Here is a 56,212-nt window from a genome sequence, read left to right on the forward strand (position 1 = left end):
AGGGAGACCACGAGGCGGAGGTTGGCCTCCAGCAGGTGGTTCTTGGCCCGCTCACCGTCGCGCACGATCCACCGCAGGTCCCTGCGCAGCTGCGGGGCCAGCTTCTCGTTCTCGTCCTCGGCCTTGCGCAGCCGCTCGGCCGCGTACAGGCCGGCCTCGATGCGCTTGGCCAGCTCGACCTCCTCCTCGGCGTTGAGGAGGGCGACCTTGCCGATCTGCTTGAGGTAGGCGCGGACCGAGTCGGCGGAGGCGGTCAGCTCGGCGTCCTTGCGGGCCTGCCGCAGCGCCTCCGACTCCTCCTCGTCCCAGACGAAGTCCTCGCTGCCCTTGGCGGGCGGCGCCTCCTCGGCGGGCTCGTCCGCGGCGAGGTCCTCGGTGAGGTCGACCTCGACGTCGGTCAGGTCGGCGTCGTCCGGGCTGCCTTCCATGTCCGGCTCGTCGCCGTCGCCCTTGGTCGCTGCCTTCTTGCCGCCCTTGGCCGGAGCGGCCTTCTTCCCGGCCGCGGCCTTGGTGCCCTTGGCCGCGGTCTTCTTGGCGGTGCCCTTGCCCGAGGCGGCCGTCGACGGCTTCGTCGCGGTCTTACCAGCCGCGGTCGCCGTGGCGGCCCCCTCCTCGCCCTCGGCAGTCACGGTGGCCTTCCTGGTCGAGTTGGCGCCACCAGCGGCGGCGGAGCTGGAGCGTCGGGTTGCGATTTCTGCGGCTGCCACGTACGCCCTTTCGCGGAGATGGCTCAACGGCAGACCAAGGGCGCGAAGCTCGGTCGCCGGCGTTCTGGGGGTCGTGCCTGACGGGTCTCACCCGTGGGCACTGTTCCATTGTAACGACGAAGCCGGACCGGGGTTGCGTCCCGATCCACCCTGAACCCGGCTCGATCGCATCTGTGCAGGCAGACAAGGCTGCTGGAGTCGCAAATGGCTCAGGGGCGGAGCCCGCTGGCCGCGGCCGCGGCGGCGCCGACGATGCCCGCGTCGTTCTTCAGGCTCGCCGGCACGATCGGCGTGCGCACGTCCAGCAGCGGCAGCCACTTGTGCGCCTTCTTGCTCACCCCGCCGCCCGCGATGATCAGGTCCGGCCAGACCAGTCCTTCGAGGACCTGGAGGTAGCGGTTCACCCGGGCGGCCCACTGCTCCCAGGAGAGCTCCTTGTCCTCCTTGACCGAGGCGGCCGCGCGCTTCTCCGCGTCGTGCCCGTCGACCTCCAGGTGGCCGAACTCGGTGTTGGGCACGAGCTTGCCGTCCAGGAACACCGCGCTGCCGATGCCGGTGCCGAAGGTCAGCAGCACCACCACGCCGTCCCTGCCCGCGCCCGCGCCGAAGCGCATCTCGGCGAGCCCGGCCGCGTCGGCGTCGTTGAGGACCACGACGTCCTCCTTGGGCCGGTCGAGGCGATCGGCGAACAGGGCGGCGGCGTCCGTGCCGATCCACGCCTTGTCCACGTTGGCGGCCGACAGGGCGACGCCGCGCTTCATCACGCACGGCAGCGTGACGCCGACCGGGCCGTCCCAGGAGAACTTGTCCACGATCTCGGCGACCACGTCCGCGACCGCGTCCGGGGTGGACGGCTGGGGGGTCGGGACCCTCAGGCGTTCCCCGTCCAGCACGCCGGCTTCGAAATCCACGACACAGCCCTTGATGCCGGAGCCGCCGATGTCGACCCCGAATCCGCGCGTGGCGCTCATCCCGTGGTCCCTTCCTGTTCGATTCAGATGGTTGGTGGCCAGACCATAGAGGATGGCCCAGCCGAGCTGGGCATTGCTTCGGGTCCGCTGTGGTCGGATGGAGGCCGTGAACCCCGACTTCGAAGCTCTCAGGAGCACGGCCGTCACCATCGGCACCGAGGCCGCCGAACTGGTCCAGCGCATGCGGAGCGGCCCCGGTGGCTTCCACGGCGAGGTGGACACCAAGAGCACCGAGACCGATGTGGTGACCGCCGCGGACAAGGCCTCCGAACGGCTCATCCGCGAGCGGCTGGCGCGGTCGCGGCCGGGCGAGGCGGTGCTCGGCGAGGAGGGCGGAGCCGATCCGGGCGCCGGGCGGCTGCTCTGGGTGGTCGATCCCATCGACGGCACCGTGAACTACCTCTACGGCCTGCCCTGGTACGCCGTGTCCATCGCGGTTCAGCTCGACGGGGTGTCAGTGGCCGCCGCAGTGGTCGAGCCCGCCAGCGGCCGCGTGTGGAGCGCGGTCCGGGGCGGGGGAGCGACCCTCGACGGGGTACCGCTGCGCGCTTCGGCGACCACGCGCCTGGAACTGTCCCTCGTGGGCACCGGCTACGCGTACGCGGTGGAACGCAGGGCCCGCCAGGCCGACGTGTCCGCGACGCTCGCCCGGCACACCCGCGATCTGCGGCGCAGCGGTTCCGCGGCGCTGGACCTGTGCGCGGTCGCCGCGGGCTGGCTGGACGCCTACTACGAGCACGGGCTCGGCCACTGGGACTGGGCGGGCGGTTCGCTGATCGCCGAGGAGGCGGGCGCGCTGGTCCGGTTGCCGGACGGCACCGAGGACGGACTCGGCGGCGACATCACCCTCGCCGCGGCCCCCGGTATCGCCGAGGACCTCGCGGAGGCCCTGCGCTCGGCCGGGGCCGCGAAGATCTGACCTTTCCGGAGGGCCGGACAACGTGAAAGGCCCCCGCGGTGGGCGGGGGCCTTTTCGGACGTCTTGCCGTCAGCAGTAGGCGGTGCGGGCGGCCTTCACCAGCGCCGAGTCCAGCGACGGCGGCGCGGGCGCGGCCTGCTGGCCCCCGCTCTCCGGCTGCTGCTCGGACCAGGTCTTGAGCTGCTCGAAGATCTGTTTCGCCTCGCTGCTGGGGTCGACCCCGGTGAACTTCCTGCCCAGCGCCACGTCGATGCCGCCGTCCTGCCGGTCGTCCCGGATGAACTGGGCGCACGGCAACAGGAAGCTCATCGTGCGCGCGGCGGAGGCACCGTTGGGCCCGAACCGGATCTGCCCGCGGCAGTCCAGGTCCTGGTTGACGTACACCGGGTCGTCCGAGGGCTCACCGGCCTTGTTGAAGCCCAGCTCGGCGAGCTTCTCGGCGACCTGACCGGCCAGGCCGCGCCTGCCGCTGCCGTTGAGCACGGTCACCTTCATGTCGTTGGGCGCGATCGGGTCGGTGCGGTCCAGCGCGTCCAGCGGCAGCGCCTGGCCGAGCTTCGCCGGTGCCGCGCTCGCCCCGGGTCTCGCCGCGCCCGGATCGGGGCAGCGCACCGCGGCCTCGACGTCCGCGCTGGTACTGAAGACCTTGGTCCACACGGACACCGCGAGCACACCAAGGATCGCCAACAAGATCAACGCGGGTACGGGCTTGCGCTTGCGATAGCCCGCCGGACCGATGATCTGCCTCACACTCGCGGCAGCCAAGACCTCTCGTCCTCCCCCACGTCGGTCCGCACGGACGTTCTCTCCGATATGGACACTGCTCTCACCATCCAGCCTAGGCCGTTTCACCGACACTGGTCACATCGGTTCCCCGTGCGTGTCGCGGCGAATCGGGCGCACCCGTTCCACCGTCAAGACGTTTCGCCACCCGCGTTTCGACGCCGGAGTGCGCAACAACACACCGTTCGGCAACTGGGTGAGCCACCGCGCGGTTTTCGCGTTGGTGAGCTACCCTCTGCGCGCTCCGGGGGCATCGTTGGCACTCCACGCGCGGGCCGGAAATCGCGCTGGGGTTCCACCACACCGGATTCACGAGACCGCCGTCACGTAAACGGCGGGCACAAATTGGTGCGCTCGGACGTTGTCCAGCGGCACGAACAGACAGTCTCAGTTGACCGCAGGGGTGAATGACTAATGGCGACCGACTACGACGCTCCGCGCCGTGGTGAGACTGACGACCTCGCCGAGGACTCGTTGGAGGAGTTGAAGGCGCGGCGCAACGAGACTCAATCCGGGGTGGTCGATGTCGACACCGACGCCCCGGACGAGAACTTCGAGCTGCCCGGTGCCGACCTCTCCGGACTGTCCGGCGAGGAGCTCACCATGAAGGTGGTGCCCAAGCAGGCTGATGAGTTCACCTGCGCGAGCTGCTTCCTCGTGCACCACCGCAGCAGGCTGTCCGAGGAACGCGGCGGCCAGCTGATCTGCCGGGACTGCGCCTAACAGCGGGCGCGCCCCCGGACCCGGCGCAGGGTCTCCCTGAGGTGAACGGGGGCGCTCCGGTTCTCAGCCGGTCCCACGGCCGCCGTGCTCGCGCAGCACGGCGGCGAGGCGCTCCGCGTCGCGGGCGCTGAACAGCCAGTACGGGGTCGGATCGTTCTCGTCGGTCAGCTCCATCAGCACGACGGGACCGATCCATCCGCGATGCACCACGAAGGCGGCCGGATCGAGGTCGCGGCCGAGCGCGGGCCGCTTCTCCGCCGCGGTCAACGTCGTGACCTCACCGACGAACTCCAGCGGCAGGTGGGCATCGCCCACCCACAGCTCGCCGTCGCGCACCTGCACGCGCACCCGGCCGAGCCAGAACAGCACCCACACCACCAGCGGCACGGTGACCAGGTAGGGCAGCCAGGAGCGCAGGCCCGGGTTGCCCATGTGGATCTCCGCGGCCAGGATCACCGCGGCCGCCAGCGGCAACGGCCAGCCCCACCACGGCACCGACAGGCGCTCGGAAAACAGGGGCGGTGCGACGTTCTTCGAGCCGCTGGTCTCGGTCCCACTGCTACTCACGCCCCCAGGGTAGTCTCGCCCGTCGTGTCCAGCCTTGAGGTGCTCCTGACCCGCACCGACCCCGGTGTCCCGCTGCCGAGCTACGCGCGGCCCGACGACGCGGGCGTCGACCTCGTCACCACCACCGACCTCGTCCTCGCCCCCGGTGAGCGCGGCGTGGTCGGCACCGGTGTCGCGGTGGCCCTGCCCAGCGGGTACGCCGGGTTCGTGCACCCGCGCTCCGGCCTGGCCGCCCGCGCCGGGCTCAGCGTGGTGAACACGCCGGGCACCATCGACGCCGGTTACCGCGGCGAGATCCGGGTATGCCTGGTCAACCACGACGTCCGGGAGCCGATCGTGCTGCGCCGGGGCGACCGGATCGCCCAGCTCGTGGTTCAACGTGTTGAGCACGCCGTGTTCCGCGAGGTCGGGTCCCTGCCAGACTCCGAGCGCGGCGCGGGCGGGTACGGCTCCACCGGCGGCCACGCGGTGCTTGAATCGGCAGACACGGCTATGGAGGTCTGAGTAGATCATGTTCGGTAGGCGCCGCCGCGAGCGGAAGCAGGCGGAAGAGCAGGCCAGGGTCGACGCGCAGGCCGCGGAGGAGGTCGGCGAGGACGGCCCGGACGGTCCGTTCGACGAGGCCGACGCGCCCCAGGACGAGATCTCGCGACTGGACCTCGGCTCGGTCCGCGTCCCGGTCCCCGACGGTTCCCAGTTGCAGGTCGAGGTCGGCCAGGACGACGGGGAACTGCGCGCGGTGCACGTGGTGACCCCGGTCGGCAGGCTGACCGTGAGCGCCTACGCGGCGCCGCGCACCGGGGACATGTGGCGGGAGATCGCCAAGGAGCTGACCGACCAGCTGCGCGGTGAGGGCCACCGGGTCGTCAAGGAGCGCGGGGTCTGGGGCGACGAGGTCTCCGCGGAGATCAGCAACGAGGACGTGGCGCTGCGCTTCGTCGGCGTGAACGGTCCGAGGTGGATGCTGCGCGGCGTGACCGCGGGCCCCCGCGAGAGCGCCGAGGACGCCGCCGACATGCTGCGCGAGATCCTGCGGCTGACCGTGGTCGTGCGCGGCCAGTCCCCGATGCCGGTGCGCACGCCGCTTCCGGTGGAGCTGCCGGAGGCGATCGCCCAGCACCTCCAGGCCCAGCAGTAGACCCGGCTAGCGGCGGCGGTCGGCGCGGAGGTAGGCGAGCAGGGTCGCGCGCCCGAGGGACTCGCGGTCCGCGCCGAGGGCGCTGAGCGTGGTCACGCCCAGCGCCGAGTTCGGTAGGGCGCGGTGCCACTCCATCGCCACCGCCAGCGGGTGCAGCGGATCGTCGACGCACGCGACCACCCCGGTGGCCACCGTGATCGTCGAGAGGTCGGCGAGGCTCGGGGCCGGGGTGGCCGCCGCCGCGTCCAGGGCCTCGGGCAGCGCCGCGCCGTGGCGGTTCCAGGAGCGGCGCAGCTCGGCCGCCAGCCACGGGTCGACGCCCGCGCAGGCGCGGTCCAGCGTCTCGGGCAGGCCCACCTCGCGCACCGAGGCCGCGCCGGAGCGGGCCGCCACGGCGGCGGGCTGATCCGCCGAACGGCCGGTCCACGCGGGCATCGCGAGCAGCAGCCCGATACACCTGTTCGGGTTCTTCACCGTCCACGCGGCCGCCAGGTGCGCGCCGAGCGAGATGCCGCCCGCGAGCACCGGTCCGGCCGCCGCCGCTTCGCTCAGGGCCGAGACGTGCTCGCCGGGCAGGCCCGGACCAGGGGTGATGAGGGGAACGCCGAGCGAGCGCAGCGGCCCTTCGAAGACCGCGCGGACGAACTCGTCGTCCGATCCGGCCCCCGGCAGCAGCACCGCCCGTGGACCCGCTGCGGACCGCGTGAACGTCATGACAGATGATCCTGCCTTCGTCGGGGTCGGCCGACACCGACGCATGGCTACTCTGGATCCCACGACCCGTGCGACGGGTCCCTACGGCACGGGAGCAACCAGCATGGGTGGCAACGGTGGTGGCTATCTGCGCCGCCTCATCCGCCGTCTGACCAGCGACGTCGCTGAGTTGGACGCCGATGACCTCTCGCGGAAAGCGGAGGCGCAGGGCGCCCGGCGTGCGTGTGACTGCCGTTCCGGTGAGGAAGTCACCGTGGTAGGCAGGTTACGCAGCGTCGAGCTGTGTCCGAAGGACGCGGTCGCGACGCTGGAGGCCGAGCTCTACGACGGTACCGACGGTGTGCTGCTCGTGTGGCTCGGACGCAGGCGTATCCCGGGAATCGAGCCCGGACGGACGATAAAGGCACGAGGCCGGCTCGCGGTGCGGGACGGACGCAAGGTCCTTTACAACCCTTACTACGAACTGCAGACAACTCATGACTGAACCCACCCAGGCCCCCGAGCCCGCCGCCGAGCCGCGGCGCTCCGACCCGACGCTGCTCGAGCAGATGGGCGGCCTCGCCGGGCTGATCTCCTCGACCATCCCCGTGGTCGCCTTCGTCACCATCAACTCCCTCGCCGGGTTGCAGCCCGCGATGTGGGGAGCGCTCGGCGTGGCCGCGCTGATCGCCGTGTGGCGGTTGGTGCGCAAGGAGGCGCTGCAGCCCGCCGTCTCCGGTTTCCTCGGCGTCGGCATCTGCGTGTTCATCGCCAACCAGACCGGGGAGGCCAAGGGCTTCTTCCTGTTCGGGATCTGGGCCAGCCTGGTCTACGGCGGTGTGTTCCTGGTGTCGGTGCTGGCGCGCTGGCCGCTGGTCGGGGTCATCTGGTCCACGCTCAACGACACCGGTTTCGCCTGGCGCCAGGACAAGTCGGCGCGGCTGGCCTACGACATCGCCACGCTGTCCTGGGTCCTGATCTTCGGCGCCCGGTTCGTGGTGCAGCGCTACCTCTACAACGCCGACGAGACCGGTTGGCTGGCCGTGGCGCGGCTGTCCATGGGCTGGCCGCTGACGATCCTCGTCGGCCTGGTCACCGTCTGGGCGGTGCGCCGCGTCGGCAAGATCGAGAAGGCGGCGCACCCGCACGCCTCCACCCCCGCCACCGCCTGAACCTCGGCCGGAGTGGTCCAGACCAATCCGTTTCGTACTCTTAGCGGGAAAAAGAGCGCTCCCATACCCCGCTAAGAGTACGAAACGGGCGAACCGGGCTGGGTCAGAAGCCGAGGGCGGAACGGATGTCGGCCTCGACGTCGTCGGTGGCCACGAAGAGGAGCTCGTCGCCCGCCTCAAGGGGATCGTCGCCCTGGGGCACGATCACCCGGCCGCCGCGCAGCACGGTGACCAGCGCGGCGTTGCGGGGCAGGTCGAGGCTCTCGATCGTGCGCCCCGCCAGCGGGGTCTCCTCCGGCAGCGTGACCTCGACCAGGTTCGCCTGGCCCTGCCGCAGCGTCATCAGCCGCACCAGGTCGCCGACGGTGACGGCCTCCTCGACCATCGCGGCCAGCATCCTCGGCGTGGACACCGCCACGTCGACGCCCCACGCCTCGGTGAACAGCCACTCGTTGCGCGGGTCGTTGACCCTGGCGACGACGCGGCGCACGGCGAACTCCGTCTTCGCCAGCAGCGACACGACCAGGTTGACCTTGTCGTCCCCGGTCGCGGCGATCACCACGTCGCACAGCTCGATCCCGGCCTCCTCCAGCGAGGCCAGCTCGCAGGCGTCGGCGTGCACCCACTCGGCCTGCTCGACGCTCTGCGGCTCGAAGTGCTCCCGGTCCCGCTCGATCAGCATGACCTGGTGGTTGCTCTCCAGGAGCTCGTGGGCGATGGACCGGCCCACCGCGCCCGCTCCGGCGATGGCGACGCGCATCAGTGCCCCTCCTCCGGCGACTCGGCCGCGGCCTTGGCGACCACGGTCACCGTTCCGGACAGCGCCGCCACGTAGATCGCGTCGTCGGCCTGGACCACGGAGTCGGGCCGGGGCAGCAGGCCGGTGCCGAAGCGCATGATGAACGCCACGCGCGCCCCGGTCGCCTCCTCCAGCTCGCTGACCGGGCGGCCGACCCAGTCCTCGTGCACGGGCAGCTGGAGCACGGCGACGGTGCCGGACGGGTCCCGCCACGCCGACGCCGTGCCCTCGGGCAGCAGCATCCGCATGAACCGGTCGGTCGTCCACGGCACGGTGGCCACGGTGGGGATGCCCAGCCGCTCGTAGACCGCGGCCCGCTTCGGGTCGTAGATCCGCGCGACGACGTGCTCGACGCCGAAGGTCTCCTTGGCCACCCGGGCGGAGATGATGTTGGAGTTGTCCCCGTTGGACACCGCGGCGAACGCGCCCGCGCGCTCGATGCCCGCCTCGACGAGCACCTGCCGGTGGTAGCCGATCCCGGTCACCTGCTGGCCGTGGAACTCGCTGCCGAGGCGGCGGAACGCCTGCGGGTTCTTGTCGATGACGGCGACGGAGTGGTCCAGCCGTTCGAGCCCCTTGGCCAGCGACGAGCCGACCCGCCCGCAGCCCATGATCACCACGTGCACGATGTGCCCTCCTGCCGACGCGGCTGTCGCAAGGTAGCTTCCTCCGTCGTGTCCTCGCCTTTTCCGGGCGAATCACCCGGACGGGACTCAACCTACCTACGGCTGCTCCGTCTTGGTGAGTGGAACGAATACCCTTCGTCGCGTGTCCAAGTTCGCTACCGCGGCGAAGCGCCTTCTCCTGGGGCGTCCGTTCCGCAGCGACCGGCTCGCGCACACGCTTCTGCCGAAGCGGATCGCGCTGCCGGTCTTCGCCTCCGACGCCTTGTCCTCCGTGGCATACGCGCCCGAGGAGATCTTCATCGTCCTCTCGGTCGCCGGCCTGTCCGGCTACGTCTTCGCGCCGTGGATCGGCATCGCCGTCGCTGTGGTGATGCTCACCGTGGTGTTCAGCTACCGCCAAAACGTGCACGCCTACCCCTCCGGCGGTGGTGACTACGAGGTGGCGATGGTCAACCTCGGCCGGTACGGCGGGCTCACCGTCGGCAGCGCGCTGCTGGTCGACTACATCCTCACCGTCGCCGTCTCGATCTCCTCGGCGATGGCGAACTTGGGCTCGCTGATCCCCTACGTCGCCGAGCACAAGGTGGCCTTCGCGGTCGGGGCGATCGTCCTGCTGACCGCGATCAACCTGCGCGGGGTCCGGGAGTCGGGCAGCGCGTTCGCGATCCCGACCTACGCGTTCATGCTCGGGATGATCTTCATGATCATCTTCGGCATGCTGCGCGGGTTCGTCTTCGGCGAGGAGATGGTGGCCGAGAGCGCGAACCTGGAGCTCAAGGCGGAGAACGACCACCTGATGGGCCTGGCGTTCGGGATGCTGATCCTGCGCTCGTTCACCCAGGGCTGCGCGGCGCTGACCGGGGTCGAGGCGATCAGCAACGGCGTGCCCGCCTTCCGCAAGCCGAAGTCCCGCAACGCGGCCACCACGCTGCTGATGATGGGCGGCATCGCCGTCACCATGCTGATGGGCCTGGTCGTGCTCGCGCAGCTGACCGGCGTGAAGATGGCCGAGCACCCGGCAGAGCAGCTGGTCGGGGCGCCCGAGGGCTACCAGCAGAAGACGATGGTGGTGCAGATCGCCAACGCCGTCTTCAACGAGTTCCCGATCGGCGCGTTCTTCATCGCGGGCGTCACGGCCCTGATCCTGGTGCTGGCGGCGAACACCGCGTTCAACGGCTTCCCCGTGCTCGGCTCGATCCTGGCCCAGGACCGCTACCTGCCGCGCCAGCTGCACACCCGGGGCGACCGGCTGGCCTTCTCCAACGGCATCGTCTTCCTCGCCGGGTTCGCGATCCTGCTGGTGATCCTCTACGAGGCCGAGGTCAGCAGGCTGATCCCGCTCTACACCGTCGGCGTGTTCGTCTCGTTCACGATGAGCCAGGCGGGCATGGTGCGGCACTGGAACCGGCTGCTGGCGTCGGAGACCGACGAGGCGACGCGCAAGCGGCTCGTCCGGTCCAGGCTGATCAGCGCCTTCGGCATGGCGATCACCGGTGTCGTGCTGGTGGTCGTGCTGATCACCAAGTTCACCCTCGGCGCGTGGATCGCGATCGTCGCGATGGCCGCGGTCTTCGCGCTGATGACGGGCATCCGCAGGCACTACGACCACGTGGCGGAAGAGCTGGCCGCCGCGGAGATCGCGGTCGGCAAGGCGATGCTGCCTTCCCGCAACCACGCGGTGGTGCTGATCTCCAAGCTGCACCTGCCGACGATGCGCGCGCTGGCCTACGCGCGGGCGACCCGGCCGGACGTGTTGGAGGCGGTCACGGTCAACGTCGACGACCTCGACACCAGGAAACTGGTCACCCAGTGGGAAAAAGAGCACATCAAGGTGCCGCTGAAGGTGATCGAGTCGCCCTACCGCGAGATCACCAAACCGGTGCTGGACTACGTGAAGCGCATCCGCAGCGACAACCCGCGCGACGTGGTCACGGTGTTCATCCCGGAGTACGTGGTCGGCCGCTGGTGGGAACAGGTCCTGCACAACCAGAGCGCGTTGCGGCTCAAGGGAAGACTGCTGTTCCAGCCCGGCGTGATGGTGACCAGCGTGCCGTGGCAGCTGGTGTCCTCGCAGCGGGTCCGGGACCGTGCGGTCGTCGCCCCCGGCGCGGTGCGTCGTGGGCTCGGCGAACAACGATCAACGAGGAATCCTCAGCGTGACAACAAAAACTGACTGGACCGGCCGTCGGATCGAGATCGAGGTCGGTGCGGTCGCCCACGGCGGCCACTGCGTCGCCCGGCACGACAACCGCGTTCTCTTCGTGCGCCACGCGTTGCCGGGTGAAGTGGTGGTCGCGGAGGTCACCGAGGACAAGGGCGGCTCGTTCTGCCGCGCGGACGCGGTGGAGGTGCTGCGCCCGTCCGAGGATCGCGTCGAACCTCCTTGCCCGGTAGCGGTTCCGGGCGGTTGCGGGGGTTGCGACTTCCAGCACGCGACGCCCGCCGCACAGCGCTCCTTGAAGGCTACGGTGGTCCAGGAACAGCTGAAGCGCTTGGCGGGCTTGGATTGGGACGTCGAGGTCGAGGCGCTCTCGGAGAGTCCGCTGGGGTGGCGCACCCGCGTGCGGCTCGCGGTGGACCGTGACGGCCGGGCCGGACTGCGCGGCCAGCGGAGCCATCGGGTGATCCCGATCGACGACTGCCCGATCGCCGTTTCTGGTGTGTTGCCGGATGTGTTGGAGCAGCGGTGGAAGCCGGGCTCCGAGGTGCAGGTGACCCGCGACGGCGACGGCGACCTCCACGTCACGGAGTGGGTGCGCAACCAGCGGCCCCGGTTCGCCGTCGGCAGCGGGACCGCGACCGAGCACGCGGGCGGTCGCGACTGGCGGGTCGACGCCAGCGGTTTCTGGCAGGTCCACCCCGCCGCCGCCGACACCCTCGTCTCCGTCGTCATGGAGTTCGCCGACGCCGCGCCCGGAGCCACGGCGTGGGACCTCTACGGCGGTGTCGGCCTGTTCGCCGCGGCACTGGCGGAGCAGGTCGGCCCGACCGGCTCGGTCACCGTCGTGGAGTCGTCGGCGCGGGCCGTGGAGTCCGGTCGCCGGAGTCTCGCCGACCTGTCGCAGGTCCGTTTCATGCCGGGCTTGGTGGAGAAGGTCCTCGGATCGTCCGAAATGGACGGACAGTGGCCGGACGCCGTGGTGCTCGATCCGCCGCGCAAGGGAGCGGGCCGCGCCGTGGTGGACGCCGTCTGCGACAAGTCCCCGCGCCGCGTCGTCCACATCGCCTGCGATCCCGCGGCCCTCGCGCGCGACGTCGCGGACTTCGCCGCCAACGGCTACCGCCTCGCCGCGCTACGAGCCTTCGACGCCTTCCCCATGACCCACCACGTCGAATGCGTCGCCCTGTTCACCGACTGATCCGCCTCAGCCTCCACGTACCCAGAGAACCGAATGACGCATTCGGGGCGTTGGATTCCCTGAACGAGTCGTTCAGGGCACTCAACGCCCTGAACGAGTCGTTGAGGGCACTGGCGTTGGTGTGTCGTGGGGGGTTGGGGGTGGTTTGTGACTGCTGGGGTGGGGGTTGGTGGTACTTGAAGACCGGCGAACCCTGGGTGTCACGATGTGCTGAATGAGTCATTGGGGGCGCTGAAGTACCTCAATGACTCATTTGGTGCGTTGGATTCCCTCAATGACTCGTTCAGGGCGAAAACGTGGGGGTGAGGTCAGGCGGTGATGAGGGCGTCTACGGCGGCGGGGGCGAAGACGGCGTCGGCGCTCAAGCCCGCCAGGCCGACCAGGGCGGCCCGGTCGCCGAGCCGGGCGGGGGAGATGCCGCGCAGACCGCGCAGCGCCACGGGGTGCGCGGCGTCGAGGACGGCCGAGCGGACGGCGTCGACGAACTGGGGGAGGGCGCCGATCGGGCCGCCGAGGCGGAGTTGCTGCGGGTTGATGATGCTGACGACCGTGGCCAGCACGCCGCCGAGGAGCTTGCCCGCCTCGGTGACCAGCTCGACGGCCTCGGCGCGGCCCTGCTCCACCTGGCGGACGACGTCGAGCAGGGTGCGCGCGCCGCTCGGGCGCAGGCGGCGGATCAGCGCCCGGCCACCGGCGACGGCGGCGAGGCAGCCGGTGCGACCGCACCCGCACCGCTCCTCGTGACCGGCGAGCTTGATGTGCCCTATCTCGCCCGCGCTGCCGGTGACGCCGCGGTAGGGGCGGCGGCCGAGCACGACGCCGCTGCCGATGCCGGTCGCGACCTTCACCCCGAGGAGCGTGGTCGAAGGCGCCCCGTCGGCCAGGTGCTCGCCGAAGGCCAGCGCGTTGGCGTCGTTCTCCACCAGCACGGGCACGTCCAGCTGGGTGGAGAGCGTGTCGTGCACCCAGGTGCCGGACCACCCGGGCATCGTCGGCGGAGCCGTGTTCGAGCCGGACGTGGGGTCGACCTGACCGGGCACGCCGACGGCCATCGCGCAGACGTCGTCGGCCCGCCCGGTCTCGGCGAGCAGTTCCCGGCTCAGCTCCAGGACCCGGCGCAGCACCGCGGTCGGCTCCTGGCGGTTGGGGACGCGTTCGCGCTGGCTCGCGAGCACGGTCGCGGTGAGGTCGGCGACGGCGACGGTCACGTGGCTGACGCCGATGTCGGCGACCACGGCGCAGCGGCCGGTCTCGTCCGCCGCGAGCAGCTCGGCCCGCCGCCCGCCGCTTGAGGCCTGGTGGCCCACCGTGCGCAGCAGTTTCAGCCTGCCGAGCGCGTCCAGCCGTTCCACCATGGTGGCGCGGGAGAGCCCGATCCTGGCCTGGAGCTCCTGCCGGGTCATCGGGCCGCCCCGGCGCAGCACCTCCAGGACCTCCCCCGGCGAGGCGGGTCCCGTTGGGATCTTGTTCGCGGCGTTGACGTCGACCTGCACACCACCTATCTTGAGCCACCCGCACTTATGTCTAGCGTCTAGACGGAAGTCACAAGGAGGTGACTGTGGCCGGACCAGGCCGGCTCTCCCGCCGGGCCCTGCTGCGCGGAGCGCTCGTCACGGGTACCGCGTCACTGCTCGGCGGTTGTACCGGGTTCGCCACCTCCGGCACCTCGGGGCTGACGTTCCTGTCCACCCAGTTCACGCCACTGGACGAGGCGGAGCGCTTCCGGGCCTTGCTGCGCAAGGGGTTCGACGGCGACGTCGGTTACGTCACCAGCGAGCCCGGCGCCTTCGTCACCCAGATCCGCAGCCAGGTCGAGGCCGGGGCGGTCCGGGCGAGCGTGATCGGCGGGTTGCACGGCGACCTCGCCCCGCTCGCGCCCAGCCACCTCGAGGACCTCACCGACATCGTCTCCGACTTCAGCTCGCTGGGCTGGCCGCCGGAGTACCTGGAGCTGGCGCGGGCGGGCACGGACCGGACCTGGTACGTGCCGTGGGCGCAGGCCAGCTACGTGCTCGCCACCCACGTGGACGCCCTGGCGCACCTGCCTTCCGGGGCCGACGCCGAGGACCTCAGCTACGACCAGCTGCTGGACTGGGCGATCGCGGCGCGGCGCGCCAACAACAACCGGCCGGTGCTCGGGTTGCCCGGCGGGCCGAAGGGGCTGCTGCACCGGTTCTTCCAGGGCTACCTGCTGCCGTCGTTCACCGGCGGGCAGGTCACCACGTTCCGCTCGCCGGAGGCCGTCACCGCCTGGGAGTACATGCGCGAGCTGTGGCGCAACTGCGCGCCCGCGAGCACCAACTACTCCCAGATGCAGGAGCCCATGGAGGCCGGTGAGGTCACCATCGGCTGGGACCACGTCGCGCGGCTGGTGAACGTGCCCAAGCGGGAGCCGGACAAGTGGCGGATGGTGCCCGCCCCGCGCGGGCCGAAGGGGCGCGGCTACATGGCCGTGCTGACCGGGCTGGCCATTCCCAAGGGAGCACCCGACCAGGACCAGGGGCGCCGGTTGATCGCCGCGCTCAGCCGGGCCGAGACGCAGATCGAACTGTTGCGCTCCAACGCTTTCTTCCCGACGGTGCGCACGCCCATCCCGGACGACCTGCCGCAGGCGATCCGGATGGAGGCGGGCGCGGTGGCCCGGCAGCGCGAGTCCAAGGGCGCGCTGCTGTCGCTGCCCCCGGTCGGCCTCAGCAGCCGGGAAGGCGAGCTGAACAAGGTCTTCCGCGACTGCTTCGAGACGATCGTGCTCAAGGGCGGGAACGTCCGGTCCACAGTGGACGCGCAGGCGCGCGTGATCAGCCAGCTGCTCACCGACGCCAAGGTCCCTTGCTGGGCACCGGATCCGCGCAGCACCGGCATCTGCGAGGTGAGGTGAGATGACCACTGTCCTGGAAAAGCCAGTGCGGAAACAGCCACAGCGCCTGGGAATCTCGCCGTGGTGGTTGCTCGCCCCGTCGACGGTGCTCCTGGTGCTGTTGTTCGGCTGGCCGTTGGTGCAGGGCATCCTCGCCGCCTTCCAGGCCGAGGGCGGCGCGTTCACCCTGGCCAACTGGGAGCGGCTCTTCGGCGACCCGTACTTCGTCGAGGCGTTGCTGAACACCTTGCTGCTCATCGTGATCGTCGTGCCGATCCAGCTCGTGCTCGCGGTCGGGATGACGCTGCTGATCCAGTCCAAGCCGAAGTTCGGCGGGCTGCACTTCTACGTCTGGGCCATCCCGCTGGCCGTTTCCGACCTCGCGGCTGGCCTGGTGTGGCTGACGGTCTTCGCCGACCGCGGTTACCTGAACTCGCTGCTCATCGGCCTCGGCCTGTCGGAGAACGGCATCGCCTGGCTGAACTACGACAACCCCACCACGATGCTGCTCGCGGTGGTGGTTGCGGAGATCTGGCGGGCCACCTCGATGGTCTTCGTGATCGTGGTCGCGGGCGTGCAGATGATGCCGCCGGACTACGACGAGGCCGCCCAGGTCTTCGGCGCCTCGGCGTGGCAGCGGCTGTGGCACGTCACGCTGCCGCTGCTGAAGCCGAGCCTCCAGGTGGCGCTCATCCTGCGCACGATCCTCGCGCTGCAAGCGTTCGCGGTCGCGCAGGCGCTCACCGGGCGCAACTTCCCGCTGCTGGTGGGGGAGACCTACCAGTGGTACGTCAACCTGCAGAACCCGGCGGTGGCGAGCGCGGTCGCGCTGGTGATCCTCGCGCTCTCGCTCGGAACCGCGGTCCTCTACATGCGCGCGCTGCGCCAGCCCTCCGCGGGAGGCCCCCGATGACGCGTCCGGCCGTCGACCTCACGCCGTTGCACAGGCGCAAGCGGCAGCGGGTGCTCGTGCAGCTCGCCTGCGTCGCGATCTCCACGTTCATGCTGCTGCCGATCGTGCTGATCGCGCTGTCCGCGCTGTCCTCGCGCACCGCGCTCACCGAGTTCCCGAAACCGTTGCTGCCCAGCGAGTTCTCCACTGAGAGCATCTCTGGCTTCATCGGCGGGGCCGGAGTGGTCCCCGCGTTCGGCAACTCCATGCTGGCCGGGGTGTACACAGTGGTGCTCTCGCTGCTGCTCGGCGCTCCCGCGGGATATGCGATCTCCCGCTTCAGCTTCCGCGGCCGCGACGCCTACCAGGTGCTCATCCTGCTGGTCCGCGCGTTGCCGATCGTGGTGCTCTCGGTGCCGCTGGCCACGATGTTCCTCCGGGTGGACATCGACGACACGGTCTTCGCCGTCACGCTGGTGCACACCGCGCTCGCGCTGCCGACGACGATCCTGATCACCGCGAGCATCTTCGTCGGCGTCCCCAAGGACGTCGAGGAGGCCGCGCTGATCTTCGGCTGCACCCCGGGACAGGCGATGCGCCGCGTCGTGCTGCCGATGGCGCTGCCGGGGCTCGCCGCGTCCTCCGTCTTCACGTTCGTGTTGTCCTGGAACGAAGTCCTCGGTGCGACCGTGCTGACGCTGGGGCACCGGACCCTGCCCGCGCAGGTGCTGTCCTCCCTGGCGGACTCGCCCAACGTCTACCGGTTCGCCGGGGGCTTCGTGCTGGTCCTGCCCGCGCTGCTGTTCATCCTCGTGATGCGCCGCTACCTGCTGAACATGTGGGGAACCACCCTGCGCTGAGCCAGCCGCCCCACTCACCGAGACGAGAGCACACGATGGCCGAGATCGAACTGCACAACCTGGTCAAGACCTACCCCGGCGGCACCACCAGGGCCACCGACGACGTCAGCCTGCACGTCGCCGACGGCGAGTTCATGGTGCTGCTCGGCCCGTCCGGCTGCGGCAAGACCACGCTGCTGCGCATGGTCGCGGGCCTGGAGCTGCCCGACGACGGGCAGGTCGTCATCGGCGGCAAGGACGTCACGTACCTGGAGCCGCGCAAGCGCAACCTGTCCATGGTGTTCCAGTCCTACGCGGTGTTCCCGCACCGCAAGGTCGGCGAGAACATCGGGTTCGGGCTGCGGATGCGCGGCGTGGACCCCGACGAGGTCAAGCGGAAGGTGGCCTGGGCGGCGGACCTGCTCCAGCTCACGCCGTACCTGGACCGCTACCCGGCCAAGCTCTCCGGCGGCCAGCGCCAGCGCGTCGCGGTGGCCAGGGCCATCGTGATGGACGCCGAGGTCCTGCTGATGGACGAGCCACTGTCCAATTTGGACGCCCTGCTGCGGCTGTCCTTCCGCGCCGAGCTGAAGAAGCTCGTCGCCGAGCTGGGCACCACCACGCTCTACGTGACCCACGACCAGGTGGAAGCGCTCTCGCTCGGCGATCGCGTCGCGGTGATGCGCCAGGGCCGGATCGCCCAGTGCGACGCGCCGACCACCGTCTACGACCTGCCTGCCGAGGAGTTCGTCGGCGGGTTCATCGGCAGCCCGCCGATGAACTTCCTCACCGGGACCGTCGTCGCGGGCGGCGACGGCGGTTTCCAGCTCGACCTCGGCGCGCACAGCGTGCCCGTCCCGGACGCCCTGAGCGGATTCTCCGGCCGCCAACTCCGGTTGGGCGTCCGGCCGGAGTCCTTCGGGGTCGCCGCCCGCAACGGCGACCCCGGAGGGCTCCCGGCCGAGCTGGAGGTCTTCGAGCCGCTGGGCTCCTCGGTGCTGCTGACGGTGGCGCTGGCCGGGCACCAGCTCAAGGTGCAGGCGCCGCCGACCTTCCGCGCCGAAGCGGGCGAGAGCCTGCGACTGAGCCTGCCGGCGGACCAGTGCCGCTGGTACGACCCGGAAACACACCTGCTGCTGGAGACCTCGTGACAGTTGTTTCACTGGCCGCCGACCACGCCACCGCGCGGGCCGACCGCCGGGACCTGCCGCCCAACCTGCTCGCCGCCAAAGCCGCGTACGTGTTGCGCGGCAACGACACCGGCGCACTGGTCACGGCGGCACCCCGGCTGTACCCGCACATGTGGAGCTGGGACGCGGCGTTCATCTCGATCGGCCTCGCGCACCTGGACGTCGGGCGCGCGGTCGCCGAGCTGGACACCCTGTTCGCCGCGCAGTGGAGCGGCGGGATGCTGCCGCACATCGTCTTCACCGAGGGCGGCGCCGACGAGTACTTCCCCGGCCCGGACCGCTGGGGCACCCACGAGCTCAACGACCAGGCGCCGAAGAACCCGCTGACCTCCGGGATCTGCCAGCCGCCCGCGCACGCCATCGCGGTCGGGCGGCTGCTGGAGATCGCCCGCCGCGGCGGCGCGGTGGACCGGGCCGAGGCCGAGGACTTCGTGCGCCGGTCCTGGCCCAAGCTCTACGCCTGGCACCGCTGGCTGGCCGAGCACCGCGACCCGGGCGGCGACGGCCTGCTCGCGGTGGTGCACGGCTGGGAGTCCGGCATGGACAACTCGCCGCGCTGGGACTCCGCGTACACGGGGGTGCGGCCGGGCGCCGACCTGCCGCCGTACGTGCGGCGGGACCTGCGGCTGGTGGCCGACGCCGGGATGCGGCCCTCGGACGCGGAGTACGACCGCTACCTGTGGCTGGTCGAGGAGATGCGCCGGGTCGGCTACGACCCCGGCCAGGTCGTCGCCACCTCCAGCTTCCTGGTCGGCGACGTGTTCCTGACCGCGATCTTCGCCATGGCCTGCGACGTCCTCGCCGAGCTCGGCGAGGAGTTCGGCGAACCCGCGACGCAGGTGGCGGCCCTGGAGGGCTGGGCGCGGCGGGCCCGCGCGGCCGTCGCGGCCACCGTGGACCCGGCGACCGGGCTGGCGCGGGACCGGGACTTCCGCTCCGGCAAGTGGATCGGCACCCGCACCATCGCCGGTTTCGCCCCGCTGCTCTGCGGCGGCCTCGACCGCCCGGCCGAGCGCGCCCTGTTGTCCATTTTGGACGGACCGGACTGGTGCGGGAACCCGGAGCTGACCGCGGCCCTGGTGCCGTCCACCTCGCCGGTCGACCCCGCCTTCCGCCCCCGGCAGTACTGGCGCGGCCCCCAGTGGCCGGTGATGGGCTGGCTCTTCGGCTGGTCCTTCGCGCGGCGGGGCTGGGCCGAGCGGGCCGAGCGGCACCGCGCGGAGGGGCTGCGGCTGTGCTCGGACGGGGCCTTCGCCGAGTACTACCATCCGCTGACCGGGGAGCCGCTGGGTAGCCTCGATCAATCCTGGACGGCGGCGGTTGTGCTCGATTGGCTCTGCTGAACCGCCAGATCGTGTGAACGTGACCCCGGTGCATTCACGGAGAGCACCGGGGTCGCGCCGTTCCCGAGTGCAATTTCACCGTGTTCCCCATCACGTGAACTGGGGCGATGGGAACGTCTCCGGAGATATCCCGGGGCCGTTTTCGCAGATCAGTCCCTGATCCGCCAAGGCCGCCCGATCGGCCGAAGGCATTCAGGCGTATCTCCGTAGACTTGCCGACGGCCAGGCAGACAACGGCACGAGGAGGGAAACGGTGACGCTGCTCGACTCCGTGCGGGGCCCCGCCGACCTGAAGCGTTTGACCCACGACGAGATGGTGACGCTCGCCGAGGAGATCCGGGCTTTCCTGGTCGACAAGGTTTCCCGCACCGGCGGCCACCTCGGCCCGAACCTGGGCGCCGTGGAGCTGACGCTGGCCGCGCACCGGGTCTTCGACTCGCCGCACGACCCGATCCTGTTCGACACCGGGCACCAGTCCTACGTGCACAAGATCGTCACCGGCCGGCAGGACTTCGCCGCGCTGCGGCAGAAGGGCGGCCTGTCCGGCTACCCCTCGCGGGCCGAGAGCGAACACGACTTCATCGAGAACAGCCACGCCTCCACCGTGCTGTCCTACGCCGACGGCCTCGCCAAGGCGTTCCAGCTGCGCGACACCCGCAGGCACGTGGTGGCCGTGGTCGGCGACGGCGCGCTCACCGGCGGCATGTGCTGGGAGGCGCTGAACAACATCGCCGGGGACAAGACCCGGCCGGTGGTGATCATCGTCAACGACAACGGCCGCTCGTACTCGCCGACCATCGGCGGGTTCGCCGACCACATGGCGACCCTGCGGCTGCGCCCCGGCTACGAGAAGCTGCTGGAGGACGGCAAGCGCACGCTGCAGAGCATGCCCGTGGTGGGCAAGCCGGTGTACGCGGCGCTGCACGCGGCCAAGCGCGGCATCAAGGACGCGCTCAGCCCCCAGGTGATGTTCGAGGACCTCGGCCTGAAGTACTTCGGCCCGGTCAACGGGCACGACATCGTCGCCATGGAGGCGGCGCTGGAGCGGGCGAAGTCCTTCGGCGGCCCGGTGATCGTGCACGCGGTGACCCGCAAGGGCATGGGCTACGCGCACGCCGAGAACCACGAGGCCGAGCAGATGCACGCCATCGACGTGATCGACGTGGCGACCGGCAAGCCGAAGAAGGTCGCCAAGCCCGGCTGGACCTCGGTGTTCGCCGACGAGATCGTCCGGATCGGCGCGGAGCGCGAGGACGTGGTCGCGATCACCGCCGCCATGCTCGGCCCGACCGGACTGGAGAAGTTCGCGCAGGCGTTCCCGTCGCGCTGCTACGACGTGGGCATCGCCGAGCAGCACGCGATGACCTCGGCGGCCGGTCTGGCCATGGGCGGCGTGCACCCGGTGTTCGCGGTGTACTCGACGTTCCTCAACCGCGCCTTCGACCAGCTGCTGATGGACGTGGCGCTGCACAAGCAGGGCGTCACCGTGGTGCTCGACCGCGCGGGTGTCACCGGCTCGGACGGCGCCAGCCACAACGGGATGTGGGACCTGTCCATCCTCGGCGTGATCCCCGGTATCCGGATCGCGGTGCCGCGCGACGCGGTGAGCCTGCGCGAGCAGCTGCGCGAGGCGGTCAAGGTGTCCGACGCCCCCACGGTGTTGCGCTACCCCAAGGGCGCCGTGATCCAGGAGGTGCCCGCGATCGAGCGCCGGGGTGTGCTGGACATCCTGCACCGCCCGTCCTCCGACGAGGGCCACGACGTGCTGCTCGTCGCCGTCGGCGCCTTCGGCGAGCTCGCCGTGGACGCCGCGCGTCGGTTGTCCGACCAGGGCATCGGCGTGACCGTGGTGGACCCGCGCTGGGTGGCCCCGGTCCCGCGGGAGCTGGTCGAGCTGGCCGCGGCGCACCGGATGGTGGTCACGGTCGAGGACGGTGGCCGCCACGGCGGTTTCGGCTGGACGCTGGCCGCCGCCATGCGCGACGCCGGACTGGTCATGCCCATGCGGGATCTGGCCATTCCCAACAGGTTCCTCGATCACGCCTCGCGCGATCAGATCCTCGCCGAGCTCGGCCTCACCGCGCAGGACGTCGCCCGCCAGGTCACCGAATGGGCTTCGGAGTACGTCCCCGAGGACGCCGAGATCCCGGTGCCGAAACTGAAGAAGTGATGAGAAGACCGCCCGGAGGCTCGATTCGTTGCTCCGGGCGGTCCTTTGTGGTCAGACCTGTGGCACCGTGGATGCCGTGCGAATCCTGGTGGTAGAGGACGAACAACCGCTCGCCGACGCGATCGCGCGTGGGCTGCGCCGCGAGGGCATGGCGGTCGATGTCGCCTACGACGGAGAGTCCGGTCACGAGAAGGTCAGCGTCACCCGCTACGACGTGGTGGTGCTCGACCGCGACCTGCCGGGCATGTCCGGCGACGAGCTGTGCCGGATGATCGTGGGCTCCGAGGCGTTGAGCCGCGTGCTGATGCTCACCGCGAGCGGGGCGGTCGAGGACCGCGTCGCCGGGCTGTCCCTCGGCGCGGACGACTACCTCGCCAAGCCCTTCGCCTTCCCGGAGCTCGTCGCGCGGGTGCGGGCGCTCGGCCGTCGCGCCACCCCGGCCACGCCGCCCGTGCTCACCGCGGGCGACCTCGTGCTCGACCCGGCCAAGCGCCGGATCACCCGCTCCGGCAAGCCGATCGAGCTGACCCGCAAGGAGTTCGGCGTGCTGGAGGTGCTGCTCTCGGCGGGCGGCAAGGTGGTCAGCAGCGAGGAACTGCTGGAGCGGGTCTGGGACGAGAACGCCGACCCGTTCACCACGACGGTGCGGGTGACCGTGATGACCCTGCGCAAGAAGCTCGGCGAGCCTGGCATCATCGACACCGTGGTCGGCTCCGGCTACCGGGTGCCGGACGCGGTCCAGAGCGCGGGGGCCCCCGGCCACGACTAGGCGCGGTGGCCGAGCCGGTCGCCGCGTTCGGGTGTCTTCAAGTACGGCGAACCCCCTCGCCCACGGTCGCGAACCACAGCGAACCCCGGGCGGGGAACGGGGTTGGTGGTGGTTGACGACGCTCGCAATGGGGGTTCGCGGGACTTGAAGACCGTCCCACCCCCCGTGCGGTGAGGCTGAGAGAGGTCATGCGTCGTCGAGGTCCAGGACTGCGGGTCCGGCTCACCCTGCTCGCCACGGTCCTCGTGGCAGGCGTCAGCGCGCTCCTGCTGTGGCTGGGCTGGATGCTGGTGGGCAACGTCATCGGCAACGCTCCGAGCCTTCCGGCGGGCTCCACGGTCACCGTGCAGGGCACCGAGCTGACCGCCGAGCAGTTCTCCACGCTGCTGAGCGAGCGCGCCCGTGAGGAAGTCCTCGACGCCGGGGTGATCGCGTTCCTGTGCGTGGTCGCGGCGACGGCGCTGCTGGTGTGGACGGTCAGCGATCGCGTGCTCCGGCCCCTCCAGGAGGTCACCCACGCCGCCCGGCGGCTGTCCGTGGAGTCCCTCGGCGAGCGCATCGAGCTGACCGGCCCGCGCGATGAGGTCGCCGACCTCGCCGACACCTTCGACGAGATGCTGGACCGCCTCCAGGCGTCCTTCGAGGCGCAGCGGCGGTTCGTCGCCAACGCCTCGCACGAGCTGCGCACGCCGCTGGCCGTGGTGCGGACCGAGCTGGACGTGACGCTGTCCGACCCCGAGGCCGACACCGAGGAGCTGCGCCGGATGGCCGGGGTGGTCCGCCAGGCGACGCTCCGGGCGGAACAGCTGGTCGAGGGCCTGTTGTTGCTCGCCAAGACCGACGGCGGCGGGCTGGCCGTGCGCGAGGCGGTCGACCTGACGGTGCTGGTGACCAGTGCCTGGCACGCGGTCCGCGCGGAGGCGGCGCAGCGCGGTATCCAGGTCACCATGGACACCCGCCCCGAGCTGGTCGTCGGCGATCCGGCGCTGCTGGAGCGCGTCGCGGGGAACCTGCTGGAGAACGCGGTCCGGCACAACCTCGACGGCGGGTGGATCAAGGTCTCCGTCGGCGAGTGCGAGGGCCGCATCCGGCTGGCCGTGTCCTCCTCCGGCCCGGAACTTCCCCCGGCGCAGGTCCCGGAGCTGTTCGAGCCCTTCCGCCGCGGCGGTGTCGCCAGGACCGCCAAGCACGGCGCGGGCCTCGGCCTGTCCATCGTCCGCGCGGTGGTCAACGCCCACGGCGGCGACGTCCAGGCCGAGCCCGTGCTGGGCGGCGGGCTGGCGGTCCGCGTCCACCTCCCCACCGCCACCGCGACGCTCTAGGTCCACGTCCCGAACCCGCATCGCGCCGTGGCGCCGTAGTTCGGGCGTCTTCAAGACCCCCCAACCCCCACCCGAAACGTCTTTAACCGCCCCCAACCTCCCAGCCACGAGCCGAGGTTTGTCGTCGTTTGAGACCGCTGGGGCGGGGGTCCGGTGTACTTGAAGACCGGAGAACCCCGGCGGCCAGGTGTGATCGTGTTGGACAGAGTGTCCGAGTTGGACGTAGTGTCCAGAGCGTGGATGATCGGGTGGAGCGGTACGGGCCCGCGTGCGCGGCGATCGCCGCGTTGCTGAGCCCGCACGCCGAGGTGGTGCTGCACGATCCGGACGAGGACGTGGTGCTCGCCGTGTGGAACCCGTTCTCCGGGCGCGAGGCGGGAGACCCGTCGCTGCTCGGGGAGCTGGACGAGGTGCGACCCGGCCCGGACGGCGTGTTCGGGCCGTACCCGAAGGTGCTCGCGGACGGGCGGACGCTCTCCTCGGTGACCGCGATGCTGCGCGATCCCGACGCGGTGCTGTGCGTCAACCTCGACCGAGGTCCGTTCGAGCAGGCCGCCGCGCTGCTGGCGGCCTTCGCCGCGCCCGTGGCGCCGAGGCCGGAGCCGTTGTTCGAGCACGACTGGTTCGACCGCGTGAACGAGGTCGTGGGGTCGTCGGTGCGGCTGCGCGGCCCGGTGGAGCGGTGGGGCAAGCCCGATCGGCTCGCGGTTCTGTCCGAATTGGACAGTTCCGGTGTGTTCGCTGTCCGCCGCGCCGCGCCCGAGGTCGCGCGAGCGCTGAAGGTGTCCCGCTCGACCGTTTACGCCCTGCTCGCCGAAGTCCGTGGGGAGAAGCCATGACCACGTTGCCCGCGTTCAAGCTGGAGGCGTTCTTCTCGAAGTGGGAGTTCACCGCCCGCTACCACCTCAGCGCCTCCGACGCGCAGACCACGTCGATGGCCGATCTGGTCGCGATGGCCGACGCCGATGACCGCGCGGCGTGGGAGAACCTGGACCTCGGCTACACGCAGACCTTCGGGGACCCGTTGCTGCGCAAGGCGATCGCGGAGACCTTCGAGCACGTGGAAGCCGAGGACGTGATCACCTTCGCCGGAGCGCAGGAGGGCGTGCTGCTCGGGCTCCAGGTGCTGTTGGGCCCCGGGGACCACGCCGTCGTCGTCACGCCGTGCTACCAGTCGGCCGAGACGATCGCGCTGTCGCTGTGCGAGGTCACCGGTGTGGCGCTGCGCCCGGAGCGCGACTGGGCGCTCGACCTCGACGAGCTGACCGCCGCGCTGCGGCCGGAGACACGCTTGGTGTACATCAACTTCCCCAACAACCCAACGGGAAAGTTGTTGTCGCACAATGACTTCAAGGCAATCGTCGAACTCTGTGACGCGCGCGGGATCGTGCTGTTCAGCGACGAGGTCCACCGTGGACTGGAACTCGACCCGGCGCGGACCCTGGCGCAGGCCGCCGACCTGTCGCAGCGCGCGATGTCCCTCGGCGTGACGTCGAAGGCGCTCGGCCTGCCGGGACTGCGGGTCGGCTGGATCGCCTGCCGGGACAAGGAAATCCTCGCCCGCCTGGAACTCGCGAAGCACTACACGACGATCTGCACGAGCGCGCCGAGCGAGGTGCTCGCGCGCATCGCCATCAAGGCCCGTGATCGCCTGCTGGCGAGGAACCGGGAGCTGGTGACGAGGAACCTCCAGATCTTCGGGGACTTCTTCGCGGAGTTCGCCGATCTCTTCGAGTGGTCCGCGCCGGACGGCGGATGCGTCGCCTTCCCGCGTTACCGCGGCGGGGAAGGGATCGAGCAGTTCTGCGGCAGGCTCGTCGAGGAGACCGGTGTGCTGCTGGTGCCCTCGACCATCTTCGCCTCGGAGCTCACACCGACACCGGCCGACCGTTTCCGCATCGGCATCGGCCGGTCCGATCCTGAGCCCGCGCTGGCGGCGTTCTCCGGCTGGCTGCGGGACCACCCGCACGCGTGATCCCCGGGCGGGTGAGCCTGGTTGCCCTTCTCCCCGGCGCACTCCAGGCTTCCCGCCATGATCACGAAGATGACCCGGACCCTGGTGGCCGGAGCGCTCGGGCTCGCCCTCGCCGGTGCCACCGCCCCGGTCGCCGTCGCGGCACCGCCCGCCCCGATCGAGGTCACCAAGGAGGCCAAGCTCGTCAAGAACGGCGCCGCGGCCATGATCGAGGGCACCTACGACTGCAAGGGCGGTCCGGTCGACCTCCTGGTCGACGTCGCGCAGAAGGGGAACGCGCAGGGCAAGGGCAAGGGCGAGAAGCTCGAGTGCACGAAGGCCGAGCGCGCCGCCGGCAAGCCCAAGAAGTGGAAGGTCACCGTGCCGGTGCAGAGCCGGGGTGGCCTGTTCATCGCGGCGTCGGCCTACGTCTCGGTCCGCATGTGCGGCACGGGCACGCTGAACGTCTTCGCCAGCCTCAACCTCTGGGTCAACCTCCGCTTCTGAACGCGGCCCGCGATCGGCGTGGCCGGTGTTCCGGCCCGCCGATCGCCCGGCGGCCCGCTGCGTGACCCCAAGTTTCTAACGTTGGTAGACAGCCTCCTCTCGCGGGCGATAGCGTCCCCTCCGATCGAAATCTAACGTTGATCGGAACTGGGGAAGGTATGTCTTGAGGAAACGTGTCCTCTCATTGGCGGTGACCGCCGCCGTCGCGATGTCGGGCTGGACGCACGCCGCCGGGGCCGCGGAGTCGATCGGCTGGACCGAGTGCGGAACCGAGTTCAAGGGCGAGTGCGCCGAGATCGAGGTTCCGATCGACTGGGCGAAGCCGACCGGCGAGAAGTTCAAGTTGGCGATCGGCCGTCTGCCCGCGCTGGATCCGAAGAAGCGCATCGGCGTGCTGTTCGGGGCGGCCGGTGGTCCCGGCCTGTCGGGGATCGACCGCTACATCACGGGGCGTCGTATTCCCGACAACAGCCCCCTTCGTCAGTACTTCGACATCGTGAGCTTCGACCCGCGTGGCGTCTCGCGCAGTCACGAGGTTCGGTGCAGCTCGGAGCTGGTGAACAAGCCGAAATGGGAAATTCCGAAGAACGAGGCGCAGTTCCAGGCGCTCAAGGATCTCAACGCCGCCGTCGCCGCGGACTGCCGCAACCACACCGGTCCGCTGTTCGACCACCTGGACACCGTGAGTGCGACCCGTGACATCGACGCAGTGCGCGCTGCGCTCGGTGAGGAGAAGCTTTCTTTCTACGGCTCGTCGTACGGCACAATGCTCGGCCAGCAGTACGCCGAGCTGTTCCCGGCCCGGATTCGGGCGAGCGTGCTGGACTCCAATGTGGACCACAGCATCTCCTCGGCCTACGAGTACCTGCGGACCACCGCTGAGGAGTTGGAGCGCTCGCTCGGGGAGTTCGCCGGGTGGTGCGCTCGCACCGCGGCGTGTGCGCTGCACGGACGCGACGTCATCGCGGTCTGGGACGGCCTGCACAGCCGTGCCGTCGCCGGGACGCTGTACGAACCGGACAGCGGCGTGCAGCTCAAGCCCGAGTCACTGCGCGGCGGACTGGACGCGGCGATGTACACGCCGTCGCGTGACTGGTTCGCGCTGGCCGATCGCTTCGCCAAGATGGACGCCGCACCGAGCACGCGGTTGGCTGTCCCCGGCCCTGCGGAGCTCACGGAGAACAGCCACCAGGCGATCTGGTGCTCGGACTTCCACTGGAACATCAACACCTTCGCGGAGTTCGACGCCCACCTGAAGCGGGTGGAGCGCGAGGTCGCCCCGCACGCGAAGCTGTCCCCGTGGTGGACGGACGTGGGCTGGTGCCTGGGCTGGACGGGGCCGGTGAACAACCCGCAGCACAAGCTGAAGATCAAGAATGTGCCGCCGATGCTGTTGACCACCTCGCGCTTCGACGTGGCCGCGCCGCTGTCGTGGAACCTCGCGGTGCACCGGCAGATCCCCAACTCGGTGTTGCTGCACTACGACGGCGCCGGTCACGGTCAGCGCGTCAACAGCAAGTGCGCTTGGAAGCACATGACCGACTACATGATCACGCTGACCACTCCGCCACCGAACACGCACTGCCCGGCGGAGTACCCGACAACGCCGCCCACGGCCGCGTCGACCAGGGCTGCCGAGCGGCCCGCGTTCCGGGACTGACCGACGGTCAAGGTTCCAGCGGCTCCGCCGGGTTGCTGAGATAAGCCCGGCGGAGCAAGGAGTTCAGCTCTTCGTCCACAGTGAACTCAGCTTCGTCCACCGACGCGATCGGCTGCGTGGCGATGGCCTCGTTGGTCGCGAACGCCGACCGGAACCCCGGCAGGTCCGACAACGTCAGCCGCCGTGTCTCCACCGGTACGCCGAGCTGCCGCAAACCCTTGCACACCAACCGGATCGCGATTCCGGGCAGTGCGGGCGCCGAGGGCAGCACGACACGTGAGCCGTCGTAGAAGCCGACGTTCCACACCGTGCCCTCGGAGATGTGCCCGGAGCGGTTGACGAACAGGGCGTCATCGTGGCCTGCGAGCCGCGCCAGCCTCCGCTGCAACAGCAGGCCAAAGGTGCCGACGTGCTTCACGTGTGGCAGATCCCGTTCGTACACAACGGATCTGAGCCGCATCGCGGTGTCCGGCCACGGCGCCGCCGGGCGCACGGTGACCAACGTCGTCGGTGCCACGATATTGTCCAAAGTGGACATTGTGACGTCGGGGGAGAACACGTTCACCCTGACGTTCACCGGGTCCGTGCGATCGCCCAGCTCCGCGCGGACGGCCGCCCTGACCACCGCCGCGTCCAGGCCCTCGCCGAACACCAGCCGCGCGTCGCGGTCCAGCCGCTCCAGGTGCAGCCCGAGCCCGCGGATCCGGCCGTTCTCCGCCCGCATCGCGGTGAAGTGGCCGTAGTTGAAGACCGCGACCGTCCGTGCGGCGTCCATGTCGTTCACCCCAGTTCCGCGAGATCGGCGAATACGGCGAATGGTGCCGAGGTGACCAGCCTGTCGGTATGGGCCCCGGCGGACTTGTAGCGCCCGGCAACGGGATCGAGCCGATCGGGAGACACCACCTCGACGACCAGAAGGCAGTGTTCGGGGCGCAGCACCTCGTCGTCTGGCGGCCGGGAGTCGTAGACGACGACATCCGGGCGACGATTCAGCAGCGGGATCTCTCGCAGCCGGAGATCCATGTTGGTGACGACGGAATGGGCGACACTGCGGTTGGCCGCCAGCAGGTTGGCCACACCGCGGGCGACGGCCTGGTGCGAACGACGCGGAGCGGGCCGCACGAGCACAGCCCCGTCGATGATCTCGATCCGGCGGCAGGTTTCCTCGGGCAGCTGCGCGTACTCGGCGCCGGTAACGCCGTCGGGGAGCTGCGCCAGCCAGTCGGCCAGGACGGTCGTCGGGGTCGCTCTCATCGCAGGGCCAGCGTAACGCGAGAGCCCGGTCCGACCAGGCGGACCGGGCTCTCGCGCGGGGGACGGGACTACGCCGGGACGTCGGCCACGCCGGGGGCGAGGAAACGCGATCCGGTGACCTTCTCCGAGATGCCGGAGCGGTCCAGGTACGGGGTGATGCCGCCGAGCCAGAACGGCCAGCCCGCGCCGAGGATCATGCACAGGTCGATGTCCTGGGGCTCGGCCACGACGCCCTCGTCCAGCATGAGCTTGATCTCCTCGGCGAGCGCCTCCAGGGCCCGCGTCTTGACCTGCTCACCGGTCAGCGGGGAGTCGCCGAGCTTCCACAGCGCCGCGACCTCGGGGTCGACGCTCTGGTTGCCCTGCGCGTCCCACTGCCACACCGCGGCCTTGCCCGCGGCCACGAACGCCTTCATGTTCTCGCTGACGGCGAAGCGGTCCGGGAACGCCGCGTGCATCGTCTCGGACACGTGCAGCGCCACCGCCGGGCCCACCAGCTGCAGCAGGATCAGCGGGCTCATCGGCAGGCCGAGCGGCTCGGTCGCCTTGTCCGCCACCTCGAACGGGGTGCCCTCGTCCACCGAGCGCAGCACCTCGCCCATGAAGCGGGTCAGCAGCCGGTTCACCACGAACGACGGCGCGTCCTTGACCAGCACGCTGGACTTCTTCAGCTGCTTGCCGGTGGCGAAGGCCGTGGCGAGCGTGGCGTCGTCGGTCTGGTCCGCGCGCACGATCTCCAGCAGCGGCATCACCGCGACGGGGTTGAAGAAGTGGAAACCGACGACCCGCTCCGGGTGCGCCAGCTTCGAGGCCATCTCGGTGATCGGCAGCGAGGAGGTGTTGGTCGCCAGCACGCACTCGGCGGTGACGTGCTCCTCCAGCTCCGCGAACACCTGCTGCTTGACGGCCAGGTCCTCGAACACGGCCTCGATCACGAAGTCCGCGTCGGAGAAGGCCGCCTTGTCCAGCGAGCCGGTCACCAGCGCCTTGAGCCGGTTGGCCTCGTCGGGCGAGACGCGGCCCTTGCCGAGCAGCTTGTCGACCTCGCCGTGCACGTAGCCGACACCCTTGTCCAGGCGGGCCTGGTCGATGTCGGTGAGCACCACGGGCACGTGCAGGCGGCGGGCGAACAGCAGCGCCATCTGCCCGGCCATCAGGCCCGCGCCGACGACGCCGACCTTGGTCACCGGGCGGGCGAGGCTCTTGTCCGGCGCGCCGACCGGCCGCTTGGCCCGCTTCTGCACCAGGTTGAACGAGTACAGCCCGGCACGCAGCTCGTCGGTCATCAGCAGGTCGGCCAGCGCCTCGTCCTCGGCGGCGAAGCCGCGGTCGAGGTCGTTCTCGCGGGCCAGCTCCAACAGCTCAAGCGCCTTGTACGGGCCCGGCGCGGCACCGCGGGTCCTGCCGTCCACGATCGCCCTGCCGCGCTCCAGAGCGGCGTCCCAGCCCGCGCCGCGGTCGATCTCCGGGCGCTCCGGGGTGACGGAGCCGGACGCGACACGGGCCGCCCACAGCAGCGACTGCTCCAGGTAGTCGGCCGAGTCGAACAGCTCGTCGAAGATGCCGAGTTCCTTGGCCTGCTTCGGCTTGAGCATCCTGTTCTGGTTGAGCGCGTTCTCCAGGACGACCGTCACGGCCTTGTCCGGGCCGATCAGGTTCGGCAGCAGCTGCGTGCCGCCCCAGCCCGGGACCAGGCCCAGGAAGCACTCCGGCAGCGAGATCGCCGCGGCGTTGGAGGACACGGTCCGGTAGTGGCAGTGCAGCGCGATCTCCAGGCCACCGCCCATGGCGGCGCCGTTGACGAACGCGAAGGTCGGCACCGAGGAGTCGCGCAGGCGGCGGAACACCGCGTGCCCGAGCCGCCCGATCGCCAGCGCCTGCTCGCGGCCCTCGACCTTGACGACGCCCGTCAAGTCCGCGCCGACGGCGAAGACGAACGGCTTGCCGGTGACCGCGATCGCGGCCGGGGCACCCGCGAACGCCTCGTCCAGCGCGGCGTCCAGGCTGGCCAGCCCGCCCGGTCCGAACGTGGACGGCTTGGTGTGGTCGAAGCCGTTGTCCAGGGTGATCAGCGCCAGCCTGCCGTCAAGACCCGGCACGTTCACGAACTTGGTGACGGCCTTGGTGACGACCTCTTCGGGGTCCGCGACGGCGGTGACCCCGGCAGCGGTCACGGTGGTTGCCTCGCTCACTTGCCCTCCCACGCCGGGTTCTCCCAGATGACCGTTCCGCCCATGCCGATGCCGATGCACATGGTGGTGATGCCGTAGCGCACGTCCGGGCGCTCGGCGAAGTGCCGCGACAGCTGGGTCATCAGCCGCACGCCCGAGGAGGCCAGCGGGTGGCCGCAGGCGATCGCGCCGCCCCACGGGTTGACCCGCGGGTCGTCGTCGGAGATGCCGAAGTGGTCGAGGAAGGCCAGCACCTGCACGGCGAATGCCTCGTTGACCTCGAACAGGCCGATGTCGTCGATGGACAGCCCGGTGCGCTCCAGCGCCTTCTCCGTCGCCGGGACCGGGCCGACGCCCATCACCTCGGGGTCCACGCCCGCGAAGGCGTAGCCGACCAGGCGCATGCCGACCGGAAGGCCCAGCTCCCGCGCGGTGGCCTCGTCGGCCAGTACGCACGCGGTGGCGCCGTCGTTGAGCCCGGCCGCGTTGCCCGCGGTGACCCGGCCGTGCGGCCGGAAGGGGGTCTTCAGCGCCGCCAGGGTCTCCACGGTGGTGCCGGGGCGCGGCGGCTCGTCGGCGCCCGCGAGGCCCCAGCCGCTCTCGGCGGAGCGTGTGGCGACCGGGACCAGGTCCGCGGCGATCTTCCCGGCCCGGTGCGCCTCGTCGTAGCGCGCCTGGGACGCGGCGGCGTAGCGGTCGGCGCGCTCCTTGGAGATGTGCGGGAAGCGGTCGTGCAGGTTCTCCGCGGTCTGGCCCATGACCAGCGCGGAGGTGTCCACGATCTTGTCGGCCAGGAAGCGCGGGTTGGGGTCCACGCCCTCGCCCATCGGGTGGCGGCCCATGTGCTCGACGCCGCCCGCGATGGCCACGTCGTAGGCGCCGAAGGCGATACCGCCCGCGACCGAGGTCACGGCGGTCATCGCGCCCGCGCACATCCGGTCGATCGAGTAGCCGGGCACCGAGCGCGGCAGCCCGGCGAGCAGCGCGGCGGTCCGGCCGATGGTCAGGCCCTGGTCGCCGATCTGCGTGGTGGCGGCGATGGCCACCTCGTCGACGCGCTCCGGAGGCAGCTCCGGGTGCCGCCGCAGCAGTTCGCGAATGACCTTGACGACGAGGTCGTCGGCGCGGGTCTCGGCGTACATGCCCTTCGGACCGGCCTTGCCGAACGGCGTGCGCACGCCGTCGACGAAGACCACGTCCCGAACGGCGCGCCCCGCGATGGCAGGTGCGGCCACGGCGTGCTCCTCACTCGGGGTGGAAACTCGGGGTACTGGGATAACTGGCACAGCCCGGTATTACCGACCGGTAACCACCACTCTAGCGGGCCCTACCCGCCGGTAACCACCGGCGGGTACCTGTCTGCCGCGTCACAGCTCAGGAGTTGGCGGGCTTCGTCCCCAGCGCGGTCGTCAGCAGGCCCGAGGCCAGGCCGATCTGCCAGTTCCTGGCGCCACCCTTGGCAAGGGCCTCCCGCACCGCGTCCTCGGTGAGCTGCTCCGGCGGCTGCCAGCACAGCCTGCGCACCAGCTCCGGCTGGAGCATGTTCTCCACCGGCATCCGCAGCCCCTTGGCGCGCTCGGTCAGCGCGGCGCGCGCCGCCTGCAACCGCGCGGCCGCGGCCGGATCGCGCTCGGCCCAGCGGTTGGGCGGCGGCGGGCCGTCGTGCGGGGGAGACGGATCGGGCAGATCGGCCTTGGCCAGCACGCGTGCTTCGCGCAGCGCACCCGCCCAGACGTCCACCTGGCGCCGTTGGGCGCGTCCGCGGAACACGGGCAGCCCCAGCAGCTCCCGCTCGCCTGGCGGGTCGTTCAGGGCCGCTTCGACGATCGCGGCGTCCGGCAGCACCCGGCCCGGGGCGATGTCGCGCTGCCGCGCCAGGCCGTCCCGCGCCTGCCACAGCGCCCTGGCCGCGGCGTACTGCCGGGGCGAGCGCAGCTTGTGGATGCCGGAGGTGCGGCGCCAGGGCTCGGCCCGGGGACCGGGAGGGGGCGCTGTGCGCACCGCCTCGAACTCCTCGAGCGCCCAGTCCAGCTTGTCCTGGGCGACGAGCTCCTTCTCCAGACGATTGCGCAGCTCGATGAGCAGTTCGACGTCCAGCGCGGCGTAGGAGAGCCACTCCTCCGGCAGCGGGCGGCGGGACCAGTCGGCCGCGCCGTGACCCTTCTCCAGCCGGTAGCCCAGCAGCCGCTCGACCAGCGCGCCCAGCGCGACCCGCTCGAAACCGCACAGCCTGCCCGCCAGCTCGGTGTCGAACAGCCCGCCCGGCCGCAGGTCCAGCTCGGCCAGGCAGGGCAGGTCCTGCGAGGCGGCGTGCAGCACCCAGTCCGCGCCGTTGATCAGCTCGCCGAGCACGGCGATGTCGGAGCCCAGCGGGATCGGGTCGACCAGCACCGACCCGGCGCCCTCGCGCCGCAGCTGCACCAGGTAGGCCCGCTGGGAGTAGCGGTAGCCGGAGGCGCGTTCGGTGTCCACGGCGTACGGGCCGTGGCCGGCGGCGAGCCGGGTCACCGCCGCCCGCAGCGCGGGCAGCGTTTCGACCACCGCTGGCACCCCCTCCGCCGGCCGGGTCAGCGGCACCGGTTCGGCGTCGGGCGATGCTGGGTCTGAGGAGAGCGCGGGTGAGCCTGAATCCACGCCGTAAGACCTTATGCGCCCGACCGCCCGGTCAGCAGCGGGAGACTCAAAGCTCTGAGGTACTTCCGGGCAGGAATCATCCACAGATGTCCTTCCCGCCCCCGTCGGAGTGAACGGGAACGCCCCGCCCGCCCGGACAGGAGGTGTCCGGAAAAGCCCTGGTGGGGGGTATGCGGGCATGACGAAAAGCGGGACCTCGCACGTACCGCGCGTACGCTACGAGGTCACGCCATCGTCCGACCCGGTACCGGGCACGCGCAGATCGCGATCACGTGCCCGGCCAGGCGTGTCTTGCCCTCCCCCTCGCCGAGGGGTTCAGCGGATCACGCCGGCCCGCATGGCCAGCGCAACCATCTGTGCTCTGTCACCGGTACCCAGCTTGCGCCCTATCCGCGACAGGTGAGACTTCACCGTGAGCGCCGACAGGTTGAGTGCCTCGCCGATCTCCTTGTTCGATCGGCCATCGGCAACCAGCTGCAGAACCTCGACCTCACGCGCGGAGAGTTCCCGCGGCGTGTTGTCCGTACCGGGAACCCGGGTACCGGCCGCGAGGACCGGAGCCACACTGGGATCGGCATAAACGCCGCCCTCGAGGACCCTGCGCACCCCATCGGTGACCACCATCGGTGAGGCCGACTTCAGCAGGTAGGCCTGTGCGCCTGCCTGGAAAGCGGCCCGTACCGCGTACGGGTCGTCAGAGGATGCCAGGACCACGATTCGAGGCCAGCCCTGGGCACGAAGCTCCGTGACCAGGTCGATGCCACTCCCGTCCGGGAGCCCGAGGTCGAGGATCGCGAGGTCGCACGGACCCGTGGCGAGCGCACGCGCCCTCGCCTCGGCCACCGATGCGGCCTCGTGCACCGTGCCGGCTCCCATCTGCATGAGTCGGGCCGCGATGGCCTCCCTCAGCAGTGGGTGGTCATCGACCACCAGCACCGAAAACAGCTCTTCCCGCGGGTGCGGGACCATGTTCGCCGGCATGGTGCCGGCTGGCGTGGTACGAACGGCCTGTCCTAAGCCGACGGCAGCCACGTCACTACCTCCCTGGAGTCGGTCGTGCCCCCCGACCGGCACCGGGACTTTCGACCGATCGGCCGCGCCACCGATCCACCGAAAGTGGTGTCGTCGGAGGCAGCGTAGCCGCCCGAGAGGGTAAGCGGGACGATCAATTGGGTATCTGTCCCGATCGGGTTGTGACTTTGCTGCGCTCTGATCACACGATCGGGGGTTCCCGGCGGGGGTGGTTAACGTCTCGCCGCGATCGAGCGAATACAAGGAGTTGTGGTGCTAACAGACCGGGCCCTGACGATGTCCAGAGAGGTCCTCCGGACCGCTCCGATCCTCGACGGCCACAACGATCTGCCGTGGGCCCTGCGCAAGATCGCGGGCGGGGATCCGGTCGCCGCGGCCTCGGTGCTGGACCTCCGCGTGGCGGGGACCGAGACGCACACCGACATCGCGCGGCTGCGGCGCGGCGGCGTCGGCGCGCAGTTCTGGTCGGTCTACGTGCCCTGCGGGTTCACCGGTCACAGCGCTGTGACGGCGGTGCTGGAGCAGGTCGAGCTGGTGCACGACCTCGCGGCCCGTTATCCCCAGGACCTCCGCATCGCCTATACCGCCCACGAGGTGGAGACGGCGATGGCGGACGGGAAGGTTGCATCCCTTCTCGGAGCGGAGGGCGGGCACTGTATCGCGGAATCGCTCGGGGCGCTCCGCGCGCTGTTCCGCCTGGGTGTGCGGTACATGACGCTCACCCACAACGACAACGTCCCGTGGGCCGACTCGGCCACCGACGAGCCCGCGGCGGGCGGCCTGACCGGCTTCGGCCGGGAGGTGGTCGGGGAGATGAACCGGCTGGGCATGCTGGTCGACCTGTCCCACGTGGCGCCGTCGACGATGCGCGACGCCCTGGACACCTCGGTCGCCCCGGTGATCTTCAGCCACTCCTCCTGCCGCGCGGTCGCCGACCACGTGCGCAACGTGCCCGACGACGTGCTGGCCCGGCTGGCGGGCAACGGCGGGGTCTGCATGGTCACCTTCGTGCCGAAGTTCGTCTCCGAGGAGCTGGCCGCCTGGGACGCCGACCTCAAGGCCGAGCTGGTGCGGGACGGCAAGGACCCCGAGGACGACGCGGTGTGGGCCGAGGGCAGGCTCGCCCGGGACGCCAGGATCGCCCGGCCCAAGGTCACCATCGAGACGATCGTCAAGCACGTGGAGCACGCCCGCGAGGTCGCCGGGATCGACCACATCGGCCTCGGCGGCGACTACGACGGGGTCAGCGAGCTGCCCGAGGGCCTTGAGGACGTTTCCGGGTACCCGGCACTGATCGCGGCGCTGCTGGAGCGCTCCTGGAGCCCGGAGGACTGCGCCAAGCTCGCCTCGCGCAATGCGCTGCGGGTCCTGCGCGACGCCGAACAGGTCGCCGCCCGCCTCCAGCGGACCCAGCTCTAGCAGTTGGCCTTCCGCTGGCCGAAGAGCGTCACGCCCGCGGGAGGAAGGCCCGCCGCGCTGGCCAGGAGTTCGCAGAACGCCTGGCCGTGCGCGGCGAGGCGGGTGTCCAGTGCGGTCCAGGAGCCGCGCAGTTCCAGGTCGTGGGTGTGGGTCGGCCCGGCGATGTCGCCGAAGCGGGCCGAGGAGGTCTGGGTGACGGTCCCGCCCAGCGCCGTCCAGTCCGCCCCGCAGGTCTCCAGGGCGTCGGTCAGCCAGGACCAGCCCACCTCGGGCAGCAGCGGGTCGCCCGCCAGCTCGGTGTCCAGCTCCGCGCGCACGAGGACGACCAGCCGGAGCACCCCGTCCCACGCCTGGGCTCCGTCGGGGTCGTGCAGCAGCACCAGCCTGCCCGTCGCCAGCTCGCCCGCGGGGCCATCGACCTCCGCGCTGAGCGCGTACGCCCAGGGCGCCAGGCGTTGCGGTGCCTTGACCTCACTGACGTCCATCTCGGGCCGCGGCTGCACCGACCGCAGTGCGGCCACCGCCTCCCGGAAAACCTCGGGCTCCGCCGATATCCCGGTCACCCGGCCGACTCTAGGGCGAGAGCGCGCACGACGGCCGTAGGCCACGCCGGTGACCGGGCGTGGGACCATAACGGGGCGATGACAACTCCAGTTGCGGTCTCCGCCCGCCGAGACCTTTCCCAGGCACCACTGCTGGTCGCCGCGCGTGGCGGCGCGCCGGCGCACACGCCCGTCTGGTTCATGCGCCAGGCGGGCCGCTCCCTCCCGGAGTACCGCGAGGTCCGCAAGGGCACCGCGATGCTGGAGGCGTGCATGACGCCGGACCTGGTCTGCGAGATCACCATGCAGCCGATCCGCAGGCACGGCGTGGACGCGGCGATCCTGTTCAGCGACATCGTGGTGCCGCTCGCGGCGGCGGGCATCGGCGTGGAGATCGTCGCCGGGGTGGGCCCGGTCGTCGCCGAGCCGGTGCGCACGGTCGCCGACGTCGAGGCGCTGCCGAAGCTCGCCCTCGACCAGGTCGCGCCGGTCGCGGACGCCGTGCGGCTGCTGACCGCCGAGCTGGGCGAGACGCCGCTCATCGGCTTCGCGGGCGCGCCGTTCACGCTGGCCTCCTACCTCATCGAGGGCGGACCGAGCCGCAACCACGAGCGCACCAAGGCTTTGATGCACTCCGACCCGCGGACCTGGCACGCGCTGCTGGGCGCGCTGGCGGAGATCGCCGCGACCTTCCTGCGCGCGCAGCTGGACGCCGGGGTGGACGCGGTGCAGCTGTTCGACTCCTGGGCGGGCGCGCTCTCGGAGCGGGACTACCGCGAGTTCGTGCTGCCGCACTCCGAGCGCGTGCTCGGCGAGCTGGCGGGCGCTGGCGTGCCGCGCGTGCACTTCGGGGTCGGCACCGGTGAGCTGCTGCCCGCGATGCGCGAGGCCGGGGCGGACGTGGTCGGCGTCGACTGGCGCATCCCGCTGGACGAGGCGGTCCGCCGCCTGGTCGCGGCGGCGCCGGAGCTGCCCGTGCCGGTGGTGCAGGGCAACCTCGACCCCGCGCTGCTCACCGCCGAGTGGGACGCGCTGGAGCGCGAGGTCCGCCGCATCCACGCCGAGGGCAAGGCGGCGCGCGGGCACATCTTCAACCTGGGCCACGGCGTGCTGCCGGACACCGATCCCACGGTGATCACCAGGGTCGTCGAGCTGATCCACTCGCTGTAGGTCGCGGATGCGTGTCGGGGTTGTCGGAGGCGGCGTCGCGGGGCTGACGGCCGCGTACGAGGTGCGGCGGCAGCTCGGCGACGCGGTGTCGATCACCGTCTTCGACCAGGCCGACCGGGTCGGCGGCAAGCTGCGCACGGTGGAGCTGGCCGGGCGGCGCGTCGACGTTGGCGCCGAGGCGTTCGTCAGTCGTCGGCCGGAGGCGTTCGACCTGGTCAACGAGCTGGGGTTGAACACAGAACTGGTGCACCCGACGACCGGGGTCGCGCCCGCCGTGCGCGCGGGTGGCCGGACGGTCGGCCTGCCGCCCAGGACGTTCCTCGGCGTACCGGCCGATCCGGCGAAGCTGTCCGCGGTGCTCTCGCCCGAGGGCGTCGCCCTGGCCATGGCCGAGGCGGAGCTGCCGCCGGTGGAGTGGGGCGACGGCGACGCGTCCGTGGGGCGGTTGCTGTCCGAGCGGTTCGGGCCCGAGGTGGTCCAGCGGCTCGTCGAACCGTTGCTCGGCGGGGTCTACGCGGGCCGAGCCGACGATCTGGGCGTGCGGGCCACGATGATCCCGCTGGCCGAGGCGCTCGACCGGGGCGCGACCTCGCTGACCGCCGCCGCGAACGCCGCTGTGGGCCCTCCGCCCGCGCCGGGCACCACCCGGCCGCCGGTGTTCGGCACGCTGCGCGAGGGGCTTGGCGGGCTCACCGACGCCCTCGCCGCGCATTCCGGGGCGGAGATCCGCGGGCGCACCACGGTCCGGGCGCTGCACCGCACTCCGGCGGGCTGGCGGGTGGAGACGGGCCCCGCGCCCTCGCCGGAGTTCTTCGAGTTCGACGCCGTGGTGGTCGCTGTCCCGAGTCCGGCCGCGCGCAAGCTGTTCGACCCCATCGCGCCTGAGGCCGCCGCGGCCTTCGCGCGGATCGACGTCGCGTCCATGGCGGTGATCTCGCTCGCGCTGCCGCCCGGTACTGAGCTGCCGAGGACGTCGGGCAACCTGATCGCGCTCGGCGAGCGGCACTCCGACGGCACGCCGTTCACGGCGAAGGCGTTCACGTACTCCAGCCGCAAGTGGTCGCACCTCGCGGGCGATGTGGTGCTCCTGCGGGCGTCCGTCGGTCGGTTCGGCGAGGTGGAGACGTTGCAGCGGGACGACTCCGAGCTGGTCACGGCCGTGCTCGCTGATCTTGCGGAGCTGTCCGGGGTCACGGCGAAGCCCGTGGACGTGGTGGTCCAGCGGTGGGGCGGAGGGCTGCCGCAGTACGGCGTCGGGCACATGAGCGCGGTCGCCGAGATCCGCCGCGCGGTCGCCGAGCTGCCGGGCCTGGCGGTGGCCGGGGCCACACTCGCGGGGGTGGGCGTGCCCGCGTGCGTCCTCACCGGCCGACAAGCCGCGACCCGGGTGGTCGAGCACCTTCGGGCCGGTGCGACCATGGATGCATGGCGCGCCTGAACTACAACGAGCTGAACGACACGATCCGCTACACGATGTGGTCGGTGTTCTCCTTCCCGGCCGGGCAGCTGTCAGGCCACGAGAAGGCCGCCGAGGAGGCTCAGCACTTCTTCGACGCCCTGGAGGACAAGGGCGACGTCGTGGTGCGCGGCGTCTACGACCTGGCGGGTCTGCGGGCCGACGCCGACTTCATGATCTGGTGGCACGCCGAGGAGATCGAGCCGCTCCAGGCCGCCTACACCGACTTCCGCCGCACCATGGTCGGCCGCGTGGCCAAGCCGGTGTGGAGCAACGTCGCGCTGCACCGCCCCGCCGAGTTCAACAAGAGCCACATCCCGGCCTTCCTCGCCGGTGAGGACCCGCGCCGCTACATCTGCGTCTATCCGTTCGTGCGGTCCTACGAGTGGTACCTGCTGCCGGACGAGGAGCGTCGCAAGATGCTCGCCGACCACGGCAAGGAGGCCCGGGACTACCCGGACGTCCGCGCCAACACGGTCGCGTCCTTCGCGCTCGGCGACTACGAGTGGATCCTGGCCTTCGAGGCGGACGAGCTGCACCGCATCGTCGACCTGATGCGGCACCTGCGCGGCACCGAGGCGCGGCGGCACGTGCGCGAGGAGATCCCGTTCTACACCGGCACCCGGACGCCGGTGCAGGAGCTGGTCCGCAACCTGCCCTGACGGTGAAGCCCTCCCCGCTGCAACGCGTGCCCGTCGTGGGGCTGGTCCTCGCCGCCCTGACGGGTTGGTGTGCCCGTCGCAGTCGCCGCGCGTTCCCGCGCGCGCTGTTCTGGGTGCTGAGCGTGCTGCTGGCGTGGTTCGGCGCCGCGGGGCTGGTCGCGTCCTGGTGGGTGCACGAGGCGTCGGAGCTGCGCCGCTGGCGCTGGCTGTCCGAGCTGCTTCCGTTGCGGCTGCGGCGTTATCTCATCGTCGCGCCGAGGGACATGGAGTTCGGCCCCGAACTGCGCGAGGTGACCGGCAGCGCACACGTCACGGTGGTGCGGCCGGAGTGCGAGTGGACTGTCCACAAAGGACTGGACGCCGTGCTCGTCGTGTTCGCCGCCGACGACCTGCCCGAGCCCGCGGACCGGGAGCGCTTCTTCGAGCAGGCGCGCAGGACGTTGCGCAAGGACGGGCGGATCGTGTTGGTGGAACAGCACCGCGGCCCCGCGACGACCGCGGTCTTCGGCCCCGTGGCATGGCGCCTTCCTCCGCGCACGGAGTGGGAGCGCGCCGCCACCGCCGCCGGTCTGCGCCTCGTCGCCTCGCGTCGCGTGACCCCCTTCGTCACCGGCTTGGCGTTCACCCCGCTCACCCACCCCCTCCGCTAACCCACGCGGCACTTCCCCCGTCTCTTAACGACATCCATCCCCAATGCCGCATTTGGGGCGCTCAGTGCCCTGAACGACCCGTTCAGGGAAACCAACGCCCCCAACGACCCGTTCAGGGCACTCAACGCCCCGAACGGGCCGTTCAGGGGTCAGGGGTGGGGTTTGCGGGACTTGAAGACTGTCCAACGTCGGCGGGGGCGGGGTTTGGGGAGGTGGTCACGTTCGTGGAGCCAGGTGGTGAAGGTTTCGGAGTCCGCGCGGTAACCGATGCCGGTGGGGCGCGGGTTTTCCTTGGCGTAGGCGTGGAAGAGGTCGCGGAAGCGGTCGCCAAGGGCTTCGGCTAGGTCGGGGCGGACGGACGCCATGACTCTGGTTCGCTTGGCTAGCAACGATCTTGATTGCAATGCCAGGCGCTCGGTGTCGAAGCCTTCGGGTGGTGTTCCGTCGGCTAGCAGTGCGCGCAGCAGTTCTGCCTGGGCAGCGGCGACGCGGTCGCGAGCAGTCATCGCGCGGCCTCTACCACGGTCCTGATGCTCGCCAGCTCCCCGGCCAGCTCGGCGTCGGTGGGGTAGGCGTCGTCGCGCTCCAACAGCACCCCCGGCGGCCGGACGCGCGCGCACAGCTCGCCGAGCAGTTCGAGCACCGGGGCGGGCACCGCGTGGGCGTGCGTGTCGTGGTAGGTCCCGTGCTCGTCGGCGCCGCCCGCCACGTGCACGTATGCCAAGCGCTCCAACGGGATCACGTCGAGGAACGCCTGCGCGTCCGTGCCCAGGTTGAGCGAGTTGGCGTGCAGGTTGGCCACGTCGACCAGCAGCCAGCAGTCGGTGCGCTCGACCAGCTCGGCCAGGAACTCGCCCTCGCCGAGGTCGGCGCCCGGCCACTCCAGCAGCGCCGCCACGTTCTCCAGCGCGAGCGGGACGGGCAGCGCTGCCTGGGCCTGCTTCACGTTGGCGCACAACACATCCAGCGCGTCGCGCGTGCGGGGGACCGGCATCAGGTGCCCCGCCTCCAAACCGCCCGCGCGGACGAACGCCACGTGATCGCTGACCAGCGGCGCGTCGACCAGCCCGGCGACCGCGCCCAGGTGCTCGACCTTGGCCATGTCCAGCGGATCCGCCCCGCCCAGGGACAGCGACACCGCGTGCGGGATCACCGGCGTGCCGCGCTCACGGAGCAGCCGGAGGGAGTCGGGGAGGTCGTGGGCGTGCAGGTTCTCCGCGACCACCTCGACGAAGTCCACGCCCGGCAGGCGCTCCACGGTCAGGTCGATCTCCGGGCGCCAGCCGATGCCGACGCCCAGCTCCGGGATCGCGCTCACGAGCTGCCTCCTCCACCGCCGCCACAACCGCCGCCGCCCCCGCCTCCGCCGCAGGAGGACCCACCGCCACTGCTGCTGCCGCAGGAGGACGAAGAACTCCCACAGGAACTGCCACTGCCGCAGGAGCTGCCGCCGCACGAGCTACCGCACGAGTATCCACCGCTGGCGGCGCAGGTGCTGCGGACCATGCCGCTGCCGGACTCGGAGGACGGCACGGAGCCCTTGCGGATCGCGGCCCGCGTGTCCGGCTGCGGGTGCGCGCCGATCCCGCCGAAGGTCACCACGGTGACCGCGAGGGGCTCGGCCAGCTCGGCCGACTCCACCGCGCGCTTGCCCGCTACCGTGCGCAGCGGCAGTTTCCACTGGAGCAGCACCATGCCGCCGACGACTCCGGTCATCGGCAGGAAGACGAGTTCCGGGTTGCCCGCGACGAACAGCATCGCGAACTCGAACAGGTGCACCATGATCGCGGGGTAGGCGCCCCGCCGCGCCCGCATCGACTCGGTGCGGGCGTTGGCGAGGCCGTCCCACGCCAGCCGGTCGCGGATCGCTTTCACCTGCGGCGAGCGGTGCAGCATGTTGTTCAGCCCGCGCAAGGAAAGCGGCCGCTCCGTGTGCTCCAGGACGAGCGCGTCGATCTCGTCGGCGCCGACCGCCCCCGGAATGGCCTGGAACTGCCCGGTGGTCCTGGACAGCCGCAGCGCCCCGGCCTCGTGCAGCCGCACCACTGACACCTCGACCACCCGGCGTGGTCCACCGGCGAGATAGGCGATGTCCACTGTGGTCAGCGAGCGGCCCGCCGTGTCGCGCACCGGCCGGTTCTGGATTCGGTGGCGCACAACGAAACCCCAGCCGATCGCCACCACAAGGAGCAGCAACCACATCGTGACGTCCATCAGTCTCCCCCTCCGCCGCCACCACTACACGCGGAATAGTTCCCGCCACCACCAGTCGAGCACGTGTGGATGTCGCGCTTCGACCGCTTCTGCCCCTTCGGCCGCGCGGTGGGGCGGATCTGCGGCACCTTGGCCCGACGGAGATCCTGCGCGTACAGCCGCAGGCTCTCATCCGGGAAGTGCTGGAATCCGTGCGACGCAACAGGTCCCGCCGCCGGATGGTCGAGCTTGGTCTCCTCGGCCAGGCGCGCGCCGGTCCTCGTCGCCGTACCCAACGGACGACAGACCAGCGCGAAGACCGCGATCGGCGGCAACACCAACGGAATCCAGACGGCGAACATCCCGAACACCGCGAGTGCGAGCAGGGGGAGAGCGTAGAGCACGGTCCGCTTCCGGTCCTGCGCGCCCGTGGCCAGGCCGTTCGCGATCAGCTTGTCCGCCAAGGGAAGCAGCCCGCCGCGCTTGATCACCCGAGCCGAGAGCGCCGCGACCGTGGCGGGGCTGCTCAACGGGGCCGCGGCCAGCACGGCTTCTTCGACCGAGCCTTCCGCGGTCGCGTTCTCCGTTCGCACCAACCCGCCGAGCCGCGTCGTGCGCAGCTGGCCGGCGTGCAGCAGCCGCGCGATCGCGGCTTCCGCGACGCGTTGCTGACCTCCGCGGAGGTAGGCGACGTCGTAGCCGGTCAGCTTGGTGTCCACAGTGGACTTGTGTAGCGCCGTGCGCCGCGCGCGGACGGCCAGCCAACTCAAAGCCACCAGGACTATGCCATACGTGACAAGGAGAACCGTGCTCATGTGCCCCCCTCTTGTGTCCCCAGTGGACACAGCGCCCCACTCGTGGTCTTCCCACGAGTGGGGCGCGTGCTCAATACGGTCGCGGCCGAGTCAGCAGCCGGGAACCACCCGATATCCACCCCCAGCAGGGGACATCGAGCTCACCCGCCGCCGCCTCCACCACAGCCGCCCCCGCCTCCGCAACCGCCTCCACCGCCACCGAAGCCGCTGCCACAGCTGCTCCCGCCACCGCTCGTGTACACGACACCGCCTGCCGCGTACGCGCTGTGGCCGGAGTAGGCATAGGAACCGTTGCGTCCACGGCTGGTCTGACGTCGCGGAGCCGCTTTCGGTTCACCCTTGATCGCGGCAATTCTGACGTCCTGGTCCGGGTAGGCGTCGAACCCGCGGACTGCGATCCGGCCGAGCCGGGGATCGCGCAGCGCCGCCGCGTCCAACCCCGGGACGTCCACGCTGGTGCCCGGCTCCTCGACGACCCGCCGCGCGGCGTCGGCCAGCTGCCTGCCCGCCCAGGTGACGGGCGGCAGCCGCCACGCGCGCAGCACCACGACGAACAGCGTCGTCAGCACGAGCAGCGTGGTCAGGTAGCCGACCGGGTAGCCACCGGCGACCCCGGTGAACCAGCGCAGCACGCCGACCACGCCCAGCAGGATCATCGGGACGACGCCAGCACGGGCACGGGATGGGGCGTCCTGATCGGTGACCAGACCGGCCTCGGCAAGGCGTTCCCGGATCGCCCGGACGCTCTTGTGGTTGTGCAGCAGGCGGTTCAGCCGGGCGATCGGCACCCGGGCGGCGCCCGCGGTCGCGGCCAGCACCGCGGCCTGCACCGGGTGCTCAGAGGTGGCGCCCTTGGCGGCCCGCACCCCACCCGCGGTGCGGGAGGTGTGCAGCTTGCCGGTCAGCAGCAGGCGGGCGGCGGCCAGTTCGGTGACGCGGGCGTCGGCGCCGGTGAGGAAGGCGACCTCGTCAAGCCCCAGCGGCCTGCCTGCCTCGCCGACGCCCCGCTGTGCCCGGCGGCGGGCCAGCAGCGCCCAGAGGACGGTGATCGCGAGCGCGGTGCCGTACAGCGCCAGGAATCCCGGTCCGGAGATGCCCCACGGTTCGTTCATCGCTTCCTCCAACCACGCGAAGGAAGCCATATCGTGCGAGCCCGGTCACATCAGTTCAAAGTCTTTTGAGCAAGGCTTAGGAGAGCTTTAGGGGAGCCTTGATCTAAGGCGGAACCGAGGTTCAGCTCTCGTCCGGCACCAGGCGCAGGCTGATCGAGTTGATGCAGTAGCGCTGGTCTGTCGGCGTCGGGAAGCCCTCGCCCTCGAAGACGTGCCCGAGGTGGCTGTGGCACCGCGAGCACAGTACCTCCACCCGGACCATGCCCAGACCGCGGTCCTCCCGCAGGATCACCCGGTCCCCGGCGAGCGGGGAGAAGAACGACGGCCAGCCGCAGTGCGACTCGAACTTCGTCTCACTGCGGAACAGCTCGGCGCCGCACGCCCGGCACTCGTAGACGCCCGTGGTCTTGGTGTCGGTGTACTCGCCGCGCCACGCGGGTTCGGTGCCTGCCTGGCGCAGCACCGCGTACTCGGCGGGGGTCAGCTGTTCCCGCCACTCCTGCTCGGACTTCACGACCTCGGCGCTGATGCTCGACCCCGCAAGCGGGTCTTCGGACTCCATGACGCCACGTTAACCCTCACAGCAGGCTGATGAGCGTGACCAGCGCGACCACGGCGGCGCTCACCAGCGCCAGGATGACCGTCCAGCTGACCACGACGGCGGAGAGCCTGCGGTGCCCCTCGCGCCGGTTCGCGGCTTCGGCGAAGTCGCCGACCTGGGTCAGGTAGCCCTCGACGGTGTAGGGCTTGGGCACCGACTGCACCCGGTCCAGGTGGGCGGCGAAGGCCTGGGCCTCGGGGTCGTCCGGGTCGAGGCCGATGAGGTCGTCGCGGAACCGCCCCTGCGGCTGGGCGGGGTTCTGGTCACCGGGCTCCTCGCGGCGCATGCGTCCACGGTAGCTGGCGATGCCCGAGGGAAGCTTGACAGTGCAAGGGCCGCGAGTTGAACTGTCAACAATTGCTGGCGGCCAGAAGTGGAGTGCCGAAGGTGTCCGACACGTCTGCCTCCGGCAACCCCCTGAACATCAGCCTGGCCGAGCGCACCCTCCAGGTCCTGCGGGAGATGGTGCTGACCGGCGAGATCCCGCCGGGCGCGCGGGTCAACGAGGTCGAGCTGGCCACCCGCTTCGGGATCAGCCGCGGCCCGGTCCGCGAGGCGATCCGGCACCTGACCAGCGAGGGACTGCTGGTGCTGCGGACCAACCGGGGCGCGTACGTGCCCAAGGCGGACGCGGACCAGGTGCACGCGCTGTTCGAGCTGCGGGTGGCCCTGGAGGGCGAGGCGTCCCGGTTCGCGGCGGTGCGGCGCACCCAAGAGGACCTCGTGGAGCTGCGCCGCCGCAGCGACAACGCGCGCGCGGGCTTCGAGTCCGGGCGGCGCTTCCCCTACCGGCTCGACCTGGACTTCCACGGCGCGCTGCTCCAGGCCGCGCGCAGCCCGTTGATCACGACGCAGGTGCACCTCGTGCAGCAGCAGGTGATCTTGCTGCGCACCACCACGCCGGTGGACCCGGCGCACTCCGCCGCCTCGCTGGACGACCACGACCGGCTCATCGAGGCGATCGAGGCCGGGGACCCCGAGCCGGCCGCGGAGGCGATGCGGGTGCACCTGCATCGCGTTCGTGACCAACTGTTGACCTACCTTGACCTGCCGGAACGCGCGTTCTTGGGCTGAGTGGGTGGTGCCGGGCGCTTCACCGAGCGCACCGCCCACAGTGGACCAACACTGGGGCTTCCCCGCCGAGGGAGGTCCCCATGCGCCGCCTGTTCGCCCTGCTCTGCGCCTGTGCCGTGGCGCTGCTCGTCCCGGTCCCGGCCGTCGCCGCCGAGCCGCACTGCCAGCCCTTCCAGCGCTCGGTGCCGGTCCTGCTCGGCAAGGCGCTGATGAGCGGGACGTTGTGCCGCCCCGACTTCGCGCACACCGTGGTCGTGCTGATCCCCGGCGCCACCTACAACCGCGCGTACTGGGATTTCCCGCACCGGCCGGAGGCGTACTCCTTCCGCAAGGCGCTGAACGCGGCCGGGTACGCCACGGCTGTCGTTGACCGGCTCGGCGCGGGGGAGAGCTCCCGGCCGCTCGGCACGCAGGTCACCACGCCGGTGCAGGTGGGCGCGGTGCGCGAGGTCGTGCGGGCGCTGCGGGCGGCGGAGATCGACGGGACGGCTTTCGACCGGGTCGTCCTCGCCGGACACGCACTCGGCGCCACGATCGCGATCGGCGCGGCGGGGGTGGCGGACGCGCTGCTCGTGACCGGGCTGGCCCACCAGGCGAACGCCGGCGCGCTGGCGGAGCTGGTCGCCGGACTGGCCCCCGCCGCGAAGGACGCCCTGCTCGGCCCGCGCGGCTACGACCCGACCTACCTGACCACGAAGCCGGGTGTGCGAGGGCAGCTCTTCCACGCGCTCGGTGCGGACCCCGAGGTGGTCAAGGCGGACGAGGCCACGAAGGACGTCGTGCTCCCGACCGAGGCGGTCGACGCGGTGGGCCTGGCCTTCGTCGGCGCGCAGTCCGCGCTCGTGAAGGTGCCCGTGCTGACCGCGCTCGGCGGCTCCGACCGGTACATGTGCGGTGTGAACTGCCTCGGGCTGGCCGCGGCGGAGCGCCCGTTCTACCCGGCAGCGCCGTGCGTCGAGGGCTACGTGCTGCCGGACGCGGGGCACGCGATGGCGCTGAGCACCAAGGCTCCGGAGTTCCACCGCGCGGCCACGGCGTGGCTCGGCCGGATCGTCGCGGGTGCGGTGAGGTGCTGATGTCGGTGCGCGTGCTTACCATCGCCCGGTGGCCAAGCAGCAGCCGTGGGAGACGCGGGTAGGCGAGCGAACGGTGCGGGTGTCCAGCCCGGACAAGATGTACTTCCCCGAGCGCGGGATCACCAAGCGCCAGGTCGTCGAGTACTACATCGCGGTGGCCGATCCACTGCTGAAGGTGCTGCGCGACCGGCCGACGACGCTCAAGCGCTTCCTGGACGGCGTGACCGGGGAATCCTTCTACGCCAAGCGGATTCCGAAGGGCGCGCCCGACTGGGTGGAGACCGTCCGGATCACCTTCCCCTCCGGGCGGCCCGCCGACGAGGTCTGCCCGACCGAGCCCGCGGTGATCGCGTGGGCGGCGAACCTGGGCACCTTCGACTTCCACCCGTGGCCGGTGCGCAGGCCGCGCGTGGATCACCCGGACGAACTGCGGATCGACCTCGATCCCCAGCCCGGCACGGACTTCGCCGACGCGGTCCGGGTCGCGGGCGTGCTGCGCGAGGTGCTGGCGGAGGCCGGGCTGACCGGCTACCCGAAGACCTCCGGCGGGCGCGGTATCCACGTGCTGGTGCGCATCCGGCCCGAGTGGGACTTCATCGCCGTGCGGCACGCGGTGATCGCGATCGCCCGCGAGGTGGAGCGCCGGATGCCGGGCGAGGCAACGGTGTCGTGGTGGAAGGAGGAGCGCGGTGAGCGCGTGTTCCTCGACTTCAACCAGGCGGCGCGGGACCGGACGGTGGCTTCGGCGTGGTCGGTGCGGGGCACTCCGCGCGCGACTGTGTCGATGCCGCTGGACTGGGCTGATCTGTCCACTGTGGACCCCAACGACTTCGATGTGCTGACGGTGCCGGGAATCCTGGCCGCGCGCGGTGACGCGCACGTGGCCATCGACGACGAGGCGTTCGGCATCGAGACGGCACTGGAGTGGTACGAGCGGGACGCGCGCGCCGGGCAGGGGGAGATGCCGTACCCGCCGGACTACCCGAAGATGCCCGGCGAGCCCAAGCGCGTGCAGCCGTCGAAGGCCCGCGCCGACGATTGACCTTGGAACGTGTGCGGGTGACCTTGACTCGTCGCCCTGTCGTGCCCAAACTAGCTGGCGAAACGCGTTTGAAAGGTTTCATTCCGGCCGGGTGCGGAAGGGAGTCCGGTATGACGCTGACTCAGGAGGACCTCCCAGCCGGGTTCGCCGGTCTTCAAGTACCCCGCACCCCCGCTCCAGACATCGCAAACCGCACCTAACCCGCAAGGTCCGGTAGGGGGTTAGGTGCGGTTTGCGGTGGTTTTGGGCGGGGTGGGTGGTACTTGAAGACGGGTCAACCCCGGCTGGGTCAGAGGTCGGGGAGCGGATCGGGCGGGAGGGCGTAGTCGCCCGCGAGCTCGGCGTCGGCGGCGCACACCACGGCCACGTACTCGTCGTCGAACTCCATCACCAGGTCGCCCAGCGTGATCGTGGGGCCCGCTCCCGTCTCCACCGGGCCCAGCTCCGTCGTCCTGGGGTGCTCCGCCCACACCGACTCCGGCCGGTCGTGGCTGAACGGGCTGCACGCCAGCACGACGACCTTGCGCTCGGTCACCGCGACGATCACCCCGAACGAACCGCCGTAGCGGTCGGCCGACGCCATGGCGGGGAAGAGGTAGTGCAACGCCTCGTTCGGGGGCAGGAAAGCCCGGCAGCGCTGGCGGACGGCGGAGGACAACGGCATGCCGCACCTTGTCTGGGTCGTAGGGGCCTGAGGCGAAGTGTCGCCGCTCTCCGGGCGAATCACAAGGATGTCGTGCACCTCGCTCGTTCGAGTCGTTCTCCGGCGCGGAGGGTTTGTCCGCGCCACCACGTGCCGATGCGAACGGTGAGCCGAGGAGGTCGCCATGCGTCGAATCGCCGCCGTGCTGCTCGCCGTGCTCAGCCTCGCCGCGCCGTCGTCACCGACGTCACCGCCGTCCACTCCGGACATCGTCGGGGGCAGCCCGGCCAGCGCGGAGTCGCACCCATGGCTGGTCGGGCTGCTCGACGTGAACGGGACCTTCTTCTGCGGTGGCACGCTCGTCAGCCCGGTCAAGGTGATCACGGCGGCGCACTGCATCGGCCGGAAGCGGCCGGCGGACCTCAAGGTCGTGCAGGGGCGCACTCAGATGGCGGGCAGCTCCGGCCGCGTGCTGAAGGTGGTCTCGGCCTGGCAGCACCCCGCGTTCCGCACGGTCGTCGAGGGCGACGACATCGCGGTGCTCACGCTGGCCGAGCCCGCCTTCGTGCTGCCGCTGACCCCGGCGTCGCCGCAGGACGTGCTCGCGTACTGGCCGGGCCTGCCCGCGACGGTCTTCGGCTGGGGCAGGGTCTTCGAGTCCGGGCCGGTGTCCACGGTGCTGCTCAGCGTCGCGGTCCCGGTCGTGGACGACGTGACGTGCAAGGCCGCCTATCCCGTCTACAACCCGCAGAAGATGGTGTGCGCCGGGCGTCCGCAGGGCGGCGCGGACGCGTGCCAGGGCGACTCCGGCGGGCCGCTCGTGGTGGGCGACCGGCTGATCGGCGTGGTCTCGTGGGGCGAGGGCTGCGGGTTGCCGGGCAAGCCGGGGGTGTACTCGCGGGTGTCCGCGTACCAACCGCTTATCCAGCAGCAGCTGACCTAGCGGTTGATCTAACCTCGCCGGGTGTCCTCCCGAGAGCTCGTGGTGCTGGGAACCGCCAGCCAGGTGCCGACCCGTCAGCGAGCGCAGAACGGTTACCTGCTGCGGTGGGACGGCGTGGGCCTGCTGTTCGACCCGGGCGAGGGCACCCAGCGGCAGATGCTGCTCGCCGGGGTGGCGGCAAGCGAGATCAGCCGGATCTGCCTGACCCACTTCCACGGCGACCACTGCCTCGGCGTGCCGGGGATCGTGCAGCGCCTGTCGCTGGACCGCGTCGCGCACCCGGTGCACGCGCACTACCCGGCCTCCGGTCGGGAGTACTTCCGGCGGCTGCGCAACGCGACGGCCTTCTACGAGGTCGCCGATCTGCGCGAGGAGCCGGTGCACGACGACGGGCCCATCGCGACCTTGTCAACGCTCGATCCCGCAAGCGGATCTTCGGTGGACTTCGGCACGCTGTCGGCGCGGCGGCTGGAGCACTCCGTGGAGTCCTTCGGCTACCGGCTCACCGAGCCCGACGGCCGTCGGATGCTGCCGGACCGCCTCGCCGCAGCGGGCATCTCCGGCCGGCACGTGCGCGAGGTGCAGCGCGCCGGGTTCGTCGCGGTGGACGGGCGGCGGGTGGAACTCGCCGACGTGAGCGAGGCGCGCCCGGGGCAGAGCTTCGCCTTCGTCATGGACACCAGGCTCTGCGACGGCGTCTTCGCGCTCGCGGATGGGGTGGACATGCTCGTGATCGAGTCGACCTTCCTGGCCCCGGAGGCGGAGCTGGCCCGGCACGTCGGTCACCTCACCGCGGCCGACGCCGGGCGGGTGGCCGCGGAGTGCGGGGTGCGGACCCTGGTGCTGACGCACTTCTCCCAGCGCTATCCCGACCCCCGGCGCTTTCACGAGGAGGCGGCCGCGGTCTTCGGCGGGGAAATCGTGGTGGCCGAGGACCTGAGCACGGTACCGATGCCGAAGCGCAGGTGAGCGTCGTTTATCGGAGGCCCCTCCGCTTGCGCCCGGTGCTTTCAGCCGTGCCTATATAGCATTGCCTTTTCGTTCCGTTATCGCCCGCTTATCCCCGGCGGCTCCGCCAAGGCTGTCCCGGGAGCGCCATTGACGATATCTATACGAAAATGGCCGCCCTTAGCATCGCGCCCGTATGTGTTCTGCCTGGACTGAGGGACGACAGGGTGGCCTTGAACCGTCGAGTGGGGCGTTTCGCCGCGGCTGTCGCCGGAGGAGGCGTTGTGTGGGGCATCGGGCACGTGCTCAGCGCGTGGCGGCGCGGGGACGAGGCGCTGGAGGAGAGCCGCAGGCTGGCCGAGCGGCAGGCGGTCGCCCAGGACCGGCTCAGCCAGGAGCTCGCCGAGATCAACGGCCGGGTGGCGGCCATTCAGAGACTCTTGGAAGACTCCGTCTAGATCGAACTCTCGAAATCCCCGGTGCCTCCTTCTGGCTGTACCCGCTGGGCCTGACGCCTCCCCGTGCATGTACACCCATCGATGGACAGGCAAAAATAGCATCGTCGATGTGTTCGGAATATTGGATGTCGCTGAACGCTGAACGTCGGCCTCCAGTGGTGTGATATCGATAGAGCGAAGGCGCAATATGACGTTGTCTCGCGGGACGCACGGGGCGATGTCATAAACGGAGAGTGACTGGATACTCCGGAAGAGCGAAGATGCAGGGTCCGGCATCCTCGGCTTCGCACCGTGGTCATGTGCTCGCCGCATGGCGTCGGCACCATCGTTCACACATCAGCATGGGTATCCCTGGAATCTGGGGGTTCAATGGGCACCCGCTTTGTATTCAGCATGCTCGGACCATTGGAGGTCCGGGCAGGCGAAACCGTTGTCCCGATCAGCGGCCAGCGGCAGCGCACCGTCCTGGCCATGCTGCTGCTCGCGCCCGGCCGGGTCGTGTCGGTGGACAGCCTCGTCAACGCGGTCTGGGACGGCGCGCCGCCCGCGACCGGGCGGACGCAGATCGCCATCTGCGTCGCCGGTCTGCGCAAGGCGTTCCGGGTGGCCGGCTGCGGTGACGACCTGATCATCACCAGCTCGCCCGGGTACAAGCTGCTCGCCGAGGACCACGTGATCGACGCGGTCCGGTTCGAGCAGGAGTGCGCCGCCGCCGAACAGGACGCGCGGCAGGGCCGGACCGAGCAGGCCGCCGAGGGGATGCGCGAGGCGCTCGCGCTCTGGCGGGGCCAGGTGCTGGCCGGGATCTCCGGTCAGGAGGTGGAGTCCGAGGCGGCGCGGCTGGAGGAGCTGCGGCTGTCGGCCTACGAGCGGCGCACCTCGCTGCGGCTGGAGCTGGGGCAGCACCGCGAGCTGATCGGCGAGCTGACCGCGCTCGTGCGCGACTACCCGCTGCGGGAGCAGGCGCGCGCGTGCCTGATGCTGGCGCAGTACCGCTCGGGCAGGCGGGCCGAGGCGCTGGAGACCTTCCGCTCGGGCAGGCGGCAGTTCATCGAGGAGTTCGGCATGGAGCCGGGTCCCGCGCTGCAGGGCCTGCACCGGGCGATCCTCAACGACGACGCCGACCTGGCGCTGCCCGCGGTCGGCCAGGTTCGGCAGGAGCCCTCGGCGCACGCGGTGCCCGCCCAGCTGCCGTCGAGCGGCGCGCGGTTCACCGGGCGGGACGCCGAACTGTCCACTTTGGACGGACTGATCGGCGGGAGCGGTCCCTCCGTCGCCTTCGTCACCGGCGCCGCCGGGGTCGGCAAGACCGAGCTGGCGCTGCGCTGGGCCCGCCGCGTCGCCGAGGAGTTCCCGGACGGCCAGCTCTTCGTCGACCTGCACGGCTACGACCGGGACACCGAACAGGCCCGGCCCGCCGACGCGCTCGCGGGATTCCTGCGGGCGTACGGGGTCGCCGACGCGATGATCCCGGCCGACCCCGGCGAGCGCTCGGCGCTCTACCGCAGCCTGCTCGACGGCAAGCGGACGCTGATCGTGCTGGACAACGCCGCCTCCTTCGCGCAGGTGCGCCCGTTGCTGCCGGGCACCGGCGACAACGTCGTGCTGGTGACCGGGCGGGACCAGCTCGGGGAACTGCTCGGCGAGCACGGCGCGCTGCGGTTGCGGCTGACCGGGCTCAGCCGCGGCGAGTCGGTCGAACTGCTCGGCGGAGCGGCCGCGCCCGAGGGCGAGGCCGAGGTGGTCGCGGCCAGGCGCCTCGCCGAGCTGTGCGGTGGCCTGCCGCTGGCGCTGAACGTGGCCGCGTCGCGGCTCGCGGCCAAACCGCACTGGAGCCTGGCGCACCTGACGCGGTTGGTCGAGGACGAGGACCGGCGGATGGACGAGCTCAGCCCCGGCGGGCGCGGCGTGCGGGCCAGCTTCGACGCCAGCTACCGGCGGCTCTCGCCGTCGGCGGCCACGCTGTACGCGCGGCTGGGCCTGCTGGACGTCCCGGACTTCGCCGCGTGGGTCGGTGCCGCGGTGCTGGACAGCGGGCTCGTCGAGGCCGAATTGTTGATGGAGGAGCTGGTCGACGCGCAGCTGCTGGAGGTCGCCGTGGCGGCCGACGGTGCGATGCGCTACCGGTTCCACCCGCTTTTCCGTTGCCACGCAAGGGAAAAGGCGATGCTCGAACAGGGGGCCGACGTGGTCGCCACGGCCTGTCAGCGCGCGTTCGGCGCCTGGGTGGTGCTGGCGATGACCGCGCTGGGCCAGGCGCCGCAGGACGTTCCGTGCGGACTCGACCCGCGCGAGCTGGTCGGTGACCCCGCGAGCTGGTTCGAGACCGAACGGGCCTCGGTCGTCGCCGTGATCGAGCAGGCGCTGCGGATGGGCTTGGTGCTGCTGGCGCTGGACCTCGCGACGGCGGCGTGGCAGCTGCTGGCGAACGAGAAGCCGATGCCGCTCAACCCGGCGCTGGAGCTGCCTTCGGCCGAGGGCGCGATCCGGCTCCAGTCGCGGGAGAAGCGGTGGATCACCAAGCTCATGGGCGAACTGGCCAGCTGAGAGGACGAGGGAATGACCAGTGCATGGTTCCGCGGCTATCGGCCGGTGGCCCAGCCACGGGCGCGGCTGGTGTGCTTCGCCCACGCGGGCGGCGGTCCGAGCGCGTTCCGGTCCTGGCACGACGGGCTTCCCGCCGATGTCGAGGTGCTCGGCGTGCGCTACCCCGGAAGGCAGGACCGGCTCGCTGAGGACTGCGTCGCGGAGATGCACCCGCTCGCCGACGCGATCGCGAGCGCGATAACTCCGTTGCTGGACAAGCCTTTGGTGTTCTTCGGCCACAGCATGGGCGCCTGGGTCGCTTACGAGGTCGCGTTGCGGCTGCGCCGGGACCACGGCTTCTCCCTCGATCAGTTGCTCGTCTCCGGCCAGGTGCCGCCGCACCGTCGCGAGCCCGGCGGCGACGATCCCGGTACCGACGCCGTGATCGCGGAGGTGCAGCGGCTCGGCGGATACGACGCGCAGCTGTTCGAGGACCCGGAGCTGCGCGAGCTGGTCCTGCCCGCGATCCTGGCCGACTTCTCGTTGGTGCGCACCTATGCGGGCGATCCGCTCGCCGTCGTCGACGCGCCCGTGGTGGCGTACTTCGGCGAGCAGGACGAGGACGCGCGGCCCGAGGAGGTCCGGGCGTGGGCCGAGCGGACCACCGCGGGCTACGCCCAGCGCAGCTTCCCCGGCGGGCACTTCTACCTGGCCGAGCACGAGGCGGAGCTGCTGCGCGAGATCTCGGCCCGGCTGGCCCCCGCGCACGCTTGACGCGGCGATAACGAGACGAAAAACCGGCTCTCTACCGTCTGTTTCGACCACGATCACCGACAGGAGGGCCTACCGGTGTCAGCCAGCGCGGTGACGGACGCACTTGAGGAAGCCACGCTCGCCGAGCTGCGCGGCCGGATGGCGGCGAACGAGCTGAGCGCGCTCGACCTCACGCGGTACTACCTGGAGCGGATCGAGCGGTACAACCCCGAGCTGCGCGCGGTGATCGAGGTCAACCCCGACGCGGAGAACGAGGCGCGGCGGCTCGACGCGGCAGGAGTCCGGGGCCCGCTGCACGGGATTCCCGTGCTGCTCAAGGACAACATCGACACCGCGGACGCGATGCACACGACGAGCGGTTCGACCGCTCTGCTCGGTTCGCGCCCCGCGCAGGACGCCACGGTCGCGGCGAAGCTGCGCGCGGCCGGTGCGATCCTGTTGGGCAAGGCCAACAAGACGTCCTGGATCATCGGCGCCGCCGGGTGGAGCGCTCGGGGCGGACAGTGCCGAAACCCTTACCAGCTCGACCATTCGCCGCACGGCTCCAGCTCCGGCTCGGCCGTCGGCGTCGCGGCGAACCTGTGCGCGGCGGCGTTGGGAACGGAGACCGTCGGCTCGATCCTGGGGCCCGCGTCGGCGAACTGCGTGGTGGGCTTCAAACCCACCGTCGGGTTGACCAGCCGCGCGGGCATGATCCCGGCGATCAGGAGCTTCGACTCCATCGGCCCGCTGTGCCGCACGGTCGCCGACGCCGCGCTCGTCCTGTCCGCCATCGCCGGGGTGGACCCCCGCGACAGCGCGACCGCGGGCGCGACCGTGCACACCGACTACACGAAGTTCCTTGTGCCGGAAGGACTTCGCGGCGCGCGCATCGGTGTGCCGCGCTCGGTCTTCTTCGGCTACAGCGCGGAAGCCGACGCGATCACCGAGCACGCGATCGAGGTCATGCGCGCGGCGGGTGCTGAGATCGTGGACAACACCGAGATCGCCACCGCCGCGCAGCTGACCACGCACCCGGCCATCGGCATGGTGGTGATCCAGGAGACCAAGTACCACC

56 protein-coding genes and 1 pseudogene (1 of these 57 cut by a window edge) are annotated in these 56,212 nt (G+C 71.0%); 34 read left to right on the forward strand and 23 right to left on the reverse strand.

Going from position 1 to position 56,212, the window contains the following annotated elements; all coding sequences use genetic code 11:
- The coding region (locus NLX83_RS35010; protein WP_374118848.1) for a sigma-70 factor domain-containing protein at positions 1–707 on the reverse strand (707 nt) is incomplete at its 3' end.
- A 209-nt stretch (positions 708–916) separates the two neighbouring features.
- Positions 917–1,678, reverse strand: coding sequence for a polyphosphate--glucose phosphotransferase (gene ppgK, locus NLX83_RS35015; RefSeq protein ID WP_254239551.1), 762 nt, complete (start codon positions 1,676–1,678; stop codon positions 917–919).
- Positions 1,679–1,775: 97 nt separating this feature from the next.
- Between ppgK and NLX83_RS35020 the strand changes: the two genes are divergently transcribed.
- Entirely contained in the window at positions 1,776–2,597 is an 822-nt protein-coding gene (locus tag NLX83_RS35020; RefSeq protein ID WP_374118849.1) for an inositol monophosphatase family protein, read from the forward strand.
- A 69-nt stretch (positions 2,598–2,666) separates the two neighbouring features.
- Here NLX83_RS35020 and cei read toward each other — a convergent pair whose 3' ends face one another.
- Positions 2,667–3,347 (reverse strand): envelope integrity protein Cei, encoded by a 681-nt coding sequence (gene cei, locus NLX83_RS35025; RefSeq protein ID WP_254239552.1) that lies wholly within the window; start codon positions 3,345–3,347, stop codon positions 2,667–2,669.
- Between the two features lie 447 nt (positions 3,348–3,794).
- Here cei and NLX83_RS35030 point away from each other — a divergent pair, with 447 nt between their 5' ends.
- Positions 3,795–4,103 (forward strand): DUF4193 domain-containing protein, encoded by a 309-nt coding sequence (locus NLX83_RS35030; RefSeq protein WP_086827374.1) that lies wholly within the window; start codon positions 3,795–3,797, stop codon positions 4,101–4,103.
- Positions 4,104–4,166: 63 nt separating this feature from the next.
- Here NLX83_RS35030 and NLX83_RS35035 read toward each other — a convergent pair whose 3' ends face one another.
- Complete coding sequence (locus NLX83_RS35035; RefSeq protein ID WP_254239553.1) at positions 4,167–4,670, reverse strand: DUF3093 domain-containing protein; 504 nt, start codon at positions 4,668–4,670, stop codon at positions 4,167–4,169.
- 24 nt (positions 4,671–4,694) lie between these two features.
- Between NLX83_RS35035 and dut the strand changes: the two genes are divergently transcribed.
- Both dut and NLX83_RS35045 read left to right on the forward strand, forming a co-directional pair.
- The gene (gene dut / locus NLX83_RS35040; RefSeq protein ID WP_254239554.1) at positions 4,695–5,174 is read left to right on the forward strand and encodes a dUTP diphosphatase; all 480 of its coding nucleotides are present in this window, start codon (positions 4,695–4,697) and stop codon (positions 5,172–5,174) included.
- A gap of 7 nt (positions 5,175–5,181) precedes the next feature.
- A complete protein-coding gene (locus NLX83_RS35045; RefSeq protein WP_254239555.1) occupies positions 5,182–5,808 on the forward strand; it encodes a DUF3710 domain-containing protein in 627 nt (208 codons plus the stop codon).
- Positions 5,809–5,814: 6 nt separating this feature from the next.
- Here the strand turns inward: NLX83_RS35045 and NLX83_RS35050 are convergent, their stop codons facing one another.
- Positions 5,815–6,522 (reverse strand): alpha/beta hydrolase, encoded by a 708-nt coding sequence (locus NLX83_RS35050; RefSeq protein WP_254239556.1) that lies wholly within the window; start codon positions 6,520–6,522, stop codon positions 5,815–5,817.
- A 103-nt stretch (positions 6,523–6,625) separates the two neighbouring features.
- On the opposite strand from NLX83_RS35050, the gene NLX83_RS35055 reads away from it, so the two are divergent.
- Both NLX83_RS35055 and NLX83_RS35060 read left to right on the forward strand, forming a co-directional pair.
- Complete coding sequence (locus NLX83_RS35055) at positions 6,626–7,006, forward strand: OB-fold nucleic acid binding domain-containing protein (protein ID WP_086827408.1); 381 nt, start codon at positions 6,626–6,628, stop codon at positions 7,004–7,006.
- On the forward strand, positions 6,999–7,673 hold the full coding sequence (locus NLX83_RS35060; protein ID WP_254239557.1) for a DUF3159 domain-containing protein: 675 nt from the start codon (positions 6,999–7,001) through the stop codon (positions 7,671–7,673). Before NLX83_RS35055 ends, NLX83_RS35060 begins: the two co-directional genes overlap by 8 nt.
- Before the next feature lie 103 nt (positions 7,674–7,776).
- Here NLX83_RS35060 and NLX83_RS35065 read toward each other — a convergent pair whose 3' ends face one another.
- Both NLX83_RS35065 and NLX83_RS35070 read right to left on the reverse strand, forming a co-directional pair.
- Positions 7,777–8,433: a potassium channel family protein gene (locus NLX83_RS35065; protein ID WP_254239558.1), complete on the reverse strand. Its 657-nt coding sequence runs from the start codon at positions 8,431–8,433 to the stop codon at positions 7,777–7,779.
- Positions 8,433–9,134 (reverse strand): annotated as a pseudogene (locus tag NLX83_RS35070) (potassium channel family protein); the annotation flags it as partial. The gene NLX83_RS35065 and the pseudogene NLX83_RS35070, both read right to left, overlap by 1 nt.
- 106 nt (positions 9,135–9,240) lie before the next feature.
- Here NLX83_RS35070 and NLX83_RS35075 point away from each other — a divergent pair.
- Both NLX83_RS35075 and NLX83_RS35080 read left to right on the forward strand, forming a co-directional pair.
- A complete protein-coding gene (locus tag NLX83_RS35075) occupies positions 9,241–11,271 on the forward strand; it encodes an APC family permease (RefSeq protein ID WP_254239560.1) in 2,031 nt (676 codons plus the stop codon).
- On the forward strand, positions 11,255–12,457 hold the full coding sequence (locus tag NLX83_RS35080) for a class I SAM-dependent RNA methyltransferase (RefSeq protein WP_254239561.1): 1,203 nt from the start codon (positions 11,255–11,257) through the stop codon (positions 12,455–12,457). The genes NLX83_RS35075 and NLX83_RS35080 overlap by 17 nt, the downstream gene beginning before the upstream one ends.
- A 308-nt stretch (positions 12,458–12,765) precedes the next feature.
- Here the strand turns inward: NLX83_RS35080 and NLX83_RS35085 are convergent, their stop codons facing one another.
- A complete protein-coding gene (locus tag NLX83_RS35085) occupies positions 12,766–13,950 on the reverse strand; it encodes an ROK family protein (RefSeq protein WP_254239562.1) in 1,185 nt (394 codons plus the stop codon).
- Between the two features lie 65 nt (positions 13,951–14,015).
- Between NLX83_RS35085 and NLX83_RS35090 the strand changes: the two genes are divergently transcribed.
- The 12 genes from NLX83_RS35090 (at position 14,016) to NLX83_RS35145 (ending at position 27,960) form a co-directional block, all read left to right on the forward strand.
- On the forward strand, positions 14,016–15,335 hold the full coding sequence (locus NLX83_RS35090; RefSeq protein WP_254239563.1) for an ABC transporter substrate-binding protein: 1,320 nt from the start codon (positions 14,016–14,018) through the stop codon (positions 15,333–15,335).
- A 1-nt stretch (position 15,336) separates the two neighbouring features.
- Positions 15,337–16,227 (forward strand): carbohydrate ABC transporter permease, encoded by an 891-nt coding sequence (locus NLX83_RS35095; protein WP_254239564.1) that lies wholly within the window; start codon positions 15,337–15,339, stop codon positions 16,225–16,227.
- Entirely contained in the window at positions 16,224–17,066 is an 843-nt protein-coding gene (locus tag NLX83_RS35100) for a carbohydrate ABC transporter permease (RefSeq protein WP_254239565.1), read from the forward strand. Before NLX83_RS35095 ends, NLX83_RS35100 begins: the two co-directional genes overlap by 4 nt.
- 35 nt (positions 17,067–17,101) lie before the next feature.
- Positions 17,102–18,196, forward strand: coding sequence for an ABC transporter ATP-binding protein (locus tag NLX83_RS35105; RefSeq protein WP_254239566.1), 1,095 nt, complete (start codon positions 17,102–17,104; stop codon positions 18,194–18,196).
- Complete coding sequence (gene ggh / locus NLX83_RS35110) at positions 18,193–19,578, forward strand: glucosylglycerate hydrolase (RefSeq protein WP_308209435.1); 1,386 nt, start codon at positions 18,193–18,195, stop codon at positions 19,576–19,578. Before NLX83_RS35105 ends, ggh begins: the two co-directional genes overlap by 4 nt.
- A gap of 253 nt (positions 19,579–19,831) precedes the next feature.
- On the forward strand, positions 19,832–21,748 hold the full coding sequence (gene dxs / locus NLX83_RS35115) for a 1-deoxy-D-xylulose-5-phosphate synthase (protein ID WP_254239567.1): 1,917 nt from the start codon (positions 19,832–19,834) through the stop codon (positions 21,746–21,748).
- Positions 21,749–21,824: 76 nt separating this feature from the next.
- On the forward strand, positions 21,825–22,517 hold the full coding sequence (locus NLX83_RS35120) for a response regulator transcription factor (RefSeq protein WP_254239568.1): 693 nt from the start codon (positions 21,825–21,827) through the stop codon (positions 22,515–22,517).
- A 188-nt stretch (positions 22,518–22,705) separates the two neighbouring features.
- On the forward strand, positions 22,706–23,839 hold the full coding sequence (locus tag NLX83_RS35125; protein ID WP_254239569.1) for a sensor histidine kinase: 1,134 nt from the start codon (positions 22,706–22,708) through the stop codon (positions 23,837–23,839).
- Positions 23,840–24,075: 236 nt separating this feature from the next.
- On the forward strand, positions 24,076–24,678 hold the full coding sequence (locus tag NLX83_RS35130; protein ID WP_254239570.1) for a helix-turn-helix transcriptional regulator: 603 nt from the start codon (positions 24,076–24,078) through the stop codon (positions 24,676–24,678).
- Entirely contained in the window at positions 24,675–25,814 is a 1,140-nt protein-coding gene (locus NLX83_RS35135; RefSeq protein WP_254239571.1) for an aminotransferase class I/II-fold pyridoxal phosphate-dependent enzyme, read from the forward strand. Before NLX83_RS35130 ends, NLX83_RS35135 begins: the two co-directional genes overlap by 4 nt.
- Positions 25,815–25,871: 57 nt before the next feature.
- Positions 25,872–26,300 carry a hypothetical protein gene (locus NLX83_RS35140; RefSeq protein WP_254239572.1) on the forward strand — a complete coding sequence of 143 codons (429 nt, stop codon included), beginning with the start codon at positions 25,872–25,874 and terminating at the stop codon, positions 26,298–26,300.
- Positions 26,301–26,463: 163 nt separating this feature from the next.
- Positions 26,464–27,960 (forward strand): alpha/beta fold hydrolase, encoded by a 1,497-nt coding sequence (locus NLX83_RS35145; RefSeq protein WP_254239573.1) that lies wholly within the window; start codon positions 26,464–26,466, stop codon positions 27,958–27,960.
- 7 nt (positions 27,961–27,967) lie between these two features.
- Here the strand turns inward: NLX83_RS35145 and NLX83_RS35150 are convergent, their stop codons facing one another.
- From NLX83_RS35150 to NLX83_RS35175, 6 genes are all read right to left on the reverse strand, one after another.
- Positions 27,968–28,735, reverse strand: coding sequence for an aminotransferase class IV (locus tag NLX83_RS35150; protein ID WP_254239574.1), 768 nt, complete (start codon positions 28,733–28,735; stop codon positions 27,968–27,970).
- Between the two features lie 5 nt (positions 28,736–28,740).
- On the reverse strand, positions 28,741–29,214 hold the full coding sequence (locus NLX83_RS35155) for a Uma2 family endonuclease (protein WP_254239575.1): 474 nt from the start codon (positions 29,212–29,214) through the stop codon (positions 28,741–28,743).
- A gap of 68 nt (positions 29,215–29,282) precedes the next feature.
- Entirely contained in the window at positions 29,283–31,406 is a 2,124-nt protein-coding gene (locus NLX83_RS35160) for a 3-hydroxyacyl-CoA dehydrogenase NAD-binding domain-containing protein (RefSeq protein ID WP_254239576.1), read from the reverse strand.
- The gene (locus tag NLX83_RS35165) at positions 31,403–32,620 is read right to left on the reverse strand and encodes a thiolase family protein (RefSeq protein ID WP_254239577.1); all 1,218 of its coding nucleotides are present in this window, start codon (positions 32,618–32,620) and stop codon (positions 31,403–31,405) included. The genes NLX83_RS35160 and NLX83_RS35165 overlap by 4 nt, the downstream gene beginning before the upstream one ends.
- A gap of 139 nt (positions 32,621–32,759) precedes the next feature.
- Complete coding sequence (locus tag NLX83_RS35170; protein ID WP_254239578.1) at positions 32,760–34,019, reverse strand: HRDC domain-containing protein; 1,260 nt, start codon at positions 34,017–34,019, stop codon at positions 32,760–32,762.
- Between the two features lie 315 nt (positions 34,020–34,334).
- Positions 34,335–35,000 carry a response regulator gene (locus NLX83_RS35175; protein ID WP_172806562.1) on the reverse strand — a complete coding sequence of 222 codons (666 nt, stop codon included), beginning with the start codon at positions 34,998–35,000 and terminating at the stop codon, positions 34,335–34,337.
- A 327-nt stretch (positions 35,001–35,327) separates the two neighbouring features.
- On the opposite strand from NLX83_RS35175, the gene NLX83_RS35180 reads away from it, so the two are divergent.
- On the forward strand, positions 35,328–36,470 hold the full coding sequence (locus tag NLX83_RS35180) for a dipeptidase (RefSeq protein ID WP_254239630.1): 1,143 nt from the start codon (positions 35,328–35,330) through the stop codon (positions 36,468–36,470).
- On the opposite strand, the gene NLX83_RS35185 is transcribed toward NLX83_RS35180, so the two are convergent.
- A complete protein-coding gene (locus tag NLX83_RS35185) occupies positions 36,467–37,024 on the reverse strand; it encodes a DUF3000 domain-containing protein (RefSeq protein ID WP_374118850.1) in 558 nt (185 codons plus the stop codon). The genes NLX83_RS35180 and NLX83_RS35185 overlap by 4 nt on opposite strands.
- A gap of 87 nt (positions 37,025–37,111) precedes the next feature.
- Here NLX83_RS35185 and hemE point away from each other — a divergent pair, with 87 nt between their 5' ends.
- Genes hemE through NLX83_RS35205 form a run of 4 tightly spaced genes read left to right on the forward strand, consistent with a single transcriptional unit; the run spans position 37,112 to position 40,950 of the window.
- Positions 37,112–38,182 carry a uroporphyrinogen decarboxylase gene (gene hemE / locus NLX83_RS35190; RefSeq protein WP_254239579.1) on the forward strand — a complete coding sequence of 357 codons (1,071 nt, stop codon included), beginning with the start codon at positions 37,112–37,114 and terminating at the stop codon, positions 38,180–38,182.
- 7 nt (positions 38,183–38,189) lie between these two features.
- Positions 38,190–39,620 (forward strand): protoporphyrinogen oxidase, encoded by a 1,431-nt coding sequence (gene hemG / locus NLX83_RS35195; protein ID WP_254239580.1) that lies wholly within the window; start codon positions 38,190–38,192, stop codon positions 39,618–39,620.
- Positions 39,608–40,300 (forward strand): hydrogen peroxide-dependent heme synthase, encoded by a 693-nt coding sequence (hemQ, locus tag NLX83_RS35200; RefSeq protein WP_254239581.1) that lies wholly within the window; start codon positions 39,608–39,610, stop codon positions 40,298–40,300. The genes hemG and hemQ overlap by 13 nt, the downstream gene beginning before the upstream one ends.
- A 2-nt stretch (positions 40,301–40,302) precedes the next feature.
- Positions 40,303–40,950, forward strand: a complete 648-nt coding sequence (locus tag NLX83_RS35205) for a hypothetical protein (protein ID WP_254239582.1) — start codon at positions 40,303–40,305, stop codon at positions 40,948–40,950.
- A 149-nt stretch (positions 40,951–41,099) separates the two neighbouring features.
- Here NLX83_RS35205 and NLX83_RS35210 read toward each other — a convergent pair whose 3' ends face one another.
- The 7 genes from NLX83_RS35210 to NLX83_RS35240 all read right to left on the reverse strand — a co-directional run bounded on the left by NLX83_RS35210 (position 41,100) and on the right by NLX83_RS35240 (position 45,957).
- Complete coding sequence (locus tag NLX83_RS35210; protein WP_254239583.1) at positions 41,100–41,456, reverse strand: hypothetical protein; 357 nt, start codon at positions 41,454–41,456, stop codon at positions 41,100–41,102.
- The gene (locus NLX83_RS35215) at positions 41,453–42,259 is read right to left on the reverse strand and encodes a DUF692 domain-containing protein (RefSeq protein WP_254239631.1); all 807 of its coding nucleotides are present in this window, start codon (positions 42,257–42,259) and stop codon (positions 41,453–41,455) included. Before NLX83_RS35215 ends, NLX83_RS35210 begins: the two co-directional genes overlap by 4 nt.
- 5 nt (positions 42,260–42,264) lie before the next feature.
- Positions 42,265–43,164, reverse strand: coding sequence for a TIGR04222 domain-containing membrane protein (locus tag NLX83_RS35220; RefSeq protein ID WP_254239584.1), 900 nt, complete (start codon positions 43,162–43,164; stop codon positions 42,265–42,267).
- Positions 43,164–43,958 (reverse strand): TIGR04222 domain-containing membrane protein, encoded by a 795-nt coding sequence (locus tag NLX83_RS35225; protein ID WP_254239585.1) that lies wholly within the window; start codon positions 43,956–43,958, stop codon positions 43,164–43,166. The genes NLX83_RS35220 and NLX83_RS35225 overlap by 1 nt, the downstream gene beginning before the upstream one ends.
- A gap of 140 nt (positions 43,959–44,098) precedes the next feature.
- On the reverse strand, positions 44,099–45,070 hold the full coding sequence (locus tag NLX83_RS35230; RefSeq protein ID WP_254239586.1) for a TIGR04222 domain-containing membrane protein: 972 nt from the start codon (positions 45,068–45,070) through the stop codon (positions 44,099–44,101).
- A 121-nt stretch (positions 45,071–45,191) separates the two neighbouring features.
- Positions 45,192–45,632 carry a peptide-methionine (R)-S-oxide reductase MsrB gene (gene msrB / locus NLX83_RS35235; protein WP_254239587.1) on the reverse strand — a complete coding sequence of 147 codons (441 nt, stop codon included), beginning with the start codon at positions 45,630–45,632 and terminating at the stop codon, positions 45,192–45,194.
- Positions 45,633–45,648: 16 nt separating this feature from the next.
- Complete coding sequence (locus NLX83_RS35240; protein WP_254239588.1) at positions 45,649–45,957, reverse strand: hypothetical protein; 309 nt, start codon at positions 45,955–45,957, stop codon at positions 45,649–45,651.
- A gap of 101 nt (positions 45,958–46,058) precedes the next feature.
- On the opposite strand from NLX83_RS35240, the gene NLX83_RS35245 reads away from it, so the two are divergent.
- From NLX83_RS35245 to ligD, 3 genes are all read left to right on the forward strand, one after another.
- A complete protein-coding gene (locus NLX83_RS35245) occupies positions 46,059–46,745 on the forward strand; it encodes a GntR family transcriptional regulator (protein ID WP_254239589.1) in 687 nt (228 codons plus the stop codon).
- A gap of 80 nt (positions 46,746–46,825) precedes the next feature.
- Complete coding sequence (locus NLX83_RS35250) at positions 46,826–47,821, forward strand: alpha/beta hydrolase (protein ID WP_254239590.1); 996 nt, start codon at positions 46,826–46,828, stop codon at positions 47,819–47,821.
- Positions 47,822–47,849: 28 nt separating this feature from the next.
- A complete protein-coding gene (ligD, locus tag NLX83_RS35255) occupies positions 47,850–48,863 on the forward strand; it encodes a non-homologous end-joining DNA ligase (RefSeq protein ID WP_254239591.1) in 1,014 nt (337 codons plus the stop codon).
- Between the two features lie 289 nt (positions 48,864–49,152).
- Here the strand turns inward: ligD and NLX83_RS35260 are convergent, their stop codons facing one another.
- Positions 49,153–49,527, reverse strand: coding sequence for a hypothetical protein (locus NLX83_RS35260; protein WP_254239592.1), 375 nt, complete (start codon positions 49,525–49,527; stop codon positions 49,153–49,155).
- Between the two features lie 163 nt (positions 49,528–49,690).
- Here NLX83_RS35260 and NLX83_RS35265 point away from each other — a divergent pair, with 163 nt between their 5' ends.
- The 6 genes from NLX83_RS35265 to NLX83_RS35290 form a co-directional block, all read left to right on the forward strand.
- Positions 49,691–50,449 carry a S1 family peptidase gene (locus NLX83_RS35265; RefSeq protein WP_254239593.1) on the forward strand — a complete coding sequence of 253 codons (759 nt, stop codon included), beginning with the start codon at positions 49,691–49,693 and terminating at the stop codon, positions 50,447–50,449.
- A gap of 21 nt (positions 50,450–50,470) precedes the next feature.
- A complete protein-coding gene (locus NLX83_RS35270) occupies positions 50,471–51,418 on the forward strand; it encodes a ribonuclease Z (RefSeq protein ID WP_254239594.1) in 948 nt (315 codons plus the stop codon).
- A 206-nt stretch (positions 51,419–51,624) separates the two neighbouring features.
- Positions 51,625–51,855, forward strand: a complete 231-nt coding sequence (locus NLX83_RS35275; protein ID WP_254239595.1) for a hypothetical protein — start codon at positions 51,625–51,627, stop codon at positions 51,853–51,855.
- A gap of 393 nt (positions 51,856–52,248) precedes the next feature.
- Positions 52,249–54,402, forward strand: coding sequence for an AfsR/SARP family transcriptional regulator (locus tag NLX83_RS35280; RefSeq protein ID WP_254239596.1), 2,154 nt, complete (start codon positions 52,249–52,251; stop codon positions 54,400–54,402).
- Positions 54,403–54,414: 12 nt separating this feature from the next.
- The gene (locus NLX83_RS35285; RefSeq protein WP_254239597.1) at positions 54,415–55,155 is read left to right on the forward strand and encodes a thioesterase II family protein; all 741 of its coding nucleotides are present in this window, start codon (positions 54,415–54,417) and stop codon (positions 55,153–55,155) included.
- 75 nt (positions 55,156–55,230) lie between these two features.
- On the forward strand, positions 55,231–56,212 hold the 5' portion of the coding sequence (locus NLX83_RS35290; RefSeq protein ID WP_254239598.1) for an amidase family protein. It continues 491 nt past the right edge of the window; only the first 982 of its 1,473 coding nucleotides appear in the window; it begins with the start codon at positions 55,231–55,233; the stop codon falls past the right edge of the window.

Source organism: Allokutzneria sp. A3M-2-11 16, from assembly GCF_024213555.1.
In the GTDB taxonomy this organism is placed as follows: domain Bacteria; phylum Actinomycetota; class Actinomycetes; order Mycobacteriales; family Pseudonocardiaceae; genus Allokutzneria.

Bases quoted from the DNA above. Each gene is read 5' to 3' on its own strand.
- NLX83_RS35230 (WP_254239586.1), bottom strand. From the start codon at position 45,070: ATGAACGAACCGTGGGGCATCTCCGGACCGGGATTCCTGGCGCTGTAC.
- hemE (WP_254239579.1), top strand. From the start codon at position 37,112: ATGACAACTCCAGTTGCGGTCTCCGCCCGCCGAGACCTTTCCCAGGCA.
- NLX83_RS35250 (WP_254239590.1), top strand. From the start codon at position 46,826: ATGCGCCGCCTGTTCGCCCTGCTCTGCGCCTGTGCCGTGGCGCTGCTC.
- NLX83_RS35060 (WP_254239557.1), top strand. From the start codon at position 6,999: ATGACTGAACCCACCCAGGCCCCCGAGCCCGCCGCCGAGCCGCGGCGC.
- NLX83_RS35225 (WP_254239585.1), bottom strand. From the start codon at position 43,958: ATGAGCACGGTTCTCCTTGTCACGTATGGCATAGTCCTGGTGGCTTTG.
- NLX83_RS35155 (WP_254239575.1), bottom strand. From the start codon at position 29,214: ATGAGAGCGACCCCGACGACCGTCCTGGCCGACTGGCTGGCGCAGCTC.
- NLX83_RS35180 (WP_254239630.1), top strand. From the start codon at position 35,328: ATGTCCAGAGAGGTCCTCCGGACCGCTCCGATCCTCGACGGCCACAAC.
- NLX83_RS35065 (WP_254239558.1), bottom strand. From the start codon at position 8,433: ATGCGCGTCGCCATCGCCGGAGCGGGCGCGGTGGGCCGGTCCATCGCC.
- NLX83_RS35285 (WP_254239597.1), top strand. From the start codon at position 54,415: ATGACCAGTGCATGGTTCCGCGGCTATCGGCCGGTGGCCCAGCCACGG.
- NLX83_RS35125 (WP_254239569.1), top strand. From the start codon at position 22,706: ATGCGTCGTCGAGGTCCAGGACTGCGGGTCCGGCTCACCCTGCTCGCC.
- NLX83_RS35210 (WP_254239583.1), bottom strand. From the start codon at position 41,456: ATGACTGCTCGCGACCGCGTCGCCGCTGCCCAGGCAGAACTGCTGCGC.
- NLX83_RS35280 (WP_254239596.1), top strand. From the start codon at position 52,249: ATGCTCGGACCATTGGAGGTCCGGGCAGGCGAAACCGTTGTCCCGATC.
- hemQ (WP_254239581.1), top strand. From the start codon at position 39,608: ATGGCGCGCCTGAACTACAACGAGCTGAACGACACGATCCGCTACACG.
- NLX83_RS35140 (WP_254239572.1), top strand. From the start codon at position 25,872: ATGATCACGAAGATGACCCGGACCCTGGTGGCCGGAGCGCTCGGGCTC.
- NLX83_RS35220 (WP_254239584.1), bottom strand. From the start codon at position 43,164: ATGGACGTCACGATGTGGTTGCTGCTCCTTGTGGTGGCGATCGGCTGG.
- NLX83_RS35150 (WP_254239574.1), bottom strand. From the start codon at position 28,735: ATGGACGCCGCACGGACGGTCGCGGTCTTCAACTACGGCCACTTCACC.
- NLX83_RS35260 (WP_254239592.1), bottom strand. From the start codon at position 49,527: ATGCCGTTGTCCTCCGCCGTCCGCCAGCGCTGCCGGGCTTTCCTGCCC.
- NLX83_RS35175 (WP_172806562.1), bottom strand. From the start codon at position 35,000: ATGCCGGCGAACATGGTCCCGCACCCGCGGGAAGAGCTGTTTTCGGTG.
- NLX83_RS35135 (WP_254239571.1), top strand. From the start codon at position 24,675: ATGACCACGTTGCCCGCGTTCAAGCTGGAGGCGTTCTTCTCGAAGTGG.
- hemG (WP_254239580.1), top strand. From the start codon at position 38,190: ATGCGTGTCGGGGTTGTCGGAGGCGGCGTCGCGGGGCTGACGGCCGCG.
- NLX83_RS35265 (WP_254239593.1), top strand. From the start codon at position 49,691: ATGCGTCGAATCGCCGCCGTGCTGCTCGCCGTGCTCAGCCTCGCCGCG.
- ppgK (WP_254239551.1), bottom strand. From the start codon at position 1,678: ATGAGCGCCACGCGCGGATTCGGGGTCGACATCGGCGGCTCCGGCATC.
- NLX83_RS35020 (WP_374118849.1), top strand. From the start codon at position 1,776: ATGGAGGCCGTGAACCCCGACTTCGAAGCTCTCAGGAGCACGGCCGTC.
- NLX83_RS35105 (WP_254239566.1), top strand. From the start codon at position 17,102: ATGGCCGAGATCGAACTGCACAACCTGGTCAAGACCTACCCCGGCGGC.
- NLX83_RS35100 (WP_254239565.1), top strand. From the start codon at position 16,224: ATGACGCGTCCGGCCGTCGACCTCACGCCGTTGCACAGGCGCAAGCGG.
- NLX83_RS35045 (WP_254239555.1), top strand. From the start codon at position 5,182: ATGTTCGGTAGGCGCCGCCGCGAGCGGAAGCAGGCGGAAGAGCAGGCC.
- NLX83_RS35030 (WP_086827374.1), top strand. From the start codon at position 3,795: ATGGCGACCGACTACGACGCTCCGCGCCGTGGTGAGACTGACGACCTC.
- NLX83_RS35095 (WP_254239564.1), top strand. From the start codon at position 15,337: ATGACCACTGTCCTGGAAAAGCCAGTGCGGAAACAGCCACAGCGCCTG.
- NLX83_RS35055 (WP_086827408.1), top strand. From the start codon at position 6,626: ATGGGTGGCAACGGTGGTGGCTATCTGCGCCGCCTCATCCGCCGTCTG.
- NLX83_RS35050 (WP_254239556.1), bottom strand. From the start codon at position 6,522: ATGACGTTCACGCGGTCCGCAGCGGGTCCACGGGCGGTGCTGCTGCCG.
- msrB (WP_254239587.1), bottom strand. From the start codon at position 45,632: ATGGAGTCCGAAGACCCGCTTGCGGGGTCGAGCATCAGCGCCGAGGTC.
- NLX83_RS35240 (WP_254239588.1), bottom strand. From the start codon at position 45,957: ATGCGCCGCGAGGAGCCCGGTGACCAGAACCCCGCCCAGCCGCAGGGG.